This window comes from Pseudomonas sp. USHLN015 (genome assembly GCF_037153275.1).
Taxonomy (GTDB): Bacteria; Pseudomonadota; Gammaproteobacteria; order Pseudomonadales; family Pseudomonadaceae; genus Metapseudomonas; species Metapseudomonas tohonis.
Map to the genome: position 1 here is coordinate 111,322 of NZ_JBBCKP010000009.1, position 55,585 is coordinate 166,906.

Sequence of the window (55,585 nt, forward strand, 5' to 3'; positions counted from 1 at the left end):
CGCCCAGCACGTCCGTGGAACGGGCGATGGAACAGTTTCGATCTTCGAACGTGACTCTTTCCACGGTGAAGCCTCCGTCGTGGGTGCGGTTGAGCGGTTATCGAGAAAGCGATTGACAGGTTTCATGATAGCACCTAGTTTTCCGCTCAATGGTTCTGTAATAGAACCTTACGGAAATCTTCCCTTCGAGGTCTATCCATGATCAAGCAACTCCTGGGCGCGACGACCCTCCTCGTCGTCGCGGCCGCACAGGCCGCCCCCCAAGACACCTGCGTCACCAATGAACTGGACGAGAGCGTGATCACCGCAGAACTGGCACTGGCGGTGGGCAATTGCCATATGGCCCGTGCCACACAGGACGGCAGCGTAGCGGCGCTGGAATACGCCCACAGCTGGTTCCAGCAGGCTCGGAAGCTCGGCGCAAGTGAGGCCCAGCAGCACCTGGACGCTGCCGAACGGCAGCTGGAGCAAGCGGGGCAGGCAAATGACTAAGCCACGCGTGCTCTCCGCCATGATGGCCACAATGGCACTGGCGGCCAGCTTCACCGCTGCCGCCGAAGCGCTCACACCGCTGGGTGCCGAGGCGGCCGGCAACGCCGACGGGTCCATCCCCGCATGGACCGGCGGGTTCAGCCGCGGCATCACCTGGAGCGACATCCCGAAGCAGTTCGTCGACCCCTTTGCCGGCGATCCGGTGAAGTTCTCCATCGACGCCAGCAACTATGAAACCTACCGGGACAACCTGACGCCCGGGCAAATCGAACAGTTGCGCCGCAACCCGGACGGCTACCGGCTGAACGTCTACGAAACCCGGCGTACCGCCCGGTATCCCGAGCATGTCTACGAGGCAGCACGCAAGAACGCGCAGACAGCCAGGCTGGCCCCCGGCGGCAACGGGGTGCTCGACTACGAGGGCTACGTGCCGTTCAGCCACCCCAAGAGCGGCGTGGAAGTGTTGTGGAATCACTTCATGCGATACCGCGGCGGCAGTCTGTTCCGCGAACACACCCAGGTGATCACCCAGCCCAGCGGCGCGTTCAGTGAGGTCCGGCTCGAAGACCGCGCCGCCTGGCCGGAAAACCTGACCGGCTTCGACCCGGTGCGCGATGCCAACATCATGATTTTCTCGACCCAGAAAGTGACGGCCCCGGCGCGCCTGGCGGGCAACATCCTGCTGGTGCACGAAACCGTCGACCAGGTTGCACAACCACGCCTCGCCTGGCTCTACAACTCCGGGCAACGGCGCGTCAGGCGTGCCCCGCAAGTGGCCTACGACGGCCCCGGCACCGCGGCGGACGGCCTGCGGACCTCCGACAACTACGACATGTACACGGGGTCGCCCGATCGCTACGAGTGGGTGCTCGAAGGCAAGCAGGAACTCTATATCCCCTACAACAACTACCGGCTGACCAGCCACGAGCTCACCTCGGCCAAGCTGATCGAGAAGGGGCACCTCGCACCGGAATACCTGCGCTATGAAAAACACCGGGTGTGGAAAGTGGTCGGCACGCTGAAGCCGGGGATGCGCCACATATATGCCAAGCGCGTGTTCTATATCGACGAGGACACCTGGCAGATCGCCCTGGCGGAGCACTACGACAGCCGTGGCGAACTGTGGCGCTTCTCCGAGGGCTTCCACGTGCAGTACGACTACGCCGACACCCCCTGGTACGCCGGCGAGGCGATCTATGATTTCAGCAGTAACCGCTACCTGGTGTTCGGGCTGATCTACAACAGCGCGCAACCCATCATCTTCGGTTTCAAGGCGAACAAATCGGAGTTCACACCCGCCGCCCTGAGAGCACAGGGCATCCGCTGAACCCGCATCTCGACATTCAACCATCGAGCCGCGCGCAGGCCGATCGCGCCCGCGCGGCTGAACAGGTGATACCCATGAAAGCCTTCGTCATCGAACGTTATGGAAAGCAGGAGCGCCTGAAACCGGCGGACGTGCCGGAGCCCACGCTCGGCGAGCACGATGTGCGGGTGCAGGTCCACGCCGCGAGCATCAATCCGCTGGACATCAAGCTGAAGAGTGGCGCTCTCAAACGGGTCGTGCCCCTGCGCATGCCGCTGGTCCTGGGCAACGACCTGGCCGGCGTGGTGAGCCAGGTCGGCGCCAAGGTCACGGCCTTCAAGCCAGGCGATGAGGTCTATGCACGCACCGACACCGCGCGCATCGGCGCCTTCGCCGAATACATCGCCGTGGCCGAGGCCAACGTCGCCCCGAAACCGGCCGGCCTGAGCATGGAGCAGGCGGCCTCCCTCCCCCTGGTCGCCCTGACCGCCTGGCAGGCGCTGGTGGAGAAGGCCAACCTGCAGAAAGGCCAGAAGGTTTTCGTGCATGCGGGGTCAGGCGGGGTCGGGAGCATCGCGATCCAATTGGCCAGGCACCTGGGCGCCAGCGTGGCGACCACCACCAGCACGGCCAATGTCGCGCTGGTGAAAAGCCTTGGCGCCGACATCGTCATCGACTACCGCAAGGACGACTTCGAGAAGACCCTGCGTGGCTACGATGTGGTCCTGCACAGCCTGGGCACGGATGAGCTGGAAAAATCCTTGGGCGTGCTCAAGCCAGGTGGCCTGCTGATCTCCATCTCGGGCCCGCCGGACCCGGACTTCGCCAGGAACGCCGGCATGCCCAAGCTGGTGCAACTGGTCATCCGCCTGATCAGCCGGAAGATCCGCAAGCAGGCCAGGCGGCACCAGGTCCGCTACTCGTTCCTGTTCATGCAGCCCAGCGGCAGGCAATTGCGCGAGCTCGGCGAGATCATCGGCGACGGCGCGATCCGGCCGGTGATCGACAAGGTCTTTGCGTTCGAGGAGACGGACGACGCCCTGGCCTACGTCGAGACGGGCCGCGCCAGGGGAAAGGTCGTGGTCAGGGTCCGGCAGCCCGTGCACGTCGCCACACCGGCCCCCATCGCCCTCTGACGAGGCCGCCGCCCGTGCGATGGCACGGGCGGCGTGCCCGGGTGCAGCTATCGCAGCGGCGCCTCCGCCTCGCGCAGGTGCTCGCTCAGGCCGTCGCAACTGGCCGACCAGTCCTGCAGCCACCCTGGCAACGCCGGCGATTCGTCCACGCCCAGTTCACGCGCGAACTCAGCAGGCGCCACGGTGCCCTTTGGGCCGCGGAACAACCCCCGCATCACCACCACCGCGATCACCCGCTGGTCCTTGACGAAGCGGTGCTCCATGAAGCTCCACTTCTCGTCCCAGCCCAGCATCCGCGAGTGGATCTCGAAGCGCTCGAACAGCTTAAGCTCGCGGCGGAACTTGCCCCACACATCCCCCACGATGGGCAGCGCACGATGCCGCAACGCCACGCGATAGGCGCCGCTGCGCAGTACGTAATCCATCCGCCCGATGTCGGCCAGGGTGAAATAGCGGCCATTGGTGACATGCCGGTTGAGGTCCAGGTCCAGTGGCCATACGCGCAGCCGCACTACGGTGGTGGCGAGCCCGTGTACGGGTTTGCGCCAGGGGCGGCGCAGCAGCATCAACAGAAGGCGAAACCATAGGTTCATCTAGCGAACACCTGTTTGAACGACGAGTGCCGCACTCTAGAGCGCGCGGTTGCGATAAGGTAGGTGCACAAATGACTAATACCATGCGACTTGCGCAAGAGAATCCCCATGCACGTCACGCTCCTGCTCGCCCAGTACAGCTCGCACGCCAGCGCCGCCCTGGCGCTGGAGATACTGGATGCGGCCAATCGCTTCGCCGCCCCCGCCCCCGCGCCATTCACCCTGAGCGTGGCTTCGCTGGACGGGCAGCCGGTGGCCAACGCCTCGGGACGGACCATGGCGGTGGACGCCGCACTCGATGACGTGGCGCGAACCGACCTGGTGCTGATTCCCGGCTTCCTCTTCAGCCTGCGCGAGGCCCTGCCGGCTTTCGAACGGTATCGCGCCTGGCTGCGCCGCCAGCACGGACAGGGGGCGGTCATCGCATCGATGTGCACGGCAAGCTTCATGCTCGCCGACACCGGGCTGCTCGACGGCGTCGAGGCCACCACCCACTGGGCCTTCGCCGACCTGTTGCGCCGTCGCTACCCGGAGGTCCGGCTGGACGAGCGGCGCATCATCTGCGAGGACGGCCGCCTCATCAGCAGCGCCGGCGCGAGCGCGGCCATGGACCTGCTGCTGCACCTGATCCGCCGCTTCGCCTCGCGCGAGCTGGCCCAGCAGTGCAGCCGCTACCTGCTGATCGACGGCACGCGCAGCGAGCAATCCGTCTATGTCAGCTGGTCGATGCCGCGTGGCCATGGCGACGAGGCGGTGCTGCGCGTGCAGGACTGGATGGAGGCCCACTTCGCTGCCCCGCTGGGCATCGACGAACTCGCCGCGCGCTTCGGTTTCGGCGTGCGCAACTTCAAGCGGCGCTTCAAGGACGCCACCGGCTCCACGCCGCTGGCCTACCTCCAGGCCTTGCGCCTGGAGAAGGCCAAGCAGTTGCTGGAGACCACGCGCCTGGGCTTCGACGAGATCACCAGCCGCGTGGGCTACGAGGACAGCAACTCCTTCCGCCGCCTGTTCGGCCAGCGTGTCGGCATTTCCCCGGCAGCCTTCCGCAAGCGCTTTTCGCGGGCCGCATGACCGCGCCCCGGCGTTCCGGGGGTTGACTTCCGTCGGGCGGACGGCTTCCATGCCGTCCCCCTGAAAGGAAGGCATCACTCGCCGCCCGGCGTAAACTGCCCGCCTGGCCACACCGCCCTCCTTCATCGCTCGACTCCTTACGCCGGTATCCCGCATGGAAATCAAGGTCAATTTTCTCGACAACCTCCGCCTCGAAGCCAAGTTCGACGACTTCACGGTGATCGCCGACCAGCCGATCCGCTACAAGGGCGACGGCTCGGCGCCGGGGCCGTTCGACTACTTCCTGGCCTCCTCGGCCCTGTGCGCGGCGTACTTCGTCAAGCTGTACTGCCAGACCCGCGACATCCCCACCGACAACATCCGCCTGTCGCAGAACAACATCGTCGACCCGGAGAACCGCTACGCGCAGATCTTCAAGATCCAGGTGGAGCTGCCGGCCGACATTTCCGAGAAGGACCGCCTGGGCATCCTCCGCTCCATCGACCGCTGCACGGTGAAGAAGGTGGTGCAGCAGGGCCCCGAGTTCATCATCGAAGAGGTGGAGAACCTCGACGCCGACGCCCAGGCGCTGCTGATCCCCACCAGTAGCGGCCAGCGCACCTGCATCCCCGGCAAGGACCTGCCGCTGGAAGAGACCATCGCCAACCTCTCCGGCCTGCTCGCCGGGCTGGGCATGAAGATCGAGATCGCCTCCTGGCGCAACATCGTGCCCAACGTCTGGTCGCTGCACATCCGCGACGCCAGCTCGCCGATGTGCTTCACCAACGGCAAGGGCTCGACCAAGGAAAGCGCCCTGGCCTCGGCCCTGGGCGAGTTCATCGAGCGGCTGAACTGCAACTTCTTCTACAACGACCAGTTCTGGGGCGAGGACATCGCCAACGCCGACTTCGTCCACTACCCGAACGAGCGCTGGTTCAAGCCCGGCCCGAAGGACGCCCTGCCGGCCGAGATCCTCGACGAGCACTGCCTGGCGATCTACAACCCGGACGGCGAGCTGCGCGGCTCGCACCTGTACGACACCAACTCCGGCAACACCGCGCGCGGCATCTGCTCCCTGCCCTTCGTGCGCCAGTCCGACGGCGAGACGGTGTACTTCCCGTCCAACCTGATCGAGAACCTCTACCTCAGCAACGGCATGAGCGCCGGCAACACCCTGGCCGAAGCCCAGGTGCAGTGCCTGTCGGAGATCTTCGAGCGGGCGGTCAAGCGCGAGATCCTCGAAGGCGAGCTGTCGCTGCCGGACGTGCCCCAGGCCGTGCTGGCCAAGTACCCCGGCATCCTCGCCGGCATCCAGGGCCTGGAGGAGCAGGGCTTCCCCGTGCTGGTCAAGGACGCCTCCCTGGGCGGTGAATTCCCGGTGATGTGCGTGACCCTGATGAACCCGCGCACCGGCGGCGTATTCGCCTCCTTCGGCGCCCACCCGAGCTTCGAAGTGGCGCTGGAGCGCAGCCTCACCGAACTGCTCCAGGGGCGCAGCTTCGAGGGCCTCAACGACCTGCCGCAGCCGACCTTCGAAAGCCACGCGCTGACCGAGCCGAACAACTTCGTCGAGCACTTCATCGACTCCAGCGGCGTGGTGTCCTGGCGCTTCTTCAGCGCCAGGGCCGACTACGAATTCGTCGAATGGGACTTCTCCGGCCAGGGCGAGGACGGCAACGCCGAGGAGGCCGCCACCCTGTTCGGCATCCTCGAAGACATGGGCAAGGAGGTGTACATGGCGGTCTACGACGACCTCGGCGCCAACGCCTGCCGCATCCTCGTGCCCGGCTACTCGGAGATCTACCCGGTGGAGGACCTGATCTGGGACAACACCAACAAGGCCCTGCTGTTTCGCGCCGACATCCTCAACCTGCACCGCCTGAGCGACCGCGAGCTGAAGTCGCTGCTGCGCAACCTGAACAACACCGAGGTCGACGACTACACCGACATCACCACGCTGATCGGCATCGAGTTCGACGACAACACCGTGTGGGGCCAGCTGACCATCCTGGAGCTGAAGCTGCTGATCCACCTGGCGCTGAAGAAATTCGAAGACGCCAAGGAACTGGTGGAGGCCTTCCTCCAGTACAACGACAACACCGTCGAGCGCGGCCTGTTCTACCAGGCCCTGAACGCGGCGCTGGAAGTGACCCTGGACGACGACCTGGACATGGCCGACTACGAGGCCAACTTCCGCCGCATGTTCGGCAACGAGCGCATGGACGCGGTGCTGGGCTCGCTGGAGGGCAGCGTGCGCTTCCACGGCCTGACGCCGACCAGCCTGAAGCTGGAAGGGCTGGACCGGCACCAGCGCCTGGTCGACAGCTACAAGAAGCTGCATGCGGCACGGGCCAGGGCAGCGGCTGCCAACTGACCGGACGGCCGCCATCCGCGAGCCTCGGCTTGCGAGAGGTGGGTTCAGTGGCCCCCGCGTTCGCGGGGGTGACGCGCGGCCGAGGCGCGTCGCCCCGGACCCCGGCGCCGCTCACTCAGGGCGCGGGTGCCTCGCCCCGGAAGCGCAGCAGCTCTTCGCGGGTCACCTTGCGGTCACCGTCCGAGTCCGCCAGCAGCATCAGGGCGACCGAGGCGTCCTCGTACTCCGGCCCGGTCACCTTGCCGTCGTGGTCGGCATCCCAGTACTCCAGCGTCTTCTGCGCCACCGAATTCAGCACCGGTGCCGGCCAGGCCATGTCCGGGCCGCTCTCGGCGACCATGTGCGCGGCGATCTCGTCCACGCCCACCACCCCGTCGCCGTTGCGATCGATGGCCGCGAAGGCCGCCGGCGCCGAGGCCCGCGCCTCCGCCACGGAGATCGCGCCATCACCGTCGGTGTCCTGCGAGCGGAAGATCGCCTCGACGTCGGCCGCCATCCCCTGGGTGGTGACCAGCAGCAGGGCGAACAACGGATGCACGAGGGAAGAACGCATGGCGGGCCCATCCTTTGCCGAGGTGGCAGCCGGGCGCCACAGGCACCCCGCTGGTGAGCGCTGGAATCTAGAAGCGCCATGGGCGGGGGTCAATTAGCACACTCGCACTAGCCCAGGGCCGCGCGGAGCCGCCCCGGGTGAAGGGGTGCCTTCATCCCCTGCCCCATGACCTCCAATGGGGCCGTTCGGGTCAGGAGCCGTTATCGGGCAACCGGCTCTTGCCCATCGCCTCTGACGGCCTGTACGCCATGCCCACCGAGCGCGGCGCGGTATGGACGAACCCGAACTGCGCATACAGGTCCTGCGCCTGGCCGTCTGCTATCAGGCTGACATAACCGCTCACCGGAACATGGGCTTGGATGTACTTGAGGATCTCGCCCATGATCCGTTTCCCCAGGCCCTTGCCCTGGTGCTCCCTGAGGACGGCGATGTCCACGACCTGGAAGAAACAGCCGCCATCACCGATGACCCGCCCCATCCCCACGGGCTGTTCCCCATGCAGGACCTGGACGGCGAAGAGCGTATTGGGCAGCCCTCGAGCCGCGGCCTCATCGGTCTTGCCGCTAAGGCCGGCGCCCAGGCGCAGGGCCTGGTAGACCTGGACCGATGGGGTTTTCAGCAGGCAGGCATAGTCAGTCAATCGAGTCACCGTATTCGAGTTTGATAGGGCCGGTCCCGGCGCCGGCCAGATGCGGCTCATGTCCTTGGATATCGCCCTGAGCCAGCGCCGAGATTACGTAACCGATGGCCGTCTGAACATGCCTTCAGGCGTCCGCGTGGCGACTAGCGCCGGGCCTGCCTGTCCACCGCCCGGAGAAACTCGGCCGCCAGGTGATGCGCCCACGAGCGCGCGGTGAACCCGGCGAGGTAGGCGCAGTGACTGCCCCGCCGGGTGACCGCCAGCACGGTCCTGGGCATGCGTGCCATGGCGTGCTGGTGGTCGCGCACGTTGTCCACCACGCACACCGGATCATCCTCGGCGTTGAGCACCAGCAGCGGGATGCTCACCGTCTCCATCACGGTGATCGGGTTGCAGCTCTCCAGGTAGGCCTGCTGGCTGGGGTAGCCCGCGCACTCGTACAGGTGCCGGTGGAATTCATCCAGGCTCTGCGCGCCCTCCAGGGCGGCGAGGCTGGGCAGGTGCGCCAGCGCTTCGCGGTTGGGGGCGACGAACTGGCGAACCAGCTTGCGCGCCATCAGTCGGGTGTAGGGCGCGCGCGAACGGGCGAAGGCCACGCGGATGTCGTAGCCCGGGCAGTAGGCGAAGGCGCCACGCAACGGCGTCGCCTCGCCCTCCTCGCCCAGGTAGCGGATCAGCAGTCCCGTGCCGGCGGAAATGCCCGCGGCGTAGAGCGGCGAGCGGGGGTAGCGCTCGCCGATCACGCACAGCTGCTCGCGCAGGTCCGCCGTATCGCCCATGGTGTTGAAGCGCGGGCTGGTCAGCGGCAGCCGGCCGTGGCCACGGCGCTCGCAGAACACCACGCGCCAGCCGGTGAGCCGCTGCAGGTCCCGCACGAAGCCGCGCATGCTGTGGGGCGAGCCGGTGATGGTGTGCAGCACCACCAGGGTCGGCACCTCCGCCGGCAGCTCGGCGCCGAGCCAGTGCAGCGCCGTGGTGCCGCCATCGGCCATGCGCAGGGTGTCGACCCGGTCGTAGGCCAGGCGCGGGGCGAAGGCCTTCTTCAGGCCCAGGCCGAGCAGTTGCAGGTGGCCGTTGAACAGCCAGGGCGTCGCCCAGAAGCGCCGGGTGAGGCGCGGCACCTGGGCGATCAGCGCCTGGTTCTCCGGGTTGGCCTGGTAGACCAGCTCCGGCTTGCGCGCCGCCGTGCGCAGGTAGTGGGCGCCGAGCCCGACCGCCAGCACGGGCAAGGCGGTGATCCAGATCGACATCGGAACTCCTCAATCAGACAGAAACCTGCCCCGGCAGGGGCCCATGCCCGCTCAGGTGCGCAGCTGAGCCCGGAGTATCTTGCCGATGGGCGACTTGGGCAATTGCGCGCGGAACTCGATGCGCTTGGGCACCTTGTACGCGGTCAGCCGCTCGCGGCAATGGTTGATCACAGCGCCTGCGTCGAGCCCCGGCCGGTGCAGCGCGACGAAGGCACAGAGCGCCTCCCCCGTGGCCTCGTCCGGCACGCCGATCACCGCCACTTCGCTGACGTCCGGGTGCTCGGCGATCACCGCCTCCACCTCGTTGGGGTACACGTTGAAGCCGGAGACCAGGACCATGTCCTTCTTGCGGTCGACGATGCGGATGTAGCCGTCCTCGTCCATCACCGCGATGTCGCCGGTGCGGAACCAGCCCTCGACGAAGGCCTCGCGGGTTTCCTCCGGGCGGTCGAGGTAGCGCTCGATGATGTGCGGGCCGCGCACCAGCAGCTCGCCGGGCGTGCCGGGCGCCAGTTCGCCCCCTTCGGCATCGGCGATGCGCACATCGCAGCCGGGCAGCGGCAGGCCGACGGTGCCCGGGCGCTCCTTGGGCCCCGGCGGGTTGAAGGCGACGAAGCAACAGCTCTCGGTCAGGCCGTAGCCTTCGAGGATCTGCCCCACCACCGCCCGCCAGCGCTCGCCGGTGACCGGCCGCAGCGAGGTGCCGCCGGAGACCGCGAGCTTCAGATCCGGCGGGTTGGCCTGGAACCAGGGCTCGGCCAGCAACCCGGCGTAGAGGGTGTCCACCCCGGTCATCCAGCGCACCGGGAAGCGTTCGAAGGCCGGCTGCGCATTGGCCAGCGGGCGCGGGTTGGGCACCAGCAGGTTGCGCGCGCCACGGCGGAAGAACAGCAGGAAATTAAAGTTGAAGGCGAAGATGTGGTAGAGCGGCGGCAGGGTGACGATGGCCTCGCCCGGCTCGACCCGCGCGCCGAAGCCGGCGAGGTAGTCCTCGGCCATGCGCAGTACCGCCTGCAGGTTGGCGTGGGTCAGCACCGCGCCCTTGCTCCTGCCCGTGGTGCCGCCGGTGTACTGGTACAGGGCGACGGGGTGCTGCCGCAGCGCCACGTCCGCGGATTGCCCGAGCTCCAGCGCCTGGCTGAAATGCTGGAACGCCACCTGTGGCGTCAGGCCGCCGCCGGCCTGCGCTTCGAGCGCGTGCTGGATGGCGCGGGCCTGGGGCTCGGGGAAGAAGTCGCTGAGGCGGGTCAGCACCAGGGCGATGCCGCGTTGCTCGACCACCGGCTGCGCGCGCTGGGCGAACAGGTCGCAGGCCACCAGCAGCTTGGCGCCGCTGTCGGCCAGTTGCGCGTCCAGCTCGCGCTCGGTGTACAGCGGGTTGACGTTGGTGACGATCAGCCCGGCCTTCCAGGCGCCCAGCACCGCGATGGGATAGTGCAGGCTGTTGGGCAGTTGCAGCGCCACCACATCGCCAACCTGCAGGCCCTGCTCGCGCACCAGGTAGGCGGCGAAGGCGCTGGACAGGCGCTCGGTCTCGCTGAAGGAGAGATCGGCGTGCAGGCCATTGGGCAGCACCAGGGTGAACGCCGGAGCCTCGGCGAAGCGCTGCGCCGCGTCCCGGGCGAACGCCGCGAGGTTGCCCGCGAGCGCCCCGGGGTCGAGGCGGTAGCCCTGCAGGTGCGGTGGATAGTGTTTTTCCCAACGGCGGGTGGTCATCCTCATGCTCCTTTTGTTGTTCTTGTCGGGGTGGGTTGCCGGCGAGCGGCCCGCGATGACGAGCCGCCCGCGCCGCGTTACAGCAGGATTTCGATGTCCCCGGTGGGGAACGCCACGCAGGCATAGATCCAGCCGAAGTCGCGGTCGGACTGGCGCAGGTGCGCCTCCTGCGGGTTGAACACGTTGCCTGCCACCAGCTTGACCCGGCACAGGCTGCACTCGCCCGAGCGGCAGGCGTTCTCCACGAAGTAGCCGTTGCGCTCCAGGGCATTGAGCAGGGGCTCGCCGACCCGGCTGCGGAAGCTGCCACGGCCGCGCACGGTGACCTGCACCTCATCCTCCAGCGCCACGCCCGCCGGCCAGCCGGCCTGCTCGTGGGGCGTCTTCGGCGCACCGTTGGCCTCGACCCGGATGCGCCGCCGGGCCACGCCCAGCTCGCCGAGCAGCGCCACGCAGCTGTCATTGAATGGCGTCGGGCCGCAGATGTAGTACATCCGCTCGCCGACCTCGCCCAACAGCGCCCGGAGCATTTCCAGGGTCAGGCGACCGCTGCGCCCGGCATAGCCTGCCGGCGGGCGCGAGATCACTTCGCTGAGGGTGAAGTTGGCATGGCGCGCGGCCAGTTCGCGCAGCTCCTCGGCGAAGATCACGTCGTCCACATGGCTGTTCACGTAGACCATGTGCAAGCGCTGCGGCAGCTGGCGGTCGAGGATGTTCAGCAGGATGCTGCGGGCCGGCGCCGCGCCCGAGCCACCGGCGAGGAACACCAGGTCGTCGCCATGGAACAGCGGGTTGTGGTGGAAGGTGCCCATCGGCCCGGAGCTGGTCAGGCGCTGCCCCACGCTCACGCCATCGAGCAGGTAGTGGGAGACGAAGCCGCCCTGGGCCCGCTTCACCGTCAGGTCGTAGTGCATGCGCTGCAGCGGCGAGGAGGACATGGCGTAGGGCCGGGCCGTGTGCACGCCGTCGATCTCGACGAACAGGTTGACGTACTGCCCCGCCTGGAACGGCGGCAGCGGCTGGCCGTCGGCCGCCACCAGGCGCAGGGTGCGGGTGCTCGGGGTCTCGTCGATGATCTCGGCCACCTCCAGCGCCAGGCGCTTGGGGTGCAACTGCACCACGGTGCTGCCCACCTCGCCGCGCACTTCCTGGAAGTCGCTGCCCCCCTCCTCCAGCGCCAGCTTGGCGGCGAAGGCCTCGGCGTAGCCGGCGATCGCGTTCAACGGATTGTGCTCAGGCATGGGCCACCTCTTTCTTCGCCTTCAGGTGCTTGAGTACGGCGCGGGCGGTGGATTCGCCGGCCATGTAGGTGGGCTGGAAACCGCCCATGGAGGTCCAGGCGCCGGCCATGTACAGGCCCGGCACCGCGTCCAGGCGCTCGCGCAGCAGCGCCGAGTCCTGCGCGCTCTGCTGGAAGCCGTAGATGGCGCCGCCGGGCGTGTTGAGGTAGCGCATCATGGTCAGCGGCGTGGCCACCTCGACCTCTTCGATGTACTGGCGCACCTTCGGGTAGACCTTCTCGATCACCGCGATGAGCTTCTCGGCGAAGGCGTACTTGGTCTGCGCGTAGTCTTGCGGCTTCACCGACTTCCACACATCGCCGTATTGCAGGCAGACCAGCACCACCTGGCTCTTGCCCTCGGGCGCGGCGCTCGGGTCCTCCAGGTTGTAGCAGGTGAGCATGCCGCCCAGCGGCGGCTCCAGGCTGCCCATGCGCGCGTGGATCTGCTCCTCGTCGAGGGTCTCGTAGATGAAGCTGGAAGCGGTGGTCACCCCCAGCTCCTGCGGCGTGCAGTCCAGGCCGAGGTAGATCACGAAGGCCGAGGTGCCCATGCGCCGCGACTTGAAGTCCTGCCGCACCTTCGACGGCGGCTGCGGCAGGTCGAGCAGCTCGTTGAAGGTGATCAGCGGGCTGGCGTTGGACACCACCGCGTCGCAACCGACCCGCTCGCCGTCTTCCAGGGTGACACCGCAGATGCGCCCGTCCTCGGTGTGGATCCGCTCCACGGCGCAGTTGAAGCGCACCTCGCCACCCGCTTCGAGGAAGGACCCCACCAGCGCGTTGGACATGGCCTGGGAGCCGCCCTTGATGTGCCAGGGTTTGAACACCGCATAGGCGTAGAGCATGGTCGCCAGGTCGGCGAAGGGCAGCATGCTCGGCGGCACGCCGAGGTAGAGCCAGTAGGTGGCGAGGATGTTCTTCAGCTTGGCGTCTGCGAAGAACTCGTCCAGCACCTCCCGCGCCGGGCGGAAGCCGTACTGCACGTAGTACGGGCACAGCGACCTGAGCATCGCCTCGCTGTTGCCGCGGCTGGCCTGCGGCAGGGTCATGAAGCTTTCCAGGGTGACCTTCTCGCACACCAGCATGAAGCGCTCGATGGCCTCGCTTTCGGCGGGGTACATGCCCTGCAGCAGGCGGCGGATGCCCGACCAGCTGGCCGGCAGGGTGACGTCCAGCTCACCGGGCACCGCCAGGCGGTACAGGGCGTGCTCCTGGATGAACTCGACCTTGTCCAGCACCCCGAGCTTGTCGAAGAATTTCCGCATCACGAACGGCTTGTCCTCGGTGCCCAGGCCGCTGAGCTGGTGCAGCGCCACCTCGAACTCGAAGTTGCCGCGCACGAAGGAGGTCGCGCAGCCCCCGGGAATGTTGTGGCGCTCCACCAGCAGGGTGCGGCTGCCGCCCCGCTGCAGCGCAGTGGCGGCGGTCAGCCCGGCGTTGCCGGCGCCGATCACCACGGCGTCGTAATGCGTCATCGATCACCTCGAACTTATCAACGATAAGATTGGGTTGAAAAAAAGGCCTCAGAAGGTTTCCTGCAGTTCGAGAAGGTCGGGGAACTGCGCCGGCGTCCCCGTCGCCCGCGCGCCCACCGAGCGCAGGATGTCCTGCCCGCTGAGGATGGCGCTCTGCAGCAGGACGGTGTGTTGCAGGGATTCGTAGACGCCGTGGTCACGGCTGTAGAGCATCGCGCGCTTGATCCCGTTGATCGCCACCGGCGGGCGCTCGGCGATCCTGCGCGCGGCGGCGAAGGCCCCCTCCAGCAGCGCCTCGGGCGTGGCGAAGAGCTTGGCCAGCAGGCCCAGGCGGTAGGCTTCGGCAGCGCCCAGGGTGTCCCCGGTCAACGCCAGGTAGCGCGCCACGCCGGCCGGGATCAGCCGTGGCAGGCGCTGCAGCACGCCCAGGTCGGCCATCATGCCGACGTTGGTTTCCTCGATGCGGAAGGTGGCCGCCTCGCTGGCGAAGCACAGGTCGCAGGCGGCGATCAGGTCGAAGCCACCGCCGATGCAGGCGCCCTGCACCGCCGCGATCACCGGGAAGCGCGCCTGCTCCAGGGCATTCAGCGCCCCCTGCATGCGCTCCAGGTTGACCTGCAGCAGCTCCCGCTCCTGCGGGCTGCTGGCATGGAACTCCTTAGCCGTGGAGAACATCTGCATGTCCAGGCCGCCACAGAACGTCTTGCCCTGCGCCGAAATGACCAGCGCCCGCACCTGGCCGGAACGGCTCAGGCGCCCTACCGCTTCCGGCAGTTCGCTCCAGAAGGCCCGCGTCAGGCTGTTGGCCTTGTCGGGGCGGTTGAGTTGCAGGTGGGCGACGCCGCTGTCGACGCTGAGCGCGAAACACGCGTAGCTTGAATCCATGGGATGCACCTCTGGGCTGAATGTTAGCGATGCTAAGATTTAAATCTTAGCACCGTCAAGATACTTCCCGATGCTAAGATCGCCCCGCCCCGAAGCCCCCGGAACAAAGGCCCCGCCCCGCATGAGCAAGACACCCCAGCGTGCCCGCGACACCTACCACGTCGGCAACCTCGCCCCGCAGCTGCTGCAGGCCGCGCGGGAGATGCTCGAGGAAGTGGGGCCGACCAAGCTGTCGCTGCGCGCGGTCTCGGAGCGGGTCGGCGTCAGCTCCACGGCCGCCTACCACCACTACGCCAACCGCGCCGAACTGGTGGGCCAACTGGCCGCCCAGGGCTTTCGCGAACTGGGCATCGCGCTGCGCCGGGAAGACAAGGGCAATGCCGGCCTGCAGAAGCTGCGCGACGCCAGCCTGGCCTACTTCAGCTTCGCCCGCGCCAACCCCGCGCTGTACCAGCTGATGTTCGGCCCGGAGCTGGGTGGTGATGACCTGTCCGTGGACTACCGCGAGGCCCGCGACGACGCCTTCGGCGAACTCAAGCGCATCATCGCCGAGATACTCGGACAAGGACTGGACAGCGCCGAAGTCCGCCGCGCCGCCCTGGCGGGCTGGTCCTACACCCACGGCCTGGCCTCCCTGGTCATCCACGGCGTGCTGCAACTGCCCGACTCCACCAGCGACGCCCGCTTCGTCGACAGCACCCTCAAGGGCTTCGAGCACCTGTTCCAGGTCGGGGGATAGGTCGCTGCGGAGTCGAGCGGCACGCAACGAACGGAACACCACTGCACGAAAACAAAGCCGCCGAGTTGGATGCGCTCGGCTGTTTTCCGGCCGTGCCTGTGCTAAAAAAGCCGCCCGGACTATCTGGCCGATCAGCGCTGACAAAGGAGCGACAAGCATGGGCAACTACTCACGGAGCGGAATCGCGTTGGCGCTGCTGCTGGCTGCGGGCACCGCATTCGCCGAAGAGCCGGCGGAGAGCACCAGCACCCTCAAGGAGTCGGCCAAGGCCGCGGTCTCGACCGCTATCTCCGCCGGCAAGAACCTGCTGGGCGGCGCTTCGGAAGGCGTCACGGAAGGCCGTGAGTCCGCCCAGGGCGCTGACGGCGCCCTCGTCATCTCCCAGCTCGACCAGCTGGAGGGCAAGGTCGAGGTCAAGCTGCTGAAGGTCGAAGCCGTCGACGACAACCTCAGCGTCCTGTTCGGCTTCAAGAACCTCACCGACAAGCCGGTGCGCCTGATCAACCTCACCCACAACGGCGCCCTGCTGGCCATCGACCAGGACGACTACTCCACCAACCTGGTGCCGATGGAAAACGTCGATGAAGTCACCGTGCCGCCGAAGACCGGCGTACGCCAGAAGTTCCTGTTCCAGGGCCCGGTGGAAGGGCCGAAGTCGGTGCGCCTGTGGGGGCGGAACTACAGCACCCAGTAAGCCCGTACCGGCCCTGCGACTCGCGGCCTGGACTCCGACGCGACAACCCGCAGATCGGCGTGGGCAGATGCAGTCATCGCCAGGGGCACCGGCGGAGTCGGTGCCCCTTTGTTCCGGACGTCCCTACCCCAGTCCCTCGGCGCCCCTCGCCCTGCGGTGACCCCTGCAGGCCTCGATGCAGGCCCTGGAACCGTTCAGGAAATTGCCTTCCCGGCATACATGTGACTACGATTCGCAATATCAAATCGCCACGACTAACGGCGTGAAAGCGCTCGTGCACGCCAGCATGAGCGCTTCCGTCGTTTCACGGTGCCAGGCTCCTGCCGCTCTCCTCCCATGTACGCGAACTCCATGGTCACCACCGTCATCCTCGGCATGCTCTGCGTGCACCTGCTCTGCTTCTGCGTCATGTTCCTGCTGATCAGCGCCCGGCTGAACGGCAAGAAGATGGGCATGGAGGTCTTCGCGCTGGGCAACCTGCTGCTCGGGCTCGCCTACATCCTGCAGTTGCTGGGTGGGCCCGCAGGCTGGGGATTGATGAGTGTCGTCAACCACACGCTGACCCTGTGCGCCCCCGTCGCCTATGTCCTGGGCGCGCTGCGCTTCTTCGATCGCCCGACTCCCGTATTGCGTCCGCTGCTGGCGCTGGCGGCCGGCTACACGGCGGCTCAGGCGGTGGTACAGGCGACGCTCGGCGACGAAGCGCGTCACGCCCTGCTGGCGGGTTCCTGTACCGCGCTGTTCCTGGCCATGATGGTGGCCGTGCTCCGTGCCGGGTGGACCGTCGCCAGGGACCTGCGCGTGGAAATGGTGGTGTTCGCCGTGCTGATCGGCGGCATCTGCGCCCTCAATGCCGCGAAGCTGGTGATGATCCTCTCCGGCGGCATGGCGACGCTGGACCTGAACACCGGCTTCCAGAAGACCTTCTACCTCTACATGTCGTTCCTCGGCACCGTGCTGCCGCCCTGCGCGGTCTGGCTGGTGCTGCGCCGCCTCACCGACGAGCTGCGCACCATGGCCGCCCACGACCCGCTCACCCGGCTGCTGAACCGGCGAGGCCTGATGGATGGGCTGGAGGCGCACTTCCGCATACGCGGCGCCGGGCCGGCGCACCTGCTGATCGTGGATATCGACCACTTCAAGCGCATCAACGACACCCATGGCCACAAGGTGGGGGACCTCGTCCTCTGCCGCGTCGCCGAGGTCCTCAAGGCCACCGCTCGCCAGGACGATCTGGTCTGCCGGCTGGGTGGCGAGGAGTTCGTGCTCATCAGCCTCGGTACTGACAGGGCCGGCGCCCTCCAGTTGGCCGAACGCACGCGGGCGGCGATCGAACGCAGCGAGGTGCCCGGCATCGAGCAGGGACAGCCGATCCGCTGCACGGCCACCATCGGCGTCTCGGATGACTTCACCCACCCCCAGGCGCTCGATGGCTCCCTGCAGCAGGCGGATGCCGCGCTCTACCGGGGCAAGGAGTCGGGGCGCAATCGCGTCGAGCCGGCCCTGGCACAACAGCCTGCCACCTAGGCCAGCCGCCACCATCGCCTGGGCGGCGCCCTGCCCTACAGGTACCAACGGTATTCGTTCGCTCCGATGTCCTGCATGAAGGCCAGGTGGTCCTGGCGCTTGTTCTCGCAGTAGACATCGACGAACTCCGCCCCCAGCCCTTCGCGCAGTTCCGGACGGTGCTGCATGGCGTGAACCGCCTCGATCATTTCCTGGGGGAACACGAGGCCGCCGACCGGGTTTTCCTCCGGCTCGCACTGGCGCTCCAACCCGGCCTCCATTCCGCAGAGGATGGTCGCCAGCACCAGATAGGGATTGGCATCGGCACCGGCCAGTCGGTGCTCGATGCGCAGGTTGTGCCGGTCCGATTCGGGAATTCGCAGGCAGGCGTTGCGGTCCTCGAAGCCCCAGCCAGCCCACACAGCACCGCGGTAACGGCGCAGCGCGTTGTGGTTCGGCGCGAAGACGGGCATGCAATGGGGCAGCAGCTCCAGGCAACCGGCTACCGCATGCCGCAATGCCAGCTGCCGTCCGACCGCCAGCAGGTTGTCACCCGCTTCGTCGTAGAGGCTGACATGTACGTGCATGCCGCTGCCCGCGTGCTGCAGGTAGGGCTTGGCCATGAAACTGGCGCGGTAGCCATGCTTGAGCGCCACGCCTCTGGTGCTGCGACAGAACAGGGCCGCCCAGTCGGCTGCCCGCAGGGCGTTGGCGAGGTGGCCGAAATTGATCTCGAACTGGCCGGGTCCACGTTCGGCGGTGATGGTCGTGGCGTCGATACCCTGCGCGCGAGCCGTTTCGACCATCTCATCGAGCACCACGGAAAAACGCGACACGCGCTCAATGTGCATGTTCGGCTGGTCGTCCGCATCGCCCGTCAGCGGATCGCGAGGAAACTGCGGCAGGCCTTCGCTCAATTGAGCGGCGAACAGATAGAACTCCAGTTCGAAAGCCACCACCGGATGGATGCCCTTGCCCCGCAGGCGCGCCAGCACCCGCGCCAGGACCTCACGAGGCTCGAAGACGATGGGTGCCTCGGTGCCCTCCGAGGTGATCAGCATCTGCCCCAGCGGCTGCGCCTCCCAGCCGACCGGCTTCAAGGTGCCAGGGACCAGGCGACGCCGGGCATCCGGGTCGCCATCGTTGAAGCAGTACCGGCCGATCTCGAACATCCCACCCTGCGCCCCCAGTAACACGCAGTTCTGTGGCAGCCTGAAGGTACTTCCCGCCGCCACCTTCTCGAGCAGCTCAACGGGATAGCGCTTGCCGTAGAAATGCCCCGGGATGTCCAGGGAGATCAGGTCGACATGGCGCACCTGCGGGTGCTGCGCACGGAAGGCGCGCACCTCGGCCAGCAGGTCGGAGCAGAGGGAATCCACGTTTGCTTCTCCTACGATCCGCATCAGGGTGACCGGACAGGGCCCTGGGTCACCGGGTCCATTGCGCGCTGCGGTGTTCAGTATGACGGTGCGTCGCCCGCCCTCGGGACAGACAGGGCGAATGGCGCGACGGGCGCCAGTCCAGCCCCCATCACAGGGCACGGACTGACGACCTGGACCACAGCAAGGTTCATCGGCTCACCAGGGGCCGCTGCCTTGCCACGCGGTTCGTACCAGGGGTTCTGGATGTCAGGGCCGGACGGACCCTGCCCAGCGCTGCGCGGGTGTGGGTAGGCGTCGACGGGCGTAGTCACCGCCGCCAGGGCGAAAGCGAGGCCCGTGAGCAGGCTTCGAGGCATGGTGTTCAACATGGGATCACATCTTCTCTAGGTGGCCGGGCAGGCTTGCGCAAGGTGCGAGGCTGGCCCGCTGGGTCGCATCGAGAATCCGCTGCTACTGCGTTACGAAGCTAGATGGCCAAGGCGGCGGGTCATAAAGAATCCGTAGAAACAGCCGCGCGGGAACGACCGGCCAGCCCCCGAGCCCATACATCAAGTTGCTCGGGAAGCGGCTCCGGGCAGCTCGCCCTGGGCACGCAGGTACTCCGAGGGCGCCACGCCTTCCCATTGCCTGAACGCCCGCCGGAAGTTGGCCACGTCGCTATAGCCGAGCACCTGGGCGATCTCCTCCACCGAGAGCCGCCCGGCCCTGATGTGCTCCAGGGCGAGCGCATGGCGGACTTCCTTGAGTACCTGCTTGTAGCTGGTGCCCTCGGCCAGCAGGCGGCGGTGCAGCGTGCGCGGTGTCATGCACAGGAGTCGCGCAGTGACGACCAGGCTCGGGAAAGCGTTCTGCCGCTCCAGGATGAGCCGACGGACCCGGCCCCCCAGGGAGCTCGTTTCCCCCAGTTTCCTCAGCTCGCGCTGGCAGATCAGCTCCGCCTCCCGGAAGGCGGCCGGGTCGGCCATGCGCAGCGGGGTATCGAGCAGCGCCGTGGTGAGGGTGAAGGCGGCCCGGGGTTGCGCGTAGCACACGGTGCAGCCGTACATCTGGCTGGCCAGCTCGGCGTAGGCCGGTTCGGGGAACGGGAGGCTGATCCGGCTGATCGCCCCGCCGCCCGGGGTGATGGCGTCGAAGATGTTCTTCACCGCCAGCATCACCGCCTCGATCACCGTGTGCTCGATCGCCCCGAGCGGATGGGTGGGCACGAACCGCAAGTGCTCCTGCTGCGCCGCCTCATCCTGTTCGAGCTGCACCCGCACCAGGGTGATGCGCACGGCGAGGTAGCGCTCCAGCAGCTCGACGACCTGGCGCAACGAGCCGCCCTGCAGGGCGGCGAAACCCAGCGCGCCATGGGTGCCGACGCCCAGCCGCTCGCCGATCAGCAGCCCCAGCGCCGGCTGCTCGCTCAAGCGCAACGCCTGCTGGATGAGTTCGCCGAACAGCTCGACCCGGGGCTGGTAGTGCGGGTCATCCAGCTGTTCGAGCCCAACGCCGCAATGGCCGAGCCACTCGGCGGGCGCCACGCCCATCACCCGCAGTTGCTCGGCGATCTGTCGCAGGTACTGCACGGGAAGCAGGAAGTCAGGCATCGGCGTCTGTATTTCGCGGGGGTGGGCAGGGAAAAAGTGTCAATTAATGACCCCTACAATGTCAATTGAGGCCCTCTCCGGGCAGCACGCAACGCCCCTAGGATTCAGCCGTCCCGACCTAACAATCACAACAGGAGGACGCATGTTTGCATTCCTTTCCAGGCATCGCCCGAGCACCGTGCGGGTCAACGATGTCGAGATCAGGGCGAACCCCAGGGAGACCCTGCTGCACGCCGCGTTGCGCCACGGTATCGACTTCCCCCACAGCTGCCGGGTCGGCGGTTGCGCCACCTGCAAGTGCCGGCTGGTAGCGGGCCGCGTGCGCGAGCTGACCGAGGCCAGCTACATCCTCGACGACGAGGCGCTCGACCAGGGCTACATCCTCGCCTGCCAGAGCGTGCCGCTGGGGGACCTGCGCATCGAGGTCGACCTCACACGCCACACGGCCATGCGCCGGGTGCGTGGCAAGGTCGTCGGCCAGGCGAGACTCACCCACGACATCACCCGGCTGGTCGTGCAGTTGCAGGAAGCGTTGCCCTACAAGGCGGGCCAGTATGCGGCGCTGACGCTCGATGCCTTGCCCGGCCAGCCGCGCCTGTTCTCCTTCGCAACGCCCCCGCGCCCGGATGGCCAGGTGGCCTTCTTCATCCGCAAGGTGCCCGGCGGATCGTTCACCGGCCTGGTCGACGAGCGCTCGCTGCTCGGCCAGGGCCTGAGCCTGGAGGGGCCGCAGGGCGAGTTCCACCTGCGTCCTTCGGCAGCACCGCTGCTGATGGTGGGCGGTGGCAGCGGCCTCGCACCCTTGCTGGCGCTCCTGCAGGGCGCCCTGGCCGGCAACCCCGGGCGCCCCGCCACGCTGCTGTTCGGCGCGCGCCAGGAGCACGACCTCTACGCCCTGGACGAAATCGCCAGCCTCGCCGCGCAGTGGCCCGCCCCCTTCCGCTTCGTCCCGGTGCTGTCGGAGAGCACACCAGATACGCGCTGGAGCGGCGCACGCGGCCTGGTCACCGAGCACATCCCGGCGCTGTTGGAGACGGGTGCGCACGCCTACCTGTGCGGCCCGCCCGGGATGATCGACAGCGCCACCGCCCTGCTCCGCGAGCTGGGGCTGCCACCCGGCGCCCTCCACGCCGACCGCTTCACCACGGCCCCGCACCCGGCGACCGTTGGCGCCTGAACCCTACAACAAGAGAAACCGCCATGAATCCGTTGCACTACCTCAAATTCTTCCTGTTCCACTTCGTCGGGCTGCTCGCCGTGTTGTCGCTGCTCGCCGGCGGCCCCTGGACGACCGGTGGGCTGCTGGCCGTCCTGGCCTTCTACCTGATCGGCGATGCGTTCGCGGGGGACGACACCAGCACCCCACGCTTCAAGTACCCTGCCATCCTCACCGCCCAGCTCTGGCTGGCCCTGCCATTGCTGGGCCTGATCGTCTTCACGGCGCTCTGGAGCGTCAGCGAGGGCGACCCGCTGGGCTTCGGCGCCGCCCTGGGCCGCCTGAGCGGGCATGACCTGCTCGCCGCCCGCGACGCCACCACCTTCGGCCACCACCTCTCCGCCTGGCTGCTCACCGGGCTGATGATCGGCATGATCGGCACCATCACCGCCCATGAACTCACCCATCGCACCTGGGACCCGGTCTCCATGCTGATCGGGCGCTGGCTGCTGGCCTTCAGCTTCGACACGGTGTTCTCCATCGAGCACGTCTATGGCCATCACCGCTACGTCTCCACCACCGAAGACCCGGCCACGGCACCCCGTGGGCGCAACGTCTATGTCCATGTGCTCGCCTCGACGCTCAAGGGCAACCTGAGCGCCTGGCGCATCGAAAGGCGCCGACTCGCCCGCAAGGGGCAGAGCCTGTTCGGCTGGCACAACGCCGTGCTGCGCGGGCATGGCATGAGCCTGCTGCTGGTGGCGGTCGCCTTCGGCATCGGCGGCTGGCCGGCGGCGCTGTTCTTCGTGGCCTGCGCGCTGTGGGGGAAGGCATTGCTGGAGATCGTCAACTACATGGAGCACTACGGCATGGTCCGCAACCCGGCCACCCCGGTGCAGCCTCGCCACTCCTGGAACACCAACCGGCGCATCAGCTCCTGGGCCATGTTCAACCTGACCCGCCACTCCCATCACCATGCCCAGGGCGAAGTGCCCTACCAGGAGCTGCGCCCCTTCCCGGACGCACCGATGATGATCGGCGGCTACCTGACCACCATCCTGGTGGCGATGATCCCGCCGCTGTGGCACCGCCTGATGACGCCCAAGGTGCTGGCCTGGGACCGTGACTTCGCCAGCGAGGAAGAACTCCGGCTGGCGAACGAGGCGAACCGGCGCAGCAGGATTCCCGCGATGGTGGCGATGGCGAACGAGGCCTGATCGAAGGGTTGTCGGATGCAACGAGCGGCGCCGCCTGCCCCGGTGACCGCTCGGACACCTTCGTTCAGATGGCCCGCGTGTGCAGGGGCTTGAGAAAGCCGTGCCGCGCCAACCCTTGCGCCAGCGCACGGGGTATCACCGCGTACGAGGGCTCGCCAGGGCGCGTGTGGAAGATGAAGTCCCACGCCTCGCTCTCCGAGGCCATGTCGTGCAGCAGCCGCAGGAACGGCTTGGGAAAGGTGTTCTCGGAGAACTTGAACGACGCGCTGTAGGGCCTGCCTTCGAAACGGCAGCTCAGTGTGAAGCTGCCCTGGGTGCCCGGCTTGCTCTGGTACTGGATGTCCTCCAGCGGCAGCCCCGAGTAGGTCGCGATCCGCGCCAGCGCATGCCCATAACCCTTCTCGTCGGCCTCGAAGAGGTAAGGCGCGTAGCTGGTGATCTTCGTGTTGTGGTCGCGGAACAGGTGGGAGATGTCCCATGCCGTCTTCGGGTCCAGCGGGCCACGCAATTCGGCCGGGATGTCCCGCGCATGCCGATACGCCTCGAACTTCGCGGCCACGCCCGGATACCACTCCCGCGCGCTTTCGAGCTGCGCCTGATAGTAGTGCTCGTTGAGGTAGCCGCACCCACGCAGCACGGCGAGCAGGTCGTCGAGCACCTCGCCGGGCAGCGAGACGACCGGGGCGTCCTTGTCCGGGAAGCAATACTGGTAGGCGATGACGGGGCTGCCTTGCGACTCCGGCGGAGGCGCCTCGGGATCGACCGAAAGCGTCTCGCCACCTGCCAGCACATCCAGCAGCTCGTCCTCGTCCATGGTCCTGACGCCAAGGGCTTCGGCCTTGCCGGTCTTGTCGACCCCCGGCTTGCTGCCCATCACCAGCAGCGTGGTCTTGCCGTTGACGGACTTCTGGATGATGCCGCCCTTCTGGGCGATCAGCGCCTCCAGTTGCGGCCGGGTGTAGTCCCTGAATGCACCGGTGACCACCACGTGCCGGCCGACGAAGCCGGAGGCCGGCGAAGGCAGCCAGCGCCAGGGCCGCGCGGCATGGTCGTCGAAGTACTCGCACGCGTCATCCATGTAGAAGGTTTCCGCGGTGCTTGAGTCGAAGGCGCTGATCTCGATCTCGGTCGCGCCCAGGAAATGGAAGAACGCCACCAGCACCTCGACCTCCAGGGAGCTGGCCGACTCGAATTCCAGGTGGAAGAGCCCCTCCCTCTCGCGCAGGGTGATGGCCGCCGCGAAGATGTCGTCGACGTCGTAGAGCGTCTCCTCGACGTCCATCGCCTCCACCGCCGCGTAGTCCTGCGCGTTCACGTGGCGCACGAAGGTGCGGATGGCTTGCTGCGCGGCGGCGCCGTCCGTTTTCATGTACAGGTTCAGAGAGAGCGATGACATGGGGTTCTTCCGTGAAGTGTCGGCTTGGTGATGGACGGCGAGCGTGCGGCAAAGCGCGGGAAAATTCCGTGAGGCAGCCGCGCAAATCACACCGAACTCCGCGTGCTATCGCAGCTGGCGCTCATCGCCACCCTGTCCTGGATCTCTTCGCTCGCCTCACAACGTCAGCAACCCGCTGTACAGGCCATAGGCCGCCGCCCCGGCGCCAAGGATCACGCAGGCGAAGATGCCCTTCTCGATCGGCGTGAACAGCGGTTCGCCCTGCTCGTACTTGGCCTTGGCGAACAGCAGCACCCCGGGCGCGTAGAGCAGGGCCGAAAGCAGCAGGTACTTCACGCCGCCGGCGTACAGCAGCCACACCGCATAGCTCAGCGCGATGCCGCTGACGAACATGTCGCGGACGCGCGCTCCGGCAGCTTCCTCGTAGGTCTCGCCGCGCTGGCTCAGCAGCAGCGCATAGGCGGCGGACCACAGGTACGGCACCAGGATCATCGATGACGCGAGGTAGATCAGGCTGGTGTAGGTGCCGGCGGAGAACAGCGTGATCAGCAGGAACAGCTGGATCATCCCATTGGTCAGCCACAGGGCGTTGACCGGCACGTGCTGGGCGTTCTCCCGGCTGAGGAATGCCGGCATGGTCCGGTCCTTGGCCGTGGCGTAGAGGATCTCCGCGCAGAGCAGCGCCCACGACAGCAAGGCCCCGAGCAGGGAGATGGCCAGCCCGACGCTGATCAGCAACGCACCCCAGGGGCCGACGATGCGCTCCAGCACCGCCGCCAGCGAGGGATTCTGCAACTGCGCGAGCTCAGGCTGGCTCATGATGCCGAGCGACAGCAGGTTCACCAGCACCAGCAGTGCCAGCACCCCGAGAAAACCGATGACGGTGGCACGCCCCACGTCGGCGCGCTTCTCGGCCCTCGCCGAATACACGCTGGCCCCCTCGATGCCGATGAAGACGAACACCGTCACCAGCATCATGTTGCGTACCTGCTCCATCACGCTGCCGAACTTCGGGTTGCTGCTGCCCCAGATGTCACGGGTGAAGATATCGGCCTTGAAGGCGACGGCGGCGATGACGATGAACATCACCAGCGGTACCACCTTGGCCACGGTGGTCAGTTGGTTGATGAACGCCGCTTCCTTGATACCGCGCATCACCAAAAAGTGTACGCACCACAGCAGAAGCGAGGCACAACCGATCGCGATCGGCGTATTGCCCTGGCCGAAGACCGGGAAGAAATAGCCGAGCGTGCTGAACAGCAGGACGAAGTAGCCGACGTTGCCGAGCCAGGCGCTGATCCAGTAGCCCCAGGCCGAAGAGAACCCCATGTAGTCGCCGAACCCGGCCTTGGCGTACGCATAGACGCCGGAGTTCAATTCCGGCTTGCGATTGGCGAGGCTCTGGAACACGAAGGCCAGCGTCAGCATGCCCACCGCTGTGATCGACCAGCCGATCAGGATCGCGCCGGCATCGGCCCGCTCGGCCATGTTCTGCGGCAGGGAAAAGATCCCGCCGCCGATCATCGACCCCACGACCAGGGCGATCAGTGCACTCAAGCGAAGCTTCTGTGTCGGTTGCGACATGTTCGTGGCTCCCCTGCCAGAAGGGCCTCATTGCGAGGCCGCCACCCAGTGATTCAAACAAGCACAAAAAGTACGGTTTCGCTCGCCGGCGAATGCCAACGGGCAGGCAACTCCGCCTGCACGCCCCGTCGGGAAGCCCGCTTTACAAAGCCCGAAGACAAACTAGCGTTCAAGGACCAACGCCCCGCCCGCTCCGGCGAAACCCGGCCACAACCGGCAACCCGGCACCTTAAGGAGGAGTACACCATGGCCACGTTCGAACCCGGCCGCCTGCACATCGAGCGCCACGCCCTGAACGAGCACGACGTCAGCTACAACCTGTGCGTCGACTACGAAGTCTCCCAGGACCCGAAGGAAGGCAAGGGCATGCTCTTCACCCTGCACGGCAGCATCATGGGCAAGGAGCTCAAGGAGACCTTCTTCCTGCCCAAGGACCTGGCCTACAACTTCGCCAGCAACGTGACCAAGATCGCCGAAAAATATGGCATTCCCAAGGCCATGAGCAGCATCGGCTCGATGCACAAGCACTACGATGCGATGTTCGCGGATGTACGGGAGCAACTGAACGCACAATACGGTGAACCAGTGAAGCCCGAGCACCTGGAGTAGCTCGTCTCTGGCCGTGCCATACCGTCCCAGGCGGCACGAGCAGCGTTTCTCGACGTTTTCCGGTGCATCCGGGGCGATCCTGCGGCTATGCTCGCCGCCAGTTCCATCCCTCGAACAGCCCCCAGTCCACCAGGCAGAACATGTGAAGTCGGTCCTTACTGCAGCGCTGCTCTGCCTGTTGCTCGGCACCACGGCCAGGGCCGGGCAATACCAGGTCGTCACGGAAGAATGGGCGCCCTACAACTACCTGGAAAACGGCCAGTTGACCGGCATGGCCACGGAGGTCGTGCGGACCATCATGGCGCGCACCGGGGACGATTTCGAGATCGCGGTAGTGCCCAGCATGCGCGCCGCCCATACACTGCAGACCCGCCCCAGAACCATCATGTACTCGATGTTCCGCACGCCTGACCGCGAACCGCTGTACAAGTGGGTCGGGCCTATCGTCGAAGAGTCCATCCATCCCTACCAGTTGTCCGATGCCCCCATCCCGGTGAATTCCCTGGAGCAGCTGATGCACGCACCGCGCCTCACCACCCGGCACGCCGGCCTGGTGCCCAGGGTGCTGGAGTCTCTCGGCTTCACCAACCTCGACAAGAGCGCAGCCGAGAGCCAGCAGCTCTATCGCATGCTGCTGGCCAGGCGCACCGAGTTGATCATCGGCGACACCGATGCGGGCGTGAACTACTACAGCCACCAGTTGGGCATCGCGCCGGGCACCCTGCGCCGGGTGCCCGTCGAGGTCTATCGCTCATCCCTGTACATCGCCTTCAGCCGCGATTGCGACGACGCGCTGATCGACGCCTGGGCCCGCGCGCTGGAGCAGCTGCGGCGCTCGGGCGAGCTGGAGCGCATCCGCCGCCGCTATGAATCGCCCGCCGAGCCGTAGTGGAACCCGAGTCAGTCCAGCACATCGTGCAGCACTTCCTGGATCACGCCCGTGGCGATGGCGATCAGCAACAGATCCGTACCGGCCTGCTGCCACTCGTAGCCCTCGTAATGGGGAAGCCTGTCGAGCAGCCGGCTATCGAGCTTCTTGGCAATCCCGGGCGGAAGCGGCTTGCCCCGCGCCAGGTTCTTCTGGATGCCCGGTGGCAGCGAGGGGCCCGGGCTCCAGTAGCCGCGGCTGTCATCGAGGATGATCCGCACGCCGCCGACATCGACCGTCGGACCACCTCGCCAGTCGTCACCCTGGCCCTGGTGCCCCTGGCTGCCATGCTGGCCGCCCTTGTCATGCTTGTTGCCCTTGCCGTTTCCCGGATCGGCCATCGCCGGTGCCGCGATGATCAGGACCGCTCCGAGAAGCGCCGACAGCAATGCGTTGAGCCTGGACATACGACCCCCTCCTGTAGAGACATGACCATCTGCCGAGTCTAGTCGTTGCGCGACGTCCCGCCGACGCTGGCAGCTACCAGCCTGTGCAGAGTAAGGCGAACTCCAAGGGAACCGGAGTCGCCAGAACCAAATGGACCGGTACCTTTGCAAAAGCACGGCGGCGAGCTGCTCGCGCAGCTAACTTGGTACTGGCCCCCACCCCTGCCTGCGCGGACAACGAGAGCGACGCCTATGGAACCCATCTGGATTGCGCTAGGGACATTCACCAGCCTGCTGGCAGCATCTCTGCTGATGATGCAGCTGTACCCCAAGCTCTCGGCCCGGCACCGCGACGAGGACACCAATACCGTGGTGCGGCTGGTCGCCAACATCTTCGTCGTCATGACGTCACTGGTGTTCGGCCTCATGATCAATTCGGCCAAGAACACATTCGAGGGCATCGACGCCAGCATGCACGGCTACGCCACCAGCCTGATCATTTTCGATCGCACGCTGAAAAACTTTGGCGATGATGCACAGAACACACGCAACCACCTGGCCGCGTATGTCGAGCGCGCCATCGCCAACCCCTACCGCGGCGACGAAGCCCTGCAGCACCGCACAAGCCCCGCCACACAATTTTTGGACGAGATCGGCGTGGCGCTCGCTGCCATCAAGCCCCACAACCGATACCAGGAAACCCAACTGAGCGATCTTCGCCAGCAATATCACTCGCTGGTCGAACAGCGCTGGAGAATCGTCGAACAGTCCGAGGGCACGATGCCCCTGCCCCTGATCGGCATGCTGGTCGCCTGGATGACCCTGATCTACGCAAGCTTCGGCTACCGGGCTCCGCGCAACCCGATGGTGGTCAGCATGTTCACCACCTCGGCGATGCTGATCGCGGCCTCGGTCTATCTGGTATTGGACATGGATATCCCCTTCCACGGCCCCATCCAGATTTCCGACGCACCGCTACGAAGAGCGTTGGCGGAAATCCAGATGTAGAGACCTGCCCGGTACTTGCCCGTCATGGAGTTGCAGCAGAAAGGCCTGCTCGCCCCCGACGGTCGCACTCATGCCGCCGCAGTTCTTGTCCGTCGCGATCAGGTAGCGGCCGATGCGAGTGAGTTCGACGACGCATGAGAAGGCGTCGTCCCGATGCGTGTCCCCTCCCGGCTCGAATGCATGTGCTTGAAAAACGCTCCGGCAGGGGCGGCGAACACGCGCTCCGGCGCTACAATGTCGCCCGCGCCGATTCCCCGGATCGGGCACGCCCGGAGCCCGCTTCACCATGTTCACCCTCGTACACCTGGACACACCGCCGCCCGAATCCCTGAAGAATCAGGTGCTGCAGATGGTGGTGGACTACTTCAGCGACATCAGCCCGGTGCCGCTGACGCCCAGCAACCCGCTCTACCAGCTGTACCAGTACGTGATCGGCTACGAGGTGCACCTTTACCTGCAGGCCATGGACGCCGCCCTGGCCAGCACCGCACGCCTGGTCCTGGCCCTGGACGATGAAGACCCGTCCCAGGTTCGCGGCTTCGCCCTGTACCTGCCGAGCCAGGACGATGCCGAGGCCGCCACGCTGGCCTATCTGGCCGTCCAGGCCAGCCACCGTCGGAACGGCATCGCCCGGGCCATGCTGCAGCGCATGATCGAGCAACGCCCCCATGTCGAGGTGGCCTGCGCGGCCGGCAAGGCGCCGGTCTTCGAGGCGATGGGCTTGCGGGTGCTGGCCGCGCAGGGGCCGCATGTCCTGCTGAACACACGCGCCCATCGCTCCAACGGCATGGTGGCGGTACAGAACCTCGCGCCGATATTCGAGTCCAGAGAAGTGCGGCAGATCCACGCCTACCTGGTTCAGCAGCACGGCAAGAAGGCCCTGAGCGAGGCCGAGAGCAAACGCGACCGCCTGCTCGACCAGATGGCCTACCAGGCCGAGATGCTGGTGAAGGAGCGCTTCCCCACGATTCACTGAAGGCCCCAGCCAACAGGCATGAAGCCCAGGCGCTCGACCCGGGCCGGATGAGCATTGCGCCAAACGAACACAGTCACACCCAATGAGGAGTCCACTCATGGCATCCGCCGACAAACAGCGAAAACGAGCCCAGCGAGCCAAAGCCAAGGCGAAACAGACCCGCTCGGGGAAACCCAGGACCACCGCCCTGCATCCTCTGCTGGCCGACCCGCTGATCAACGAGCCGTTTCACGGGGTGCTGATCGACCTGGACACCTTCGATTTCAAGGACATCGAAGAGAATGGTTTCAACCCGGCGGACTACGACGACCTGTTCCGGATGATGAGGTACGGCGAGCGCATCAGCCTGCTGGCGATGTGCGTGGTATTCCTCCAGTACCCGGTGCTGGAACGGGTGCTGGCGGAGCAGACGCCGGACTCGGCGATCAATTTCCTCATGGCGCTGCTGACGACCTACCGGGACCTCTTCCACGGTGAAGACCCGGAAACGGCCCTGGAATGGATGGAAGGCGACGCCTTCCAGACCGCCTATAACCAGGCCTCGGCCATCCTGCAGGAGAGGAATTCGCGCCGCTGAAGTACCATGCCGCGCCGACACTCCCTCGACCTCCTCTGGCCGCCTATGTCCTCCAACGCGCTGTACACCGACCTGTCCCACTACTACGACCTGATGTGCGCCGACATCGACTACCGCGCACAAAGCAACAGCGTGCGGCGGCTGCAGCAGTTGTTCGGCAACCCGGGTCGCAGGCACCTGGACCTCGCCTGCGGCACCGGCCCGCACGTGCGCCACTTCCTCGACTTCGGCTACCGCAGCGCCGGCCTGGACATCAACCAGCCGATGCTGGATATCGCCCAGGCGCGCTGTCCCGAGGCCGCGTTCAGCCGGCAGGACATGGCCAGCTTCCGGGTCGACGAACCCCAGGACCTGATCACCTGCTTCCTCTACTCCATCCACTACAACCCGGATCTGCAGCAGCTACGGGCGTGCCTGGCCAGCGTCCATGACGCGCTCGCGGAGGACGGCGTGTTCTGCTTCAACACGGTGGACAAGGGGCAGATCGACAACCGCTCCTTCGTGCGCCACAACGTGGAGCACGAGGGCAGCCTGTTCACCTTCGGCTCCGGCTGGCATTACCCGGGGGAAGGCGACCGCCAGGCACTGCGCCTCGGCATCGAGAAGACTACGGCGGGGGTCACCGAGAGCTGGCAGGACGAACACCCCATGGTCGCCCTGACCTTCGCCGAGTTGCAGGCGCTGTTGCAGCCGCAGTTCGAGGTGCACCTGTTCGAGCATGACTACGAACGTATCACCCCCTGGAACGGCACCTCCGGCAACGCCCTGTTCGTCTGCGTGAAGCGCTGAGCCTCGTCCGTCGTTTCAGGCAGCCGGACGACCAGTTGCCCGCCGCGATGCCCATCGCACACAGGGCTCTGCTTCGCCTTGCGAACATCGAGCGTCACGCCGCAGACACGCAGCCCCATCGTGGCTGGCCGAGCGGGCCACTGGCGAAGCCCCATCGGCGAATCGCCGCACCATTGGGCAGCGCCCGATATACAAGATAAAGGCACTTTGCCATGATGCCGCACCACCGCCTCGAACATCAGCACAGGGACGCGCCATGCTTGCGAATGCCTTCAAAACCACCAGCCGGCTTGCCATCGCGCTGTCTTTCGCAGGCCTGGCCGGCTGTGCCTCCGATGGTGGGTTGGGCGAGGCCGCCGCAGTCGGCGTCCTGCTCCTGCCCATGCCCGCCAATGTCGACCCCAGCCTGGTAAACGCCGCCGTCGGCGTGGCGGCCACCACCTATGTGGTCTCGTCGGTGGCGACCGCCGACGACGGCAGCGTCTCGGCCGTGCCCCCCGCTGACGTCACCGCGTCCCCAGCGCAACCGGGCACGGAGCTGCAAGCGCTGGTCACCCGGGAAACCCCGGATCGGTATCGCCCCAAATCGTGCGAGTACATCGAGATAGCGCTCGGTGAAGTGCCGACGTACCAGGCGAGCCCCGAGCCGCTGGTTCGGCAGATCGGCGTCCTGCGCAATGCTGCAGCCGGACAGGTATGGGCGGAGAAAGGCTGCAAGACCTCCAACCTGCCTCAGGGCAGGATCGGCGCCAAGCTGGAAACCATCGATCCGCACCGCGCCCTGGCCCTGTCGGCTCCCTCGGCTGGCGTAGTGGTGCTGGGCATCCTGCCGGGCAGCACCGCCGAGCAAGCGGGCCTGTTGCCCCAGGACGTGGTGGTCGCGGTCGACAGCCAGCCGGTGGCCGACCCGATCGACGTCCGGGTGGAAATCTCCAAGGTCGCCATCGGCTCGCAAGTGAAGCTGATGGTCTGGCGCGACCGCGCATTCAGCGTCATTCCCGTCACCGTGGGGCCCGCTACGCCGCAGGTGGCAACCGCGCCCCTGGCCCCCGTTGCCGCGCCTGCCGCGGCAGTAGCGCAGCCGGTGCAGGCCGGCGCCCTGTACTGCCACGCCGTGGTCGCCACCCAGCACACCTACGGCGCCACCGTAAGCCCGGTCACCTTGGTCCCGGGAGCCGCCAGCGGCATGCAGCCGTCCCTGGAGCGCTACATCGCAAAGGTGAAACAGGCGCAGCCCGGCAAGTGGGGGACCTTCACCTTCAAACCCGGCCTCTGCGCACCGGGTGCCGTGGTGTGCATGGCCGAAGCCAAGGGGCCCTCGGGCAAGACCCAGAACGCCTTCGAGTTCTGCCACCCGACACAAGCCCTGGCCGAAGCCGAGGTCAACTCCATGCGCCCGGGTGACCCACAGGCCGTAACGGTCGAGTGGCCCTGATCGCACAGGCGAACCACGGAGTAACGACGGACTGAGGACATCGCGGCGAGCCCTGCAGGAAGCGCATCGCCCTTCGTGTCATCACACTGAGGGCACCCGCCCGTCAGCCCAACCGCTTCTGGAAAAAGAAACGCCGGTGCCCTGGCGGGAAGTCCTCGACCTGCCCGAACGCGGTATAGCCGTGGCGCTTGTAGAACTCCGGCGCCTGGAAGTCGAAGGTGTCCAGCCAGATGCCGACGCAGCCACGCTCGCGAGCCGCGCGTTCGGCCATCTCCATCAATTGCGACCCCGTGCCCTGCCCCCGCGCGTGCTCGGGGATGGCCAGCAGCTCGATGTACAGCCAGCGGTAGAAGATTTCCCCGTAGAGCCCGCCGATCACCTCGTCGGTCCGCTCGTCACGCACCAGCAGCGCCAGCGTTTCGCGCTGCGGGTCACCGGCCTTGGCCCGGTTTTGGGCCCGCAGGGGCACGAGGATGGCCGCGCGGTCCTCCTCGCTCGGGGTCGTCGTCACGTCGATACGGGTATTCATGCGCCAGTCCTTAGACATTGAGATGGGTGGAAACAGACCGGCCCTTCCTCGAAGCGGCAGGCCACTATGTCGATGCCGGGCGCACGAGTAAATATCCGGATTCGCGGAAAACCAATGGGGCGCTTGCGCGCCATCCACGCGGGTTGCACCCGCCCTACAGTCGATCGGCTCCACGCGCAGGGCGGCACGGATCCGTAGGTTGGCGCCGAGCGCAGCGAGGCCCAACACAGCGATATCTCGGCCCCGTCACATCAATATCCACGCGCCGTTCCAGCGCTCTTGTGGGAGCGAATTCATTCGCGATTACTCCCAGCCGACCACCGCAGGCCCCTTCGCCCACCTTCGCGCATGCCGCCCATGTAGGGTGGACAACGCTTCACCCGTCCACCCTGCGCGGTTCCACCGTGGCACGGCACAGCATGGGTTTCGCACAGCTCTACCCATCCTACGGAGAGCACACCCGCGCAGTGGCTCGGCGGGCCGCACTGGTGAGATGGGATGGGCCGGAGCTTTTGCGTGCGCCCCCACGCAGGTGTAAAAAGACGCTCCTTCCATGCGGATAACGCCAACATGCCCGTTGCGGCCATCTACCTCTACGACCAGTGCTACGCCTCCAGCGTCAGCGGTTTCGCCGATGTCATGCAGGTGGCCAATGCACACCTCGCCGCACAGGGCTCGGCGGAGCAGTACAGCTGGTCGTTCATCTCCGCTGCGCGGCAGGTCACGGCGAGCAACGGGTTGCCGCTGAAGTCACGGCGGGCCGAGGCGGACGAGCGTTTCGACATCGTCTACATCCCCGCCTGCCACTACCCGGGCTACCACGGCTTCCGCGCCCTGCTCGACCGGCAACGCCCGCAGTGGCTGGTGCGCCAGTGGGAGATGGGCGCCGAGCTGATCGCCACCTGCACCGGCACCTTCCTGCTGGCCGACACCGGCCTGCTCGATGGCCGGGTCGCGACCACCACCTGGTGGCTGGAGGAGCAGTTCCGCTCCTGGTTCCCGGCGGTGGACCTGCAGATGTCGCCCATCCTCACCCAGGCCGACCGGCTGTTCTGCGCCGGGGCGCTGTCGTCCTACCACCTGCAGTCGATCCAGACCGTCGAGCGCCACTCCGGGGCGGCCCTGGCAGCGCGCTGCGCCAAGAGCCTGCTGATCGATGTCAGCCAGACACTGCAGACCCCCTTCCTGCCGCTTCTCGCGCACCGCTCCCACGAGGACGCGCTGGTGCGCCAGGCCCAGGACCACCTGGAGCGGCACCTGGCCGAGCCCATCCGCCTGGCGGACCTGGCGCGACGCCTGGCGGTGAGCGAGCGCACGTTGATTCGGCGCTTCCAGCAGGCCGTGGAGACGACGCCCCTGGCCTACCTGCAGAACCTGCGCATCGAGGCCGCCAGGGCGCTGCTGGAAACCGGCAACCAGCGCGTGGAAGACATCGCCCAGGCCGTGGGCTACCAGGACGGCAGCTCGTTCGTGCGCCTGTTCCGCGAGCGCATCGGCCTGACGCCGGCGGCCTATCGGCGCAAATTCCGTTTCGACTGACCGGTACCCCTTGTCGGCATCTGCATATCCAGCGTCATTTTTGCCTCTGTGACAGCGGCGCCCGGCCCCCTACCCTGGCGCCCAGTCCAACCGAGGTGCCTTATGAACGTCCTGATCGTGCACGCCCATCCCGAACCCGCGTCCTTCTGCTCGGCGCTCTGCCAGGCGGCGGCCGAGCACTTCCGTGGCCTCGGCGCCAGCGTGGAAGTCTCCGACCTCCATGCCATGGGCTTCGACCCGGTGGCGAGCGAGCGGGACTTCATCGAACGGGCCGATGCCAACTACCTGGTCTATGCCCTGGAACAGCGCAACGCGGTGAAGCACGGCCTTCTGCAACCGGACATCCAGGCGGAGATCGACAAGGTCCGCCGCTGCGACCTGCTGATCCTCAGCTTCCCGGTCTACTGGTATTCCATGCCCGCCCTCCTCAAGGGCTGGATCGACCGCGTGTTCGTCTCCGGCCTGTTCTACGGCGGGCGGCGGATCTTCGACCAGGGCGGCATGCGCGGCAAGCGAGCGCTGGTCTGCGCCACCCTGGGCGGGCGCGAGCGGATGTTCTCCGCCGAAGGCATCCACGACGATCTGCGCGAGCTCTTCCGCCCGCTGCTCAAGGGCACCCTGGGCTACACCGGCTTCGATGTGCTGGCTCCCTTCTTCGCCTACCACGTGCCCTACCTGGACGATGCGGCGCGCGGCGCCATTCTCGGCGACTGGCGTCAACGGCTGGCCGGCATCGACGGGCAGGCGCCGCTGGAGATGCCCTTCACAGGCGACTACGACGCCCACTTCGAAGCACGCATCCGCTGAGGCACCGATTTCGGGGCCCGCGGCTTTCTGCACCCTCGCGCTCGCATTCGGGATTCCTTGATCCACACTTCTGTCGGTGTCGTTTTGCTTTGACGCTGTTCGTACTCCCCCAGGACGCGAGCAGCACGGCTTCGGTACTCGATAGAGAGGCGTATGGCGAATCGCGACGAGTTGATCATCTGCGAGCACTGCGACTGCGTGTTCGAGAAGCTCACGCTGGCCCGGCACCAGACGGCGCACTGCTCGCGGTGCGGCGGCGTGCTGCAGCGCTACAACGGCCTGAGCATCGAGCAGCGCCTGGCGCTGAGCCTCACCGCCCTGGTGCTCTGGGTGTTCGCCAACTTCTACCCGGTCATGAGCATCAGCCTGAAGGGCCTCAAGAGCAGCGCCACGCTGTGGGATTCGGTGCTGGCACTGAGCCTGGGGCCCATCACCTTCATCGCCCTGGTGGCGGCCATCTCCATCATCATCGCGCCGCTTTTCCAGTTGCTGCTGCTGTGCTGGGTGCTCGCCTTCGGCTTGCGCCAGCGCCGCGCGCCGGGCTTTTGCCTGTGCATGCGCTGGCTGGAATCCCTGCGCCCCTGGAGCATGCTCGAGGTCTGCCTGCTGGGCGCGCTGGTGGCGGTGTTCAAGCTGGCCGGCATGCTCGAGGTCATCCCCCACACCGGCCTGTTCGCCCTGGCCGTGCTCGCCCTGCTGCTGATCCGCATCGCCGGGCGCGACGTGCGCGAACTCTGGGGGCTGCCATGAGCACGCCGCCGCTGGCCAGCGAGCTCGCCCTGTGCCTCTGCCACAGCTGCGGCAAGGCCTGCGACATCAGCCACCACGCGCACCGGTGCGAGCGCTGCGGTGCGCTACTGCATGCGCGCAAGACCAATTCCCTGGGCCGCACCTGGGCATTCCTGCTCGCCTCGCTGGTGTTCTACGTCCCCGCCAACCTGCTCCCGGTGATGAACACCAGCCTGTTCGGCAACGGCTCCGACAGCACCATCATGAGCGGCGTGCTGGAGTTCTGGCAGCACGGCGCCTGGGACATCGCCCTGATCATCTTCATCGCCAGCATCGCGGTGCCGGGGCTCAAGTTCGTGGTGCTCACGCTGCTGCTGGTCACCGTCCAGCGCCGCTCCTCCTGGGCGCGCCGGGAGCGCTCCGGCCTGTACCGCTTCGTCGAACTGATCGGCTACTGGTCGATGCTCGACGTGATCGTGGTCGCCCTGGTGGCGGCGCTGGTGAAGTTCCAGTCCCTGGGCGAGATCGAACCGCGCGCGGGGATTCTTTTCTTCGGCCTGGTGGTGGTGTTCACGATGCTCGCCGCGATGAGCTTCGACCCCCGGCTGATCTGGGATACGCCCGATGACGAGGAGGTCAGGGATGAGCGCGGAAACCCGTGATGCAGGCCCCGGCCGCCCCCTGGTGAAGACCCGCCGCTTCAGTGTTTCACTGGTCTGGATCGTGCCCATGGTCGCGGTGCTGGTGGGCCTGTCGCTGGTGGTGCACAGCTGGATGCAGCGCGGCCCGACCATCACCGTCACCTTCAAGACCGGCAGCGGCCTCACGGCCAACAAGACAGAGGTCAAGTACCGCAACGTGGTGATCGGCCACGTCTCCGAAGTGGCGCTGAGCAAGGACCAGAAAAGCGTCGACGCCACCCTCGAACTGGCCAAGGAAGCGGAAAGCTTCACCCGCGAGGACTCGCAGTTCTGGGTGGTGCGGCCACGCATCGGCGCGGGCGGCGTATCGGGCATCGACACCCTGCTCTCCGGCGACTACATCGGCGCCGACACCGGCCAGGCCACCCGCCGCGCCAAATCCTTCGTCGGCCTGGAGAACCCGCCGCCGATCACCTATGGCGAACCCGGCCGGCGCTTCACCCTGCACGCCCCGGACCTGGGCTCGCTGGACATCGGCTCGCCCCTGTACTTCCGCAAGATCCCCGTCGGCCAGGTGGTGGCCTACAACCTCGACGAAGACGGCAAGGGAGTGAGCATCGAAGTGTTCGTGCATGCGCCCAACGATCGGTTCGTCACCGAGAACACGCGCTTCTGGAACGCCAGCGGCATCGACGTGAACCTCGGCGCCAACGGCGTCGCGGTGAAGACCGAATCGCTGTCGTCGCTGCTGGTCGGCGGCATCGCCTTCCGCGCCCCCGAATACAGCCCCAACGACCAGCCCGCTGCCGAGAACAGGGCCTACGAACTGTTCGACGACCAGCAGGCCGCCCTCGCCCCGCCCAGCGGCAAGGCGCAATACCTGCGCCTGCGCTTCGACCAGTCCCTGCGCGGCCTGAAGGTGGGTGCCCCGGTGGAATTCCTCGGCGTCGAGATCGGCAAGGTGGTCACGGTCAACCTGGACTACGACGCGCAGAAGCACAGCTTCCCGGTGGACGTCGGCATCGTCATCTACCCGCAGTTGCTCGGCCAGGCGCACATCAAGCTGCTCCAGGCGATGCAGCACGACCCCAGCGACGAGGCCGGCGGCGCCCGCCTCATGGGCACCTTCATCGACAAGGGGCTACGCGCCCAGGCCCGCACCGGCAACCTGCTGACCGGGCAGCTGTACATCTCCCTCGACTTCTATCCCAAGGCCCCGAAGGTGGCCTTCGACCCCAGCGCCCGCCCCGTGAGCATCCCCACCATCCCCGGCAGCTTCGAGAAGGTGCAGGAGCAGTTGCAGGCCGTGGTCGACAAGCTCAGCAAGCTGCCGGTGGACCGGATCGCCAACAACCTCGACAACAACCTGGTGGAGCTGCGCAAGGTGCTCTCGCAGTTCAACGGCAAGACGCTGCCCGGCGTGCAGACCACCCTCGAAGACGTCAGCAAGACGCTGCAGTCGGCCAGCTCCACGCTCGCCGAGGACTCGCCGCAGCGCGAGCAACTGACGCAGACCCTCGACGAGCTGGAGCGCATGTCGCGCTCGCTGCGCGAACTCTCCGACTACCTGGGACGGCATCCGGAATCGCTGATCCGCGGGCGGCCCGAGAACGCCACCCCCGGTGGCCTGGTGGCACCGCCGGGCCAATGAACACAGGAGTGACACCCATGGCCGTCCCGATCAAGCTCGTGCTCAGCGCCGCCCTGCTGCTACTCGCCGCCTGCCGCAGCGACCCGATCAACTTTCACACCCTGACACCGCTCCAGGCCGGCGATGGCCGGCCGGCAGGGGCGGACATCCAGATCGAAGGCATCAGCGTGCCACCGCAGGTGGACCGCCCGCAGATCGTCATCCGCCAGGGCGACAGTGGCCTGGTGATCCTGGAGACCGAATGGTGGGGGGCGAGCCTGGTGGACGAGCTGAGCAGCGCCCTGGAGAACCAGCTCGCCAACAGCAGCCTGCCGCGTCGGGCCTCGGTGCGCCTGGACGTGCAGCGCTTCGACTCCGTGCCCGGCCGCTACGCGCTGCTCGACGTGCGCTGGCGGCTACGCCCCACCGACGCCGGCGACAAGGCCCTGTTGAGCTGCCGCAGCACCCTGCAGACGCCTGCCGGCGCCAGCATCGACGCCCTCGTCATCGCCCACCAGAAGAACATCGAGCGCCTGGCCGAAGCCATCGTCCGGACGGCCGGCAGCGACCAGGGGCAGTGCCCGTAGAAGACCCTGGCAAGGGCAGGCAGAAGCCGGTTCCAGGCCCTGGCGAGTCTGTTCTATTCTTGGCGCTGGCTCAGCGATTCCACGCGATTGAGGAAGGAGAAACGTCATGGCGACATTCGAACCCGGCCACCTGCACATCGAGCGTCACGCGCTGAACGAGCACGACGTCAGCTACAACCTGTGCATCGACTACGAAGTCTCCCAGGACCCGAAGGAAGGCAAGGGCATGCTCTTCACCCTGCACGGCAGCATCATGGGCAAGGACCTGAAGGAGACCTTCTTCCTGCCCAAGGACCTGGCCTACAACTTCGCCAGCAACGTGACCAAGATCGCCGAGAAATACGGCATACCCAAGGCCATGAGCGGCATCGGCTCCATGCACAAGCACTACGACGCCATGTTCGAGGACGTGCGCGCGCAACTGAACATGAAATCCGGCGACCCGGTGAACCCCGAGCATCTGGAATGACCCGTCGGTAGCCCGGGCTGCGGTGCCGAAGACTGCGCTCATGTAGGGTGTGCCGCCGCGCGGTATTCCAGGCCACCTGGAACGCCCACAGCATGGGTTTCGCTTCGCTCTACGCCATCCTACGAAAGCACGTCCGTAGCTTGGACTTCAGTCCGGGAACAACTCCGTGCCATCCCCGGGCTGAAGCCCGGACTACGGTGCCAGGGGTTGGGCTCTTGTAGGGTGTGCCGCGCGCACCGCCGCTCGGTTTTTCAGGCAAGGCATGGAACGCCTGGAACGCCCACAGCATGGGTTTCGCTTCGCTCTACGCCATCCTACAGGGGTGGAAATCGCCGCGCGGCAAGGCCTCGACCCCCGCCATGAGCACCAACGCCCGAGGCGACATACGGGCCAAGCGCCGCTCCGTTTTGCCTGCTAGCGTCCTTGTTGCACATACGTGCCAAGGAGGCCGGCATGCTCGACTACGTCGCGCTGGGGATGCTCATTTTCGTGGGTATCGTGCTGTTCTACGGTGTCATCGCGATTCACGACATCCCCTACGAAATCGCGGTACACCGCAAGCATCCACAACAGGATGCCATCCATGTCGCAGGCTGGATCAGCCTGTTCACCCTCCACGCCATCTGGCCGTTCCTGTGGATCTGGGCAACGCTTTACCGCGAAGACCGCGGCTGGGGCTTCGCCACCACGAAAGCGGCGCCCATCGATGACAGGCGCCTACAGGAGCTGGAACATGAACTGGGCGAACTGAAGCTGCGCCTCGCAGCACTGGAAACGCCTCCTGCTCCGACACCCGACACACTCGTGGAACTGCCACGGCAGGAAGGCTGAGCCATGGACCTGTTGCTCATCCTCACCTACGCCGCGATCTGCGTGGCGATTTTCAAGCTGTTCCGCATCCCGCTGAACAAGTGGACCGTGCCGACGGCGGTGCTGGGCGGCATCGTCCTCATCGGTGCGCTGATCTTCCTGATGAACTACAACCACCCTTACTCCGAAGTCTCGCGCAGCTACTTCGTCAGCACCCCGATCGTGCCCGCCGTGAGCGGCCAGGTGATCGAGGTGCCGGTGCAGGGCAACCGCATCCTGGAGAAGGGCGACGTGCTGTTCCGCATCGACCCGACGCCCTTCGAGTACCGGGTCAGGTCGCTCAAGGCGCAGCTCGTCTCGGCCAAGGCCGACCAGTTCCGCGCCAGCGAACTGGCACGGCGCAATGTCGGCAACCTGCGCGACGTCGACACCACCCGGGCGCGCGTGGACGACCTGCAGGCCCAGCTCAACATCGCCCAGTTCGAACTGGACAACACCACCGTGCGCGCGCCGAGCAAGGGCTACGTCACCCAGGTGTCGCTTCGCCCGGGCATCTATGCGGTGAAGATGCCGCTGCGCCCGGCCATGGTCTTCGTCCCCCTGGAGGACCACGCCTACATAGCCTGGATGCGGCAGAACAGCCAGCTGCGCCTGAGCCTGGGCGACGAGGCGGAAATCGCCTTCGACGGCATCCCCGGCGAGGTCTTCGAGGCGCGCGTGAAGATGGTCATGCCGGTGATCGCCGAAGGGCAGGTGCAGCCCAGCGGCAACCTGATCGGCTTCACCGGCTCGCCCCCGGCGGGCCGCGTGCCGGTGGTGCTGGAGGTGACCGACCCCGACTTCGAGCAGTACCGCAGCCTGATGCCGGGGGGCGCCTACGGGCAGGCGGCGCTGTACTCCGAGCATTTCCACCACGTCGCCATCATGCGCAAGATCCTCCTGCGCATGGCCGCGTGGATGAACTACATCTTCCCCTTCCACTGATGGAGCACGGGACATGGCCAGGAAGAAACAGCAGGCTGCCGAGAAGCTGGAGCGCAAGGTCTACGAGAAGAAACTGAAGCGCCTGCACATCGAGCTGGTCAAGCTGCAGCAGTGGGTGGTGGCCAAGGGGCTGAAGGTCTGCGTGATCTTCGAAGGCCGTGATGGCGCCGGCAAGGGCGGCACCATCAAGGCGATCACCGAGCGGGTCAGCCCACGGGTGTTCCGCGTGGTGGCGCTGCCGGCACCCTCCGAGCGCGAGAAGACCCAGATGTACGGCCAGCGCTACCTGCACCACATGCCCGCGGCCGGTGAAGTGGTGATCTTCGACCGCAGCTGGTACAACCGCGCCGGCGTCGAGCGGGTCATGGGCTTCTGCACCGAGGAGCAGGCCGTCAAGTTCCTCTCCGTGGTGCCGCTGTTCGAGAGGATGATCGTCGAGTCCGGCATCCTCCTCATCAAGTACTGGCTGGAAGTCAGCGCCGAGGAGCAGCAACAGCGCCTGGAGGAGCGCATCCACGATGGCCGCAAGATCTGGAAGCTCTCGCCCATGGACATCAAGTCCTTCCGCCGCTGGGACGACTACACCCGCGCCCGTGACGAGATGTTCGCCGCCACCGACTCCTCCTGGGCGCCCTGGTACATGGCGCGCTCCGAAGACAAGCGGCGCGTGCGCCTGAACATCATCAGCCACCTGCTGGCGCAAGTGCCCTACCAGGACATCACCAGGGAGCAGAAGGTCGAGCTGCCCAAGCGCGGCAAGATCGGCCGCTACAAGCCCGTGCCCTACCCCTTCCGCATGGTGGACGAGCGCTTCTGATCCAGGGCGGGCCGGGGTCATTAATGAGCGGGACGTGCGCCATGAAAAGCGCCGCGCCTTCTTGTAGGAGCGAATTCAGTCGCGAAATGCCCTGCATGCAGTTGGACGGCGCTCCACCCGCCCTTCGCAGCCCGGCACGGCACCGCTGGTGGAGGTAAGAAGCGACCTCCACCCTACGCAGCGGTCATGTCCAACGGCCGCACGGCGCTTCGTGTAGGGGTGACTTCAGTCGCCAAAGGCAACGCAGTTGCCCCAGCCCCAACGAATTGGTCGCCACACGCCGCACGTGGTACCTCGGCTGCCATGCCGTAGCGGAGGGATGCGGTTTTCGGCGGAGCACCGTCGACCTCAACGCAACCAGGCGATCGATGCGATTGCACTCTTCACACGACTTCCTGAAACAGTATTAGCGTAGAGTTCACCCCCCCACTGCGCATTCAGCCCCGTATGGACAATCGGCTATCCGTGCACATCGCCTTGCCTGAAGCCAATGCCACGCAACCGAAGCACGGGCGGCGCGCGTGCGCGGCCGGGGCTGCACGAACCGTTCCCGATGACGATCATCTGCTGACAGCTGCCTGCACGTTCGCTCGGCTGCTGGCACCTGCAAAAAACGAGAGCGCCAATGGATGAGACCACCCTGCCCCCGGCAGTACAGGATCTACCCCGCACCGAGCCCGTCAGCCTGCTCCAGGCCTTCCTGTTCTGGCTCAAGCTCGGTTTCATCAGCTTCGGTGGCCCCGCCGGGCAGATTTCGATCATGCACCAGGAGCTGGTGGAGCGCCGGCGGTGGATCTCCGAGGGCCGCTTCCTGCATGCCTTGAACTACTGCATGGTGCTGCCCGGCCCGGAAGCCCAGCAGTTGGCGACCTACATCGGCTGGCTGATGCACCGCACCTGGGGCGGTGTGATCGCGGGGTCGCTCTTCGTGCTGCCCTCGCTGTTCATCCTGATCGCGCTCTCGTGGGTCTACATCGCCTTCGGCGACGTTCCGGTGGTGGCCGGGCTGTTCTACGGGATCAAGCCCGCCGTCACCGCGATCGTGGTCCAGGCCGCTCACCGCATCGGCTCCCGCGCACTGAAGAACAACTGGCTGTGGGCGATAGCAGCCGCCTCGTTCGTGGCGATATTCGCCCTCAGCCTGCCGTTCCCGCTGATCGTGCTGGGGGCCGCCGTCATCGGCTACTTCGGTGGGCGCCTCGCCCCGGGGATCTTCAGCGTCGGCGGTGGCCACGGAGCGGCCCGGCAGTCTAGCGGGCCGGCGCTGATCGATGACGACACCCCAACGCCGGAGCATGCGCGCTTCCGCTGGTCACGCCTGGCCTCGCTGGCGGCGACAGGTGCGGCGCTGTGGGTGTTGCCCATGGGGCTGCTGACTGCGCTGTTCGGCTGGGACGGCACGCTGACGCAAATGGGCTGGTTCTTCACCAAGGCGGCGCTGCTGACCTTTGGCGGCGCCTATGCCGTGCTGCCCTATGTCTACCAGGGCGCGGTCGGCCATTACGGCTGGCTCACCCCCACGCAGATGATCGATGGCCTGGCCCTGGGTGAAACGACGCCAGGCCCCCTGATAATGGTGGTGGCGTTCGTCGGCTTCGTGGGGGGCTACGTGCAGCAGGTGTTCGGCGCCGAGCATGCCTTCCTCGCCGGTGCGGTCGCCGCCAGCCTGGTCACCTGGTTCACCTTCCTGCCCTCCTTCCTGTTCATTCTCGCGGGTGGGCCCCTGGTGGAATCGACTCACAACGAGCTGAAGTTCACGGCGCCCCTCACGGCCATCACGGCCGCCGTGGTCGGGGTGATCCTCAACCTGGCGCTGTTCTTCGGTTATCACGTGCTGTGGCCGCAGGGTTTCGCGGGGCATTTCGACTGGCCCTCGGCGCTGATCGCGCTGGCCGCCGCCGTCGCCCTGTTCCATTTCAAGCGCGGCGTCATCCAGGTGCTGCTGGCCTGTGCGCTGGTCGGATTGACGGTGTATCTGCTGCAAGGATCGCCAGCATCGGCCGCCTGACCGGCCCTGGCAGAGGCGAGGCGTAATCATGCGCATCCCGTGCCGCCGGGGCCGCACCGGTACGGTTTCGCCGCGCAATCCCTGCAACTTTCCGCCCCGCGCCGGTCTGTTGTTCATCCGTTACCGCATGGCGCCCCGGGCTGTCTTGCGCAGACTCCCCAGCATTTTCTCCGCGCTCACATAAACTGAAATGGCCTGGGCCGCGCCGTGCCGCGTGGCTCTCCAGCAGTGAGGACTTGATGATAGACGTAAACCCGCGCACGGACAGGCCATCACCCAACCGCTCCAGCGTGGCGTTGACGCGGGCGTCTCTCTTGAAGTTCTTCGGGCTGCTCACCAGCGCCTTCCTGCTCGCTGCCTATCTGCTCATCTACCTGGCGCATGACCTGGACAAGACCGAGGAGATAGAGAGCGCGTTCTACACCGAGAAGGCCATTCAATCGCTGGAGAAGTCGCTGCGTTCGACACTCCGGGACTACGCGTTCTGGGGGGATGCCTATCGCAACCTGCACCAGCAGGTGAACTCCGAATGGGCTTATGCCCGGCAGAACCTGGGGCCGACCCTGTACGACGACTTCGGGCTGCAAGGGGTGTTCGTCGTGGATGGCGCCGGTCACACCCTGTACTCCGTGATCAATGGCCGGCTGCAACACACGGACGCCTCGCTTTGGTTCAAGCGCTCCCTGGAGCCGCTCCTCGACCAGGCCCGCCTTGGAGCGGAGTCGGAAACCCCCGTCACGGCATTCGTGGATATCGACGGGCAGCCTGCCGTGGTCGCGGCGGCAGCCATCACGCCGGGATCGGACCCGTCCATACGGCCGGATACCGGGCCGTCCTCGGTATTGATCTTCGTCCGCATCCTGGACCCGGCGTCCCTGGAGCAACTGGGCAAGGAATACGGCGTCGAGGGGCTGCGCCGAGCGACTCCCGCTGACCTCAACGACAAGACGATTCTCGCCCTGGGCGAACAGGGGGCTGCCAGCAGCCTCCACTGGGAACCGGAAAAACCCGGCCGGCGCCTGCTGGCGCTGGGCTTCCCGCTGCTGGGCGTCATCGCGTTGCTGGTGTGCCTGATGGCCTGGGCGTTGTTGCGCCGGACCACGGTCGGCGCCATGGCGCTGGATGCGAGCTATGCCTCCCTGCAGCGCAGCCAGGACGCCCTGGCGATTAGCGAGGCGCGCTTTCGCGACATCGTGGAAACCAGCTCCGACTGGGTATGGGAAATCGACGGCCAGGGGCGCTTCACCTTCCTTTCCGAGCGCTTCGAGGCGGTCACCGGGCTGGATCGGGATGCCTGGATCGGCCAACCGATCGACGAGCTGCTGTCTCCCGAGAGCGGCACCCTGTCCCAGTGGCTGAGCCGCACCGGCCTCCCTGCCGACAACAGCATCCTCTGCCGCTTCATCGGCTGCGGCGGCCAGGAGCGGGTCACCCGCATTTCGGCACGAGCCATCGATGACCGGGGCTTTCGCGGCACCGCGACCGATGTGACCGGGGAGATCGAAGCGCGGCGCAGAATCGAGTTCCTGTCCCGCCATGACGCGCTCACGGGGCTCGCCAACCGTGCGCGGCTCAGGGAGTTCCTCGACGGCAAGCTGAAAGCCAGGCCGACGCGCGAGCAGCCGCTGGTGCTGCTTTTCGTCGGGCTGGACCGCTTCAAGTCGGTCAACGACCTGCTCGGCCACGCGGCGGGGGACCAGGTGCTCAACGAGATTTCGGATCGCCTGGCCGACTGCGTCCGGCACAAGGACCTGGTCGCCAGGATCGGGGGCGACGAATTCGTCCTGCTGCTCTCGCATATCGGTTCGCAGGCCAACGTCGAAGCCCTGTGCCAGCGCGTGCTCGACTCCATCAAGCGGCCCATCAGCATCAACCAGCAGCCCACCTACGTGAGCGCCAGCATCGGCATCGCCATGGCGCCCAACGATGCGGCCGAGGCCAGCGAGCTGCTGCGCTATGCGGACATCGCCCTGTACGAAGCCAAGGCGGCGGGCCGTGGCACCTGGCGGTTCTACTCGGGCGAGATGAACGCCAGGATCATCGAGCGCCGGCGCCTGGAAACCGACCTGCGCAACGCCATCACGCAGGGAGAGCTGAGGCTGCACTTCCAACCGCGCTACCGCCTCGCCGACGGGCAGATGAAGGGGGCGGAGGCCCTGGTCCGCTGGCAGCACCCCGAGCTCGGGCTGGTCCCGCCGAGCACCTTCATCCCCATTGCGGAGCAGACCGGGCTGATCATTGCCTTGAGTGACTGGGTGATCGCCACCGCCTGCCACCAGGCAGCGCAATGGCCGGCCCACCTGTTCCTGTCACTGAACCTCTCGCCCCTCGAATTCAAGGGCGACGGCCTCGCCGAACGGATCGGCAAGGCGCTCGCCGACTCGGGCATCGGCCCCTCCCGGCTCGAACTGGAAATCACCGAAAGCGTCATGCTCGACGATGCCGGAGGAGCGCTGGAGCTGATGCACAGGCTCAAGGGACTCGGCGTGCGCCTGGCGATGGACGACTTCGGAACAGGGTATTCGTCCCTGAGCTACCTGCGCAGCTTCCCCTTCGATGGCCTGAAGATCGACCGGAGCTTCCTCAACCGCACGCACGTCAGCGAGGAGGACAAGGCGATCATCCGGGCGATCGTGGAGCTGGGGCACGCCTTGTCGCTGACCGTGACCGCGGAGGGGATCGAGACCGCCGAGCATCTGGACATGCTCAAGGCGATGTCATGCGAGGAAGGCCAGGGCTATTTCCTCAGCAGGCCACTGGATATCGATGGCTTCAATGCGTTGCTGGGCAAGGCGACCACGAAGGAGTGAGCAACCCACGCTGCCTCTGGGAGGCGATCACCTGCGCACACGCCTCGGCCGGCTGAACATCCGCGCCCCCATCAGCTCGCGCACGAACAGCCCGAACAGCTCCGCCTGGGTGCCGATCTCCAGCTTGTCGTAGAGGTTGCGCCGGTGGACCTTCACCGTGCCCCGGGTGATGCGCAGCTGCTGGGCGATCTCGCTGCTGGAATAGCCCTGCAACAGCAGCTGCACCACCTTGCACTCGCGCGGCGTCAGCAGCTCCCGCGCAAACAGGCTGAACACCTCGCGCACATGGTCGCTGGGCTGCAGCGCATCCACCGGCGGCTGGCCCCGCGCCTCACAGGCTAGGCGCACCACCTCCTGCACCACCGGCGCCGCGATGCCCAGGAGCTCCAGCTCCTCCTCGCTGAACACCGCCCCGCCCTGCCCGCGCATCAACGACAACACCGCGCGGCAACCCGGCGCCGGCGTGGTGAAGAAGCCCAGCTCCTCGCTCAATTCCAGGCGGTGGTAGTAGAGCTGGAAGTAGTGGTTGTCCCGAAAGCTCCCCGGCGCCAGCGTGCGCATGCTGTAGAGGCCATCCGGCCGCTCGAAGGTGCAGGCGAGGAAGAACGGATCGAACAGGTACGCGCCGCCCCGGTAGTCGTCGATGAAGGTGGCCTGCAGCTCGGCGGGCAAGGTGTGGAACAGCGGCAAGGGCGCATCGCTGCCTTCGAAGAGGAACAGCGCGAAGTGATCGACCGGGGCGAAGCGCTGCAGCCAGTCGGTCAGCGCCTGCAGCTGGGGTTGGGCGGGGGGTTGGGTGAGGATGGTGGTGATGTCCTGGGTCCATGTTTTCAGGTCGCTGTGCATTCCCGGCAGTCCTTTCTTCAAGACGTAATGGGTCATAAATACCGTGGCCCTATAGACATCCTAGCCAGCAGATTCTCGCCATGGCAAGAATCTCCGCAGATCACGATAAAGAAGGCAGTCTCCTACGACTGGGCGAAGCCGTGCGCACTCGCAGGAAGACGCTCAACCTCTCACAAGAAGCGCTCGCCGATGCCGCCGGCATCGACCGCTCGCACATGGGCAAGATCGAACGTGGCGAACGCAACGTTACATTCCTGAACATCGTCCGAATCGCCGGTGCGATGGACTGCAATCCGTCCGACCTGCTCGTCGAGGCGGGTCTCTGAGCAAGGCTATACAGCAGACATGGAACTCAAGCTCGCACTTGGGCAAGCCATCAGGAACCTGAGGGTCAGCAAGAAGCTTTCACAGGAAACGATAGGCGCTAGCCAGGCCTACATCAGCGATCTGGAGCGCGGTATCAAGAGCCCCTCAGTGATCAAGCTGGTTGAGTTTGCCGAGAACATGGGCGTGCATCCGCTGACGATCCTCGCCAAGAGCCATCTGCTGGCAAATCCCGAGCTGAGCATTGACCAGTTGCTTGAGCGAGTGCGCAGGGAGCTTGAGGAAGGATGAAAGCCCGCCCCTGGCGAGCCTGGCAGCGATAAGGATCGTTATGCGGCACAGCCCCGAATCCACCCCACCACGCCGCCAGCCCACGCTCCCACTTGCCCATCGCCTGAAAATCCCGATCGCAGCGCTGCTGCTTCTCACCGCCCTTCCCGCCCTGTGCGGCCCGGAGCCCTCCTTCACCGGGCACTGGTACCTGGACCTGCGCACAGCGGAACAGAGAGAAGCAAAGGCCGAATGCGGCAGCACAGGCTTCGACCTGGTCCAACAGGGCAACGCCATAACCGGCACCCACTACTTCGCCACGGTCGACTGCGGTCGGGTCAATGAAGGTGGGGAAGTCAAAGGAGTGGTAGCCGGATCGTAAGCCATTCTTCACGTCACCAGCGGCAGGAATGGAGCGGTCACAAAAGGCAGGGCCGCCCTTAAAGACAGAGTCGTTTTCACTGCCCTGAACCTCCTCTTATGGCCGACTGTGGCCGACGAGCAGCAACAGTCGCCCCACAGCAATCAGTGGCATCTTTGAACGGCCAGCCCTTGCCATCAAAGCAGGTAGCCCGCTATCCCAGATCCAGCGATCAGACCTGGGCCATCCCGCCGTCGACAAAGAGCTCGATGCCGTTGATGAAACTCGCCGACTCGGAGGCGAGGAAGGCCACCGCCTTGCCGATCTCCCCGGGCTCGCCCAACCGGCCCAGCGGTACCTGGCTGGCCAGGGCATCGAACAGGCCTTGGCGCGCTTCATCGGGCACCAGTTCGCCAAGGCCGGGAGTACGGACCGGGCCGGGGCTGACGACGTTGACTCTGATGCCGCGGTCCTTCAGGTCCAGCGCCCAGGAGCGGGCGAAGTTGCGGACGGCGGCCTTGCTGGCGCTGTACACACTGAAATTGGCGGTGCCCTGGATCGAGGTGGTGGATGAGGTCAGGATCACCGACGCACCATCAGTCAGCAGCGGTAGCGCCTTCTGCACGGTAAATAGGACGCCGCGCACATTCGTGCCGAAGATGCGATCGAAGTGTTCCTCGGTGATGGCGCCCAACGGCAGCATGTCTCCGCCGCCGGCATTGGCGAAGAGGATGTCCAGTCGGCCAGCGGTTCTGGCGATCTGCGCATAGACCGCGTCCAGGTCGTCGAGCACCGAGGCGTCGGCGCGGATCGCCGTGGCGGACGGGCCGATGGCCTCGACAGCTGCGTCCAGTTCGGCCTGGCGGCGCCCGGTGATGAACACCCGTGCGCCTTGTGAGGCGAGTTCCTGTGCGGCGCCGAGGCCGATGCCGCTGCTGCCTCCGGTAACCAGGGCTACTTTTCCGGTAAATGGCTTGTTCATGGTTATCTCCGATCAAGGGTCGATTTCAGGTCTGGATGCACTGCCTCTGGCCCGCTACCGGCGCGGTATTCAGGCGAGGCATGGCGCTACTCTAGAGATCGTCGATTGATGGAAAAAGCGGATGCAATGGAATGACTATCCATAGCCATGGATAATCCATGCACCCCCATCGAGGATTTTTCATGGACCAGCTCCAGGCCATCCGTGCCTTTGCCCGCGTGGTAGAAGCCGGCAACTTCACCCGTGCCGCCGACTCGCTGAACATGCCCAACGCCACCCTGAGCAAACTGGTGCAGGAACTGGAAGCGCACCTGGGCGTGCGCCTGCTGCAGCGCACCACGCGGCGTGTCACGGTGACACCGGAGGGCCAGGATTACTACGGCAAGGCCACCCGTGTATTGCGAGACCTGGAAGACATCGACTCCTCCTTCAACATCGCCCGCAGCAAGCCACGTGGCCACCTTCGCATCGACGTCGGAGGCTCCACCGCACGGGACGTATTGGTGCCGCTGCTGCCTGACTTTCTGGCGCGCTATCCGGATATCCGCATCGACCTTGGAGTGTCCGATCGTTCGGTCGACCTGATTGGCGACAATGTCGACTGCGTGATCCGCGGCGGTGCGCTGGATTCCTCGTCGCTGGTGGCGCGCGGCCTTGGCCAGGCGACCATGGTCACCTGCGCTTCACCCGAGTACCTCCGCCATAACGGTGTCCCTGCCTACCCGGAGGAACTGCGCAATGGCCACCGGCTGGTGAGCTATTTGTCACCACAGAATGGTCGGGCGGTGCCCTTGCGCTTCGAACGCGACGGGGAACGTCACGAGCTGACACTCGAACACCGTATCGGCATCAACGAAAGCAACGCACACCTAGCCGCTTGCGTGACGGGCCTCGGCATCATTCAGACCTTCACCTACGCAGCGGGCGCCGCCCTTCGCGATGGCTCTCTGGTGGAGATTCTCGAAGACTGGCGCCCTGCCCCCTATCCATTCCACGTGGCGTACCCACAGAACCGCTACGTTACCCACCGTCTCCGGGTGTTCATCGATTGGCTCGTGGAGCGCATTCCGGAAAAGATCGCTGGCTGAGCGACTGAAAGTGTTCACCGCCCCATTGCTCCCGGCCGGCTGCAGCCCTTACCGGGCGGTGGTTGCCAGTCCGCTATCGGCCGATGCCTGCTTTCCACAGGCGCCCGCTACCGCTGCTCGCTCGAAATCGAACCTCACGCAACCTGAAGCGATGACTGCTGGCTGCGCTGCCAGCGCTTGGGGGAGATGCCGGTCAGCTTGCGAAATGTCCGGGTGAAATGGGACTGGTCGGAGAATCCGCACTCGAAGGCGACTTCGCACATGGACATCGAGCCTCCGGCGATCAGGAGCTGGGCACGTTCGATACGTGACTTGAGCGTCCACTCCTGCGGCGACATGCCGGTGGTTTTCTTGAAGGCGCGGGAAAAATGACTTCTGGACATGGAGCATTGCGAGGCGACTTCGGCGATGGACAGCTTGTCCTGGCACGTGGACGCCAGGATCCGCTTGGCCTTGCGCTCCTGCCAGGGCGCCAGCGCGACCCTGTCCCGACTGTCCGCCACGTGATCCTCGTAGCGGACGACCAGGTGCTGGCAAAGACGCATGCCCAGTTGGTGCAGGGACTGGGGTTCAGGCCGCGCACTGTCTTGCAGCGCTGCCTGGAACGCCATGGCGAGTTGGTAGGTTTCCTGATCGAGCACGGCCATGTTCATCGCTATCTCCTGGTAACGCGCGCAGCCGTGCCCACCACCGAGAGGGTATCGGCTTGCGTCTGAATCATTCGGTTGGAAGGGTCGCCCCCGAGAACCGGGGGCGCCCAGGCTTAGAGGGGAGCGGCAACCGGGGCCAGGGTCGGACCGTGCGCAACGCGCTCAGGCGCCTTGTGGACCATGGTGTAGGCGTAGTCGACGCCCATGCCGTATGCGCCGGAGTGTTCCTTGACCAGGTTCATGACGGCGTCGTAGGTGTCGCGATTCTTCCAGTCGCGCTGCCATTCCAGCAGCACCTGCTGCCAGGTCATGGGCACCACGCCAGCCTGGATCATGCGCTGCATGGCGTAGTCGTGGGCTTCCTTAGTGGTGCCGCCGGAAGCGTCGGCGACCATGTAGATCTCGTAGTCGGCATCGTGCATGGCCGAGAGTGCGAAGGTGGTGTTGCACACCTCGGTCCAGAGGCCGGCGACGATGATTTTCTTGCGCCCGTTCTTCTTCAAGGCATCACGGACCTTCTGGTCGTCCCAGGAATTCATCGAGGTGCGCTCGAGCAGCGGCGCATCGGGAAACACCGCGAGCAGCTCGGGGTAGGTATGGCCGGAGAAGCTCTCGGTCTCCACCGTGGTGATGGTGGTGGGGACGTCGAAGATCTTCGCAGCCTTGGCCAGGGCCACCGTGTTGTTCTTCAGGGTTTGCCGGTCGATGCTCTGGACACCGAAGGCCATCTGGGGCTGGTGGTCGATGAAGATCAGTTGGCTGTTCTGGGGCGTCAGGACTTCGGTTTTCGGATTGTTCATTGTCGTTACCTGTCGATGGTGTGGAGGGTCTTGGTGAGGTTTTCGGCGGCTGCATTGGCGTCGTGATCACCTGGGGATCCAGGAGGCTTTCGGAGCGGCTGCGGCCTGAACACGAATCCAAGTTAGCCGATCGACCGGCACTTCGTTTGTGCATTTTTGCGCTTTTGCTGGCGCAAAAATGCGCCATCGAGTGCGCGTTGGCGCTGCTAGCATCCGCCCTCCACCCACCGAACCGACGCAATCCAGGCGTCCGATCCGAGCAAGGAGAATGCAATGGCAGCTTCACGACCCGATGGCCAGAAAACCGCGTACTGGGGTGTCCCCTGGGAAGAGGGATATGGCTACCCCCAGGCGCGGCAGGTGGGGAACGAGGTCTATGTATCCGGCCAGTTCAACCACGATGAAGACGGCAACCTGGTTGCCCCTGCACCGCTGGATAGCAAGGGCAAGCCCCGTGATTTCTCCGCGATGGGAGAACAGATGCGCACTGCCTATGCCAACATCGCCAAGCTGCTCGCCCTCTATGGCGCCACGCTTGAGGACGTAGTCGAAGAGACGCTGTACGTACTGGACATGGACGCGGCATTCGCCGTGGTGGGCAGTGTTCGCAAGGCTGCCTATGGCACCGAACGCCCGCAGTGCGCGAGCAATATCATTGGCGTGTCCCGGTTGGCGCAGCGCCCGCAACTGGTCGAAATCGCTTGCAAGGCCGTTATCGGCGCGCAGGCCGATCAAGCGAGATAACCGACCGGAACTACTCTGCCGGGTGAGCGAGTTGCCCCTCGATGAGGGGCTTCTGGTTCGCCACTGCGGCGGCGCAGAAGGTCATGAACGCCTTGACTCGCCAGGACTTCCGGATGTCCTGGTGGGTGAGCAGCCAGAGTTCGTCATTGAGCTCGGGCACCACGGAGCCGACGCGCCTCAACCCCGGCGTGATATCGCCCAGCATGCAGGGCAGGAACCCCAGGCCGAGCCCCGCCGCGATCGCCGCGCTCGCTGCGGCGACGGAGTCGGTGCGGTAGGAGATGCAGTGCGCATCCACTCGGTTGTCGACGTAGCTGGTGGCCTTCAGGCCGCTAAGGCCACCGGAATACGACACCCATGACTGGCCTTCGGCGAAAAGCGCAGGGGCAGGCGCGTTTCTGAGGGTGCCGTACGGTGCCCAGGCGATCGTCGCGAGTTTGCGCCCCACCAGGCTTTCCGAGGGTTTCTTGGTCGCTCTCACTGCGATGTCCGACTCGTCCCGGGCCAGGCTCAGCGTTTGGTTACCCACTAGGACCTCGATCGTTATCCCTTCGTTGACCGCCCTGAAGTCCGCAATGATCGGGGTGAGGAAGTACAGGAGCAACGAGTCGCTGGTGGTGATCCGCAGCTTGCCCAGGAGCCCGTGCTCCGCGCGTGATATGCGCCGGGCGACGCTGACGATATCGAGCTCGACGCGTTCGGCCAGGGCTCGCAATTCGGCACCTTCCGTGGTGAGCATGTAACCCGAGCGGCGGTGATCGAACAGAGCAATCCCCAGTGTTTTCTCGAGCTGGGCCACCCGGCGTGAGACGGTGGATACGTTGATCCCGAGCTTCTTGGCGGTGACGGCGCGATTGCCGCATTCGCTGAGCGTCTTGATGATCCGAAGATCGTCCCACGAAAGCTGGTTTACAGCTTCGCTCAGGTCCCATTTGGCACTGCCCTGCGTACCCTGCCCCGATGAAACGCCTCTAGGTGATTTCACGCCAAACCTTCCAGATCTCGTGTGCGCGCATCATACGAAAAGGGTTATGGGAGAACCATCGTGAGGCTGCCGCGGTACCGCTGGCCGTCATAAGCGCCCTCCGCCCTAAACCGTTGCATCGAGGTCCCCCTGTTCGGTTCACGCCTTCGCGCTGAATGGCAGGCCTACGAGCATCGCGTCCAGGACATCGACCAGAGCCAGACACTTAACCAGGTGCTCCGAAATGCAGTACCTGACCATCCACAGGTATCAACAGCCGATGGGCAACACCGGCAGCGATCGCCGCACGCGTCAGCTCCCGGCGCGTAACGGGGCAATGGTTGATCGCTTCCAGATGGTTCGCGATGACAGTCCCCCTGCCAAGACGCGTGAAGTCGAGCACATCGTCCAGCCCCATGATGATGTCGCCACCCACGTCGAAGCGCGCCCCACCGGCAGGCACCACGCTCACCTGCGGCTGATGCCGCTGCACGAAGTCACGTACGCCAGGGGTCAGAATCGTATCGCCTGCCAGGTAAAGGCTGGGCTCGCCGGGCAGCTCAATCAGATAGCCGACGCCGTGCTCCATCAACCGTCCAACCAGGCCCTCACCATGCGTGCAGCGCACCGTGCGGATCACGCCTTCCAGGAAGGGCTTTGGCTCCTCATGGCCATCCGGCAGGGGCTGCACGTTCAAGCCCACCCTTGCCAGGTAGGCCGCATCATGCAATGTGCATATGACCGGGACCTGCCGCTCTCTCAACCAACGCGAGCCGGCCCTGTCCAGGTGATCGAAATGGCCCTTCTGGCAATGGGTGATCAGGCAATGAGTCACCGATTCCAGAACCTCCGAAGTCCCCTCCGGCAAATCGACAATCGGGTTCCTCTGCCGCCCCGCGAAAACGCGCAGGGAAGGCAGCGCGCCCTTAGGTGCCAGCATGGGATCGACCAGGACACGATAGTCGCCCAGTTCGAGAATGATCGTAGCGTTACGGATCTGTCTGATTTTCATCACGAACCCTCCTCAAGGTGTGGGCTCATGGTGCCGGGCTCATGCATCGCCCATAATGGCGGAACCTGACATAAACGATTCATTATCCGCCATGACCACTTTGCGAATCGGCCTCCTGCTCTTCCCCGGCTGTATGCCCGCTGGGCTTCTGGCCTTCGCCGACATGCTGCACGCCGCCAACCGGAGGATAGGACACGCGCTCTTCGAAACGCACTTGGTTGCCGAGCGAAGCGGACCGGTCGATTGCGCCCACGGCCTGCAGTTGACGGCCAGCTACGGTGTGTCAGAAATGGCACTGGACGCGGTCCTGATTCCTGGTTTCTGGGCGGAGTCGCCACAGCAGGTCGAGTCCAGCCTGGAGGGCAATGCCTCGCTGCTGGCTGGTCTGGCGAGACTTGGCAAGCGGTGCCGAGTTTGGAGCTACTGCACCGGAGTCTGCCTGGCGGCCGCCAGTGGACGCC

56 protein-coding genes (2 of these 56 running past the window's edge) are annotated in these 55,585 nt (G+C 66.0%); 35 read left to right on the forward strand and 21 right to left on the reverse strand.

The window, feature by feature from the left end:
• A protein-coding gene (locus WFQ67_RS19100) for a winged helix-turn-helix transcriptional regulator (protein ID WP_337057892.1) crosses the window boundary here: on the reverse strand, positions 1-64 show its 5' portion. It extends 422 nt beyond the left edge of the window; only the first 64 of its 486 coding nucleotides appear in the window; it begins with the start codon at positions 62-64; its stop codon lies off the left edge, out of view.
• Positions 65-198: 134 nt separating this feature from the next.
• Between WFQ67_RS19100 and WFQ67_RS19105 the strand changes: the two genes are divergently transcribed.
• From WFQ67_RS19105 to WFQ67_RS19115, 3 genes are all read left to right on the forward strand, one after another.
• Positions 199-492 (forward strand): hypothetical protein, encoded by a 294-nt coding sequence (locus WFQ67_RS19105; RefSeq protein ID WP_337057893.1) that lies wholly within the window; start codon positions 199-201, stop codon positions 490-492.
• Entirely contained in the window at positions 485-1,819 is a 1,335-nt protein-coding gene (locus WFQ67_RS19110; protein ID WP_337057894.1) for a DUF1329 domain-containing protein, read from the forward strand. The genes WFQ67_RS19105 and WFQ67_RS19110 overlap by 8 nt, the downstream gene beginning before the upstream one ends.
• A 74-nt stretch (positions 1,820-1,893) precedes the next feature.
• Entirely contained in the window at positions 1,894-2,934 is a 1,041-nt protein-coding gene (locus WFQ67_RS19115) for an NADP-dependent oxidoreductase (protein WP_337057895.1), read from the forward strand.
• Between the two features lie 47 nt (positions 2,935-2,981).
• Here WFQ67_RS19115 and WFQ67_RS19120 read toward each other — a convergent pair whose 3' ends face one another.
• Entirely contained in the window at positions 2,982-3,527 is a 546-nt protein-coding gene (locus WFQ67_RS19120) for a thioesterase family protein (RefSeq protein WP_213630017.1), read from the reverse strand.
• A gap of 108 nt (positions 3,528-3,635) precedes the next feature.
• Between WFQ67_RS19120 and WFQ67_RS19125 the strand changes: the two genes are divergently transcribed.
• The gene (locus WFQ67_RS19125; RefSeq protein ID WP_213630015.1) at positions 3,636-4,598 is read left to right on the forward strand and encodes a GlxA family transcriptional regulator; all 963 of its coding nucleotides are present in this window, start codon (positions 3,636-3,638) and stop codon (positions 4,596-4,598) included.
• Between the two features lie 154 nt (positions 4,599-4,752).
• Entirely contained in the window at positions 4,753-6,951 is a 2,199-nt protein-coding gene (locus WFQ67_RS19130; protein WP_337057896.1) for an OsmC domain/YcaO domain-containing protein, read from the forward strand.
• 115 nt (positions 6,952-7,066) lie between these two features.
• On the opposite strand, the gene WFQ67_RS19135 is transcribed toward WFQ67_RS19130, so the two are convergent.
• From WFQ67_RS19135 to WFQ67_RS19165, 7 genes are all read right to left on the reverse strand, one after another.
• A complete protein-coding gene (locus WFQ67_RS19135) occupies positions 7,067-7,504 on the reverse strand; it encodes an EF-hand domain-containing protein (protein WP_263154174.1) in 438 nt (145 codons plus the stop codon).
• A 190-nt stretch (positions 7,505-7,694) separates the two neighbouring features.
• On the reverse strand, positions 7,695-8,144 hold the full coding sequence (locus WFQ67_RS19140; protein ID WP_337057897.1) for a GNAT family N-acetyltransferase: 450 nt from the start codon (positions 8,142-8,144) through the stop codon (positions 7,695-7,697).
• Positions 8,145-8,287: 143 nt separating this feature from the next.
• Positions 8,288-9,394 carry a YheT family hydrolase gene (locus WFQ67_RS19145; RefSeq protein WP_337057898.1) on the reverse strand — a complete coding sequence of 369 codons (1,107 nt, stop codon included), beginning with the start codon at positions 9,392-9,394 and terminating at the stop codon, positions 8,288-8,290.
• Positions 9,395-9,445: 51 nt separating this feature from the next.
• On the reverse strand, positions 9,446-11,110 hold the full coding sequence (locus WFQ67_RS19150) for an AMP-binding protein (protein WP_337057899.1): 1,665 nt from the start codon (positions 11,108-11,110) through the stop codon (positions 9,446-9,448).
• Between the two features lie 77 nt (positions 11,111-11,187).
• Complete coding sequence (locus WFQ67_RS19155; protein WP_337057900.1) at positions 11,188-12,351, reverse strand: FAD-binding oxidoreductase; 1,164 nt, start codon at positions 12,349-12,351, stop codon at positions 11,188-11,190.
• Positions 12,344-13,867: a phytoene desaturase family protein gene (locus WFQ67_RS19160; RefSeq protein ID WP_337057901.1), complete on the reverse strand. Its 1,524-nt coding sequence runs from the start codon at positions 13,865-13,867 to the stop codon at positions 12,344-12,346. Before WFQ67_RS19160 ends, WFQ67_RS19155 begins: the two co-directional genes overlap by 8 nt.
• A gap of 48 nt (positions 13,868-13,915) precedes the next feature.
• Positions 13,916-14,752, reverse strand: a complete 837-nt coding sequence (locus tag WFQ67_RS19165) for an enoyl-CoA hydratase-related protein (RefSeq protein WP_337057902.1) — start codon at positions 14,750-14,752, stop codon at positions 13,916-13,918.
• Positions 14,753-14,873: 121 nt separating this feature from the next.
• Here WFQ67_RS19165 and WFQ67_RS19170 point away from each other — a divergent pair, with 121 nt between their 5' ends.
• The 3 genes from WFQ67_RS19170 to WFQ67_RS19180 all read left to right on the forward strand — a co-directional run bounded on the left by WFQ67_RS19170 (position 14,874) and on the right by WFQ67_RS19180 (position 17,712).
• A complete protein-coding gene (locus WFQ67_RS19170) occupies positions 14,874-15,491 on the forward strand; it encodes a TetR/AcrR family transcriptional regulator (RefSeq protein ID WP_337057903.1) in 618 nt (205 codons plus the stop codon).
• Between the two features lie 157 nt (positions 15,492-15,648).
• Entirely contained in the window at positions 15,649-16,185 is a 537-nt protein-coding gene (locus WFQ67_RS19175) for a hypothetical protein (RefSeq protein WP_337057904.1), read from the forward strand.
• Positions 16,186-16,521: 336 nt separating this feature from the next.
• Positions 16,522-17,712 carry a GGDEF domain-containing protein gene (locus tag WFQ67_RS19180; RefSeq protein ID WP_337057905.1) on the forward strand — a complete coding sequence of 397 codons (1,191 nt, stop codon included), beginning with the start codon at positions 16,522-16,524 and terminating at the stop codon, positions 17,710-17,712.
• A gap of 35 nt (positions 17,713-17,747) precedes the next feature.
• On the opposite strand, the gene WFQ67_RS19185 is transcribed toward WFQ67_RS19180, so the two are convergent.
• Positions 17,748-19,094, reverse strand: a complete 1,347-nt coding sequence (locus WFQ67_RS19185; protein WP_442969609.1) for a glutamine synthetase family protein — start codon at positions 19,092-19,094, stop codon at positions 17,748-17,750.
• A 527-nt stretch (positions 19,095-19,621) separates the two neighbouring features.
• A complete protein-coding gene (locus WFQ67_RS19190) occupies positions 19,622-20,662 on the reverse strand; it encodes an AraC family transcriptional regulator (protein ID WP_337057906.1) in 1,041 nt (346 codons plus the stop codon).
• Between the two features lie 142 nt (positions 20,663-20,804).
• Here WFQ67_RS19190 and WFQ67_RS19195 point away from each other — a divergent pair, with 142 nt between their 5' ends.
• On the forward strand, positions 20,805-21,839 hold the full coding sequence (locus tag WFQ67_RS19195; protein WP_337057907.1) for a 2Fe-2S iron-sulfur cluster binding domain-containing protein: 1,035 nt from the start codon (positions 20,805-20,807) through the stop codon (positions 21,837-21,839).
• Positions 21,840-21,862: 23 nt separating this feature from the next.
• Entirely contained in the window at positions 21,863-23,035 is a 1,173-nt protein-coding gene (locus WFQ67_RS19200; protein ID WP_337057908.1) for an alkane 1-monooxygenase, read from the forward strand.
• 64 nt (positions 23,036-23,099) lie between these two features.
• Here WFQ67_RS19200 and WFQ67_RS19205 read toward each other — a convergent pair whose 3' ends face one another.
• Both WFQ67_RS19205 and arcD read right to left on the reverse strand, forming a co-directional pair.
• Positions 23,100-24,431 carry a BRCT domain-containing protein gene (locus WFQ67_RS19205; RefSeq protein ID WP_337057909.1) on the reverse strand — a complete coding sequence of 444 codons (1,332 nt, stop codon included), beginning with the start codon at positions 24,429-24,431 and terminating at the stop codon, positions 23,100-23,102.
• A gap of 156 nt (positions 24,432-24,587) precedes the next feature.
• A complete protein-coding gene (arcD, locus tag WFQ67_RS19210; protein ID WP_337057910.1) occupies positions 24,588-26,015 on the reverse strand; it encodes an arginine-ornithine antiporter in 1,428 nt (475 codons plus the stop codon).
• A 246-nt stretch (positions 26,016-26,261) separates the two neighbouring features.
• On the opposite strand from arcD, the gene WFQ67_RS19215 reads away from it, so the two are divergent.
• The gene (locus WFQ67_RS19215; protein ID WP_213629983.1) at positions 26,262-26,624 is read left to right on the forward strand and encodes a DUF5064 family protein; all 363 of its coding nucleotides are present in this window, start codon (positions 26,262-26,264) and stop codon (positions 26,622-26,624) included.
• Positions 26,625-26,766: 142 nt separating this feature from the next.
• Entirely contained in the window at positions 26,767-27,513 is a 747-nt protein-coding gene (locus tag WFQ67_RS19220; protein WP_213629982.1) for a substrate-binding periplasmic protein, read from the forward strand.
• 11 nt (positions 27,514-27,524) lie between these two features.
• Here WFQ67_RS19220 and WFQ67_RS19225 read toward each other — a convergent pair whose 3' ends face one another.
• Entirely contained in the window at positions 27,525-27,959 is a 435-nt protein-coding gene (locus tag WFQ67_RS19225) for an anti-virulence regulator CigR family protein (protein ID WP_213629980.1), read from the reverse strand.
• A gap of 231 nt (positions 27,960-28,190) precedes the next feature.
• Between WFQ67_RS19225 and WFQ67_RS19230 the strand changes: the two genes are divergently transcribed.
• From WFQ67_RS19230 to WFQ67_RS19250, 5 genes are all read left to right on the forward strand, one after another.
• Entirely contained in the window at positions 28,191-28,946 is a 756-nt protein-coding gene (locus tag WFQ67_RS19230; protein ID WP_337057911.1) for a bestrophin-like domain, read from the forward strand.
• Positions 28,947-29,232: 286 nt separating this feature from the next.
• Positions 29,233-29,922: a GNAT family N-acetyltransferase gene (locus tag WFQ67_RS19235; RefSeq protein ID WP_337057912.1), complete on the forward strand. Its 690-nt coding sequence runs from the start codon at positions 29,233-29,235 to the stop codon at positions 29,920-29,922.
• A 97-nt stretch (positions 29,923-30,019) separates the two neighbouring features.
• On the forward strand, positions 30,020-30,499 hold the full coding sequence (locus WFQ67_RS19240) for a hypothetical protein (RefSeq protein WP_213629974.1): 480 nt from the start codon (positions 30,020-30,022) through the stop codon (positions 30,497-30,499).
• 45 nt (positions 30,500-30,544) lie between these two features.
• On the forward strand, positions 30,545-31,288 hold the full coding sequence (locus tag WFQ67_RS19245; RefSeq protein WP_213630550.1) for a class I SAM-dependent DNA methyltransferase: 744 nt from the start codon (positions 30,545-30,547) through the stop codon (positions 31,286-31,288).
• A 256-nt stretch (positions 31,289-31,544) separates the two neighbouring features.
• The gene (locus WFQ67_RS19250) at positions 31,545-32,723 is read left to right on the forward strand and encodes a PDZ domain-containing protein (protein ID WP_337057913.1); all 1,179 of its coding nucleotides are present in this window, start codon (positions 31,545-31,547) and stop codon (positions 32,721-32,723) included.
• Positions 32,724-32,826: 103 nt separating this feature from the next.
• Here WFQ67_RS19250 and WFQ67_RS19255 read toward each other — a convergent pair whose 3' ends face one another.
• Positions 32,827-33,252 carry a GNAT family N-acetyltransferase gene (locus WFQ67_RS19255; RefSeq protein ID WP_337057914.1) on the reverse strand — a complete coding sequence of 142 codons (426 nt, stop codon included), beginning with the start codon at positions 33,250-33,252 and terminating at the stop codon, positions 32,827-32,829.
• Positions 33,253-33,822: 570 nt separating this feature from the next.
• On the opposite strand from WFQ67_RS19255, the gene WFQ67_RS19260 reads away from it, so the two are divergent.
• The 12 genes from WFQ67_RS19260 (at position 33,823) to WFQ67_RS19315 (ending at position 47,083) form a co-directional block, all read left to right on the forward strand.
• A complete protein-coding gene (locus tag WFQ67_RS19260; protein WP_337057915.1) occupies positions 33,823-34,791 on the forward strand; it encodes a GlxA family transcriptional regulator in 969 nt (322 codons plus the stop codon).
• A gap of 102 nt (positions 34,792-34,893) precedes the next feature.
• On the forward strand, positions 34,894-35,598 hold the full coding sequence (locus WFQ67_RS19265; protein WP_337057916.1) for an NAD(P)H-dependent oxidoreductase: 705 nt from the start codon (positions 34,894-34,896) through the stop codon (positions 35,596-35,598).
• 153 nt (positions 35,599-35,751) lie between these two features.
• Complete coding sequence (locus WFQ67_RS19270) at positions 35,752-36,348, forward strand: paraquat-inducible protein A (RefSeq protein WP_337057917.1); 597 nt, start codon at positions 35,752-35,754, stop codon at positions 36,346-36,348.
• Positions 36,345-36,989, forward strand: a complete 645-nt coding sequence (locus WFQ67_RS19275) for a paraquat-inducible protein A (RefSeq protein WP_337057918.1) — start codon at positions 36,345-36,347, stop codon at positions 36,987-36,989. The genes WFQ67_RS19270 and WFQ67_RS19275 overlap by 4 nt, the downstream gene beginning before the upstream one ends.
• Entirely contained in the window at positions 36,970-38,619 is a 1,650-nt protein-coding gene (locus WFQ67_RS19280; protein WP_213629960.1) for a PqiB family protein, read from the forward strand. The genes WFQ67_RS19275 and WFQ67_RS19280 overlap by 20 nt, the downstream gene beginning before the upstream one ends.
• Positions 38,620-38,636: 17 nt before the next feature.
• Positions 38,637-39,185 (forward strand): PqiC family protein, encoded by a 549-nt coding sequence (locus WFQ67_RS19285; RefSeq protein WP_337057919.1) that lies wholly within the window; start codon positions 38,637-38,639, stop codon positions 39,183-39,185.
• A 106-nt stretch (positions 39,186-39,291) separates the two neighbouring features.
• A complete protein-coding gene (locus WFQ67_RS19290) occupies positions 39,292-39,654 on the forward strand; it encodes a DUF5064 family protein (RefSeq protein WP_213629957.1) in 363 nt (120 codons plus the stop codon).
• Between the two features lie 453 nt (positions 39,655-40,107).
• Complete coding sequence (locus tag WFQ67_RS19295; protein WP_213625055.1) at positions 40,108-40,485, forward strand: DUF3302 domain-containing protein; 378 nt, start codon at positions 40,108-40,110, stop codon at positions 40,483-40,485.
• Positions 40,486-40,488: 3 nt separating this feature from the next.
• The gene (locus tag WFQ67_RS19300) at positions 40,489-41,448 is read left to right on the forward strand and encodes an HlyD family secretion protein (RefSeq protein ID WP_337057920.1); all 960 of its coding nucleotides are present in this window, start codon (positions 40,489-40,491) and stop codon (positions 41,446-41,448) included.
• A gap of 13 nt (positions 41,449-41,461) precedes the next feature.
• Complete coding sequence (gene ppk2, locus WFQ67_RS19305; protein ID WP_337057921.1) at positions 41,462-42,265, forward strand: polyphosphate kinase 2; 804 nt, start codon at positions 41,462-41,464, stop codon at positions 42,263-42,265.
• A 625-nt stretch (positions 42,266-42,890) separates the two neighbouring features.
• Positions 42,891-44,273, forward strand: a complete 1,383-nt coding sequence (gene chrA, locus WFQ67_RS19310) for a chromate efflux transporter (protein ID WP_337057922.1) — start codon at positions 42,891-42,893, stop codon at positions 44,271-44,273.
• Positions 44,274-44,512: 239 nt separating this feature from the next.
• Positions 44,513-47,083, forward strand: a complete 2,571-nt coding sequence (locus WFQ67_RS19315) for a bifunctional diguanylate cyclase/phosphodiesterase (RefSeq protein ID WP_337057923.1) — start codon at positions 44,513-44,515, stop codon at positions 47,081-47,083.
• A gap of 27 nt (positions 47,084-47,110) precedes the next feature.
• Here WFQ67_RS19315 and WFQ67_RS19320 read toward each other — a convergent pair whose 3' ends face one another.
• A complete protein-coding gene (locus WFQ67_RS19320) occupies positions 47,111-47,929 on the reverse strand; it encodes a helix-turn-helix transcriptional regulator (protein ID WP_337057924.1) in 819 nt (272 codons plus the stop codon).
• A gap of 80 nt (positions 47,930-48,009) precedes the next feature.
• Here WFQ67_RS19320 and WFQ67_RS19325 point away from each other — a divergent pair, with 80 nt between their 5' ends.
• The 3 genes from WFQ67_RS19325 to WFQ67_RS19335 are packed head-to-tail and all read left to right on the forward strand — an operon-like array spanning position 48,010 to position 48,905.
• On the forward strand, positions 48,010-48,255 hold the full coding sequence (locus tag WFQ67_RS19325) for a helix-turn-helix domain-containing protein (RefSeq protein WP_213625061.1): 246 nt from the start codon (positions 48,010-48,012) through the stop codon (positions 48,253-48,255).
• Between the two features lie 19 nt (positions 48,256-48,274).
• Positions 48,275-48,544 carry a helix-turn-helix domain-containing protein gene (locus WFQ67_RS19330; protein ID WP_337057925.1) on the forward strand — a complete coding sequence of 90 codons (270 nt, stop codon included), beginning with the start codon at positions 48,275-48,277 and terminating at the stop codon, positions 48,542-48,544.
• A gap of 40 nt (positions 48,545-48,584) precedes the next feature.
• Positions 48,585-48,905: a hypothetical protein gene (locus WFQ67_RS19335; protein ID WP_337057926.1), complete on the forward strand. Its 321-nt coding sequence runs from the start codon at positions 48,585-48,587 to the stop codon at positions 48,903-48,905.
• A 211-nt stretch (positions 48,906-49,116) separates the two neighbouring features.
• Here WFQ67_RS19335 and WFQ67_RS19340 read toward each other — a convergent pair whose 3' ends face one another.
• Entirely contained in the window at positions 49,117-49,866 is a 750-nt protein-coding gene (locus WFQ67_RS19340) for an SDR family NAD(P)-dependent oxidoreductase (protein WP_213625064.1), read from the reverse strand.
• 182 nt (positions 49,867-50,048) lie between these two features.
• Between WFQ67_RS19340 and WFQ67_RS19345 the strand changes: the two genes are divergently transcribed.
• The gene (locus WFQ67_RS19345) at positions 50,049-50,954 is read left to right on the forward strand and encodes a LysR family transcriptional regulator (protein ID WP_213625065.1); all 906 of its coding nucleotides are present in this window, start codon (positions 50,049-50,051) and stop codon (positions 50,952-50,954) included.
• A gap of 134 nt (positions 50,955-51,088) precedes the next feature.
• On the opposite strand, the gene WFQ67_RS19350 is transcribed toward WFQ67_RS19345, so the two are convergent.
• Both WFQ67_RS19350 and WFQ67_RS19355 read right to left on the reverse strand, forming a co-directional pair.
• Positions 51,089-51,607, reverse strand: coding sequence for a helix-turn-helix domain-containing protein (locus WFQ67_RS19350; RefSeq protein ID WP_213625066.1), 519 nt, complete (start codon positions 51,605-51,607; stop codon positions 51,089-51,091).
• A gap of 110 nt (positions 51,608-51,717) precedes the next feature.
• Positions 51,718-52,404, reverse strand: coding sequence for a hydrolase (locus WFQ67_RS19355; protein ID WP_111260280.1), 687 nt, complete (start codon positions 52,402-52,404; stop codon positions 51,718-51,720).
• A 273-nt stretch (positions 52,405-52,677) separates the two neighbouring features.
• Here WFQ67_RS19355 and WFQ67_RS19360 point away from each other — a divergent pair, with 273 nt between their 5' ends.
• Positions 52,678-53,148, forward strand: coding sequence for a Rid family hydrolase (locus WFQ67_RS19360; RefSeq protein WP_213625067.1), 471 nt, complete (start codon positions 52,678-52,680; stop codon positions 53,146-53,148).
• 10 nt (positions 53,149-53,158) lie between these two features.
• Here the strand turns inward: WFQ67_RS19360 and WFQ67_RS19365 are convergent, their stop codons facing one another.
• Positions 53,159-54,133, reverse strand: coding sequence for a LysR family transcriptional regulator (locus WFQ67_RS19365; protein WP_337057927.1), 975 nt, complete (start codon positions 54,131-54,133; stop codon positions 53,159-53,161).
• Between the two features lie 205 nt (positions 54,134-54,338).
• Positions 54,339-55,124 (reverse strand): MBL fold metallo-hydrolase, encoded by a 786-nt coding sequence (locus WFQ67_RS19370; RefSeq protein ID WP_213625068.1) that lies wholly within the window; start codon positions 55,122-55,124, stop codon positions 54,339-54,341.
• Between the two features lie 91 nt (positions 55,125-55,215).
• Here WFQ67_RS19370 and WFQ67_RS19375 point away from each other — a divergent pair, with 91 nt between their 5' ends.
• Positions 55,216-55,585: the beginning of a GlxA family transcriptional regulator gene (locus WFQ67_RS19375; protein WP_337057928.1), read on the forward strand. It continues 596 nt past the right edge of the window; 370 of the gene's 966 nt are visible here — the first part of the coding sequence; the start codon lies at positions 55,216-55,218; its stop codon lies off the right edge, out of view.

Bases quoted from the DNA above. Each gene is read 5' to 3' on its own strand.
- WFQ67_RS19295 (WP_213625055.1), top strand. From the start codon at position 40,108: ATGCTCGACTACGTCGCGCTGGGGATGCTCATTTTCGTGGGTATCGTG.
- WFQ67_RS19175 (WP_337057904.1), top strand. From the start codon at position 15,649: ATGGGCAACTACTCACGGAGCGGAATCGCGTTGGCGCTGCTGCTGGCT.
- WFQ67_RS19250 (WP_337057913.1), top strand. From the start codon at position 31,545: ATGCTTGCGAATGCCTTCAAAACCACCAGCCGGCTTGCCATCGCGCTG.
- WFQ67_RS19180 (WP_337057905.1), top strand. From the start codon at position 16,522: ATGTACGCGAACTCCATGGTCACCACCGTCATCCTCGGCATGCTCTGC.
- WFQ67_RS19265 (WP_337057916.1), top strand. From the start codon at position 34,894: ATGAACGTCCTGATCGTGCACGCCCATCCCGAACCCGCGTCCTTCTGC.
- WFQ67_RS19195 (WP_337057907.1), top strand. From the start codon at position 20,805: ATGTTTGCATTCCTTTCCAGGCATCGCCCGAGCACCGTGCGGGTCAAC.
- ppk2 (WP_337057921.1), top strand. From the start codon at position 41,462: ATGGCCAGGAAGAAACAGCAGGCTGCCGAGAAGCTGGAGCGCAAGGTC.
- WFQ67_RS19105 (WP_337057893.1), top strand. From the start codon at position 199: ATGATCAAGCAACTCCTGGGCGCGACGACCCTCCTCGTCGTCGCGGCC.
- WFQ67_RS19340 (WP_213625064.1), bottom strand. From the start codon at position 49,866: ATGAACAAGCCATTTACCGGAAAAGTAGCCCTGGTTACCGGAGGCAGC.
- WFQ67_RS19230 (WP_337057911.1), top strand. From the start codon at position 28,191: ATGGAACCCATCTGGATTGCGCTAGGGACATTCACCAGCCTGCTGGCA.
- WFQ67_RS19235 (WP_337057912.1), top strand. From the start codon at position 29,233: ATGTTCACCCTCGTACACCTGGACACACCGCCGCCCGAATCCCTGAAG.
- WFQ67_RS19215 (WP_213629983.1), top strand. From the start codon at position 26,262: ATGGCCACGTTCGAACCCGGCCGCCTGCACATCGAGCGCCACGCCCTG.
- WFQ67_RS19320 (WP_337057924.1), bottom strand. From the start codon at position 47,929: ATGCACAGCGACCTGAAAACATGGACCCAGGACATCACCACCATCCTC.
- WFQ67_RS19110 (WP_337057894.1), top strand. From the start codon at position 485: ATGACTAAGCCACGCGTGCTCTCCGCCATGATGGCCACAATGGCACTG.
- WFQ67_RS19370 (WP_213625068.1), bottom strand. From the start codon at position 55,124: ATGAAAATCAGACAGATCCGTAACGCTACGATCATTCTCGAACTGGGC.
- WFQ67_RS19160 (WP_337057901.1), bottom strand. From the start codon at position 13,867: ATGACGCATTACGACGCCGTGGTGATCGGCGCCGGCAACGCCGGGCTG.
- WFQ67_RS19290 (WP_213629957.1), top strand. From the start codon at position 39,292: ATGGCGACATTCGAACCCGGCCACCTGCACATCGAGCGTCACGCGCTG.
- WFQ67_RS19125 (WP_213630015.1), top strand. From the start codon at position 3,636: ATGCACGTCACGCTCCTGCTCGCCCAGTACAGCTCGCACGCCAGCGCC.
- WFQ67_RS19275 (WP_337057918.1), top strand. From the start codon at position 36,345: ATGAGCACGCCGCCGCTGGCCAGCGAGCTCGCCCTGTGCCTCTGCCAC.
- WFQ67_RS19260 (WP_337057915.1), top strand. From the start codon at position 33,823: ATGCCCGTTGCGGCCATCTACCTCTACGACCAGTGCTACGCCTCCAGC.
- WFQ67_RS19200 (WP_337057908.1), top strand. From the start codon at position 21,863: ATGAATCCGTTGCACTACCTCAAATTCTTCCTGTTCCACTTCGTCGGG.
- WFQ67_RS19145 (WP_337057898.1), bottom strand. From the start codon at position 9,394: ATGTCGATCTGGATCACCGCCTTGCCCGTGCTGGCGGTCGGGCTCGGC.
- WFQ67_RS19300 (WP_337057920.1), top strand. From the start codon at position 40,489: ATGGACCTGTTGCTCATCCTCACCTACGCCGCGATCTGCGTGGCGATT.
- WFQ67_RS19355 (WP_111260280.1), bottom strand. From the start codon at position 52,404: ATGAACAATCCGAAAACCGAAGTCCTGACGCCCCAGAACAGCCAACTG.
- WFQ67_RS19225 (WP_213629980.1), bottom strand. From the start codon at position 27,959: ATGTCCAGGCTCAACGCATTGCTGTCGGCGCTTCTCGGAGCGGTCCTG.
- WFQ67_RS19115 (WP_337057895.1), top strand. From the start codon at position 1,894: ATGAAAGCCTTCGTCATCGAACGTTATGGAAAGCAGGAGCGCCTGAAA.
- WFQ67_RS19120 (WP_213630017.1), bottom strand. From the start codon at position 3,527: ATGAACCTATGGTTTCGCCTTCTGTTGATGCTGCTGCGCCGCCCCTGG.
- WFQ67_RS19330 (WP_337057925.1), top strand. From the start codon at position 48,275: ATGGAACTCAAGCTCGCACTTGGGCAAGCCATCAGGAACCTGAGGGTC.
- WFQ67_RS19360 (WP_213625067.1), top strand. From the start codon at position 52,678: ATGGCAGCTTCACGACCCGATGGCCAGAAAACCGCGTACTGGGGTGTC.
- WFQ67_RS19135 (WP_263154174.1), bottom strand. From the start codon at position 7,504: ATGCGTTCTTCCCTCGTGCATCCGTTGTTCGCCCTGCTGCTGGTCACC.
- WFQ67_RS19130 (WP_337057896.1), top strand. From the start codon at position 4,753: ATGGAAATCAAGGTCAATTTTCTCGACAACCTCCGCCTCGAAGCCAAG.
- WFQ67_RS19245 (WP_213630550.1), top strand. From the start codon at position 30,545: ATGTCCTCCAACGCGCTGTACACCGACCTGTCCCACTACTACGACCTG.
- WFQ67_RS19165 (WP_337057902.1), bottom strand. From the start codon at position 14,752: ATGGATTCAAGCTACGCGTGTTTCGCGCTCAGCGTCGACAGCGGCGTC.
- WFQ67_RS19350 (WP_213625066.1), bottom strand. From the start codon at position 51,607: ATGAACATGGCCGTGCTCGATCAGGAAACCTACCAACTCGCCATGGCG.
- WFQ67_RS19285 (WP_337057919.1), top strand. From the start codon at position 38,637: ATGGCCGTCCCGATCAAGCTCGTGCTCAGCGCCGCCCTGCTGCTACTC.
- WFQ67_RS19255 (WP_337057914.1), bottom strand. From the start codon at position 33,252: ATGAATACCCGTATCGACGTGACGACGACCCCGAGCGAGGAGGACCGC.
- WFQ67_RS19205 (WP_337057909.1), bottom strand. From the start codon at position 24,431: ATGTCATCGCTCTCTCTGAACCTGTACATGAAAACGGACGGCGCCGCC.
- WFQ67_RS19280 (WP_213629960.1), top strand. From the start codon at position 36,970: ATGAGCGCGGAAACCCGTGATGCAGGCCCCGGCCGCCCCCTGGTGAAG.
- WFQ67_RS19185 (WP_442969609.1), bottom strand. From the start codon at position 19,094: ATGCGGATCGTAGGAGAAGCAAACGTGGATTCCCTCTGCTCCGACCTG.
- WFQ67_RS19240 (WP_213629974.1), top strand. From the start codon at position 30,020: ATGGCATCCGCCGACAAACAGCGAAAACGAGCCCAGCGAGCCAAAGCC.
- WFQ67_RS19345 (WP_213625065.1), top strand. From the start codon at position 50,049: ATGGACCAGCTCCAGGCCATCCGTGCCTTTGCCCGCGTGGTAGAAGCC.
- WFQ67_RS19155 (WP_337057900.1), bottom strand. From the start codon at position 12,351: ATGCCTGAGCACAATCCGTTGAACGCGATCGCCGGCTACGCCGAGGCC.
- arcD (WP_337057910.1), bottom strand. From the start codon at position 26,015: ATGTCGCAACCGACACAGAAGCTTCGCTTGAGTGCACTGATCGCCCTG.
- WFQ67_RS19170 (WP_337057903.1), top strand. From the start codon at position 14,874: ATGAGCAAGACACCCCAGCGTGCCCGCGACACCTACCACGTCGGCAAC.
- chrA (WP_337057922.1), top strand. From the start codon at position 42,891: ATGGATGAGACCACCCTGCCCCCGGCAGTACAGGATCTACCCCGCACC.
- WFQ67_RS19325 (WP_213625061.1), top strand. From the start codon at position 48,010: ATGGCAAGAATCTCCGCAGATCACGATAAAGAAGGCAGTCTCCTACGA.
- WFQ67_RS19190 (WP_337057906.1), bottom strand. From the start codon at position 20,662: ATGCCTGACTTCCTGCTTCCCGTGCAGTACCTGCGACAGATCGCCGAG.
- WFQ67_RS19335 (WP_337057926.1), top strand. From the start codon at position 48,585: ATGCGGCACAGCCCCGAATCCACCCCACCACGCCGCCAGCCCACGCTC.
- WFQ67_RS19315 (WP_337057923.1), top strand. From the start codon at position 44,513: ATGATAGACGTAAACCCGCGCACGGACAGGCCATCACCCAACCGCTCC.
- WFQ67_RS19150 (WP_337057899.1), bottom strand. From the start codon at position 11,110: ATGACCACCCGCCGTTGGGAAAAACACTATCCACCGCACCTGCAGGGC.
- WFQ67_RS19270 (WP_337057917.1), top strand. From the start codon at position 35,752: ATGGCGAATCGCGACGAGTTGATCATCTGCGAGCACTGCGACTGCGTG.